Below are 49,028 nucleotides of genomic sequence, written 5' to 3'. Positions count from 1 at the left end.
GCGCTTGCTCCCGCCGGGTGCCCAGGAACCACCGCGGCTGGTCCTTTGTGTTCCCCCACGACCAGCCTTCCCCCCGGATGACCCCCCGGCCCGGGCGTCCCCCCCAGGTCTCGTGCCCCCGGGACGGGGCCCCGCGGCGGAGCCGTCAGCAGACCGTTCCCAGGCCGTAGCCGGGCTGCGCCGCCACGCCGTCCAGCCGGACCGGCCGCTCGGCCGGCGCCCACTCCTGCCCGCCGCTCGACCAGGCCCAGGAGGCCTGCAGGTACTCCCCGCAGGAGGCGGCCGAGCCCTGCGAGCCGTGCAGCACCGCGACGCCCGGCAGCTCCAGGGCCAGCCCGGTGCAGAGCACCGCGCAGACCAGCTCCAGGTCCTCGTCGTTGATCCGGACCACGCCGTCCTCCCACTGGAGGACCCGAGCCGCGGCGGTCAGCTTCCCGCCGGGCGCGTCCACCCGCAGGCGCAGCTCGTACACGCCGGCCCCCGCGCCGACCAGCATCCGGCGGAACACCTCGCCCCCGCGCTGGTAGGCGGCGCGCACCCAGGCGGCGTGCTCCTCGTCGGGCGCGCCCGCGCCCCCGTACAGGCCCCCGTCGAGCAGCAGGTCGGCGTGGCAGAGCGTCAGCCCGTTCTCCCGGGCGCGCACCAGGCGGGGCACGAAGTCCCCGGCCAGCTCCTCGCCCTGATAGGCCAGCAGCTGGGTCTGCAGGGCCGGGTTGACCAGGTAGCGGTCGCGGGCGGCGGGCTCGGCCGGGTCCAGCCCGTGCAGCACGCAGAACTCCTCGAAGTCCTGCGGGTGGAACATCCGGGCCCGGACGGTGTCGAACCGCTCCAGCGCCTCGGCCAGCAGCTCGGCGGTGTCGGCCAGGTAGCGCTCGTGGTCGGGGGCGTCGGAGATCCCCCAGGCGCGGGCCCGGGCGAAGTCCGCGGCGTTGGTCAGCACCCCGATGACAAAAGCCTGCTCGGCGCCGCCGGCCCGCTGTGGCCGGTGCGACGCCCGCACCGCGGGCCGCGAGCCGCCGGCGGTGCAGTCGGAGTTACGGCGGGCGCGACCCTTTTGACTCATCGGTGGCTCCTGGCTTCGGGGGTTGACGGTCCGCGGCACGCTCGCCGCTGACCGTCTTCCTCCCCATCCGCGCGCGCCGCACACGTACGGCGTGTCACAGGAATGTAACCACCGGTAATGCGGGGCCGCCGGGTCAGGCCCGGGGCGCCCGGGCCAGCTGGCGGGACTGCGCGACCAGGCGGCCGGACTCGTCCCAGACCTCCGCGTCCTCCTCGAAGTAGCCGCCGGCCAGGTTGCGGGTCGCGTGGGTGACCCGCAACCAGCCGGGCACGGGCCTGGCGCGCAGGTGGACGGTCAGCTCGATGGTGGGCGCCCAGCCCGGCATGCCGAGGTCGAAGGTGACCGGCGGCAGCGCGTCGGCGACCAGCAGGAGCAGCAGCGGGTCGGGCTCGCGGCCGTCGGCGAGCCGGAACCAGCCCTGGATCCGCCCGTTGCCGGAGGGCTGCCCGAGCGCCCAACCGATGGTGGCCGGGTCCAGCCGCAGGTCGAACCGCTCCAGCAGGGCGGCCTGGGCGATCAGCTCCTTGGGCGCGTGCTCGACGCCGACGCACTGGTCCGGCGGCGGCAGCTGCGGCGGCCGCGCACTGGTGCGCACCTCGCCGTCGGCGGTGGCGAGGTCGCCGTGGCTGGCCACCACCCGCAGCCGCTCGACGCCGTCCTGGCTGAGCGAGGCGGTGCCGGTGGACAGGCCGCGGCCGGTGCGCAGCACCTCGGTGCGGACGGTGGCCGGGCCGGGGGTGGAGGCGGACAGGTAGTAACCGCTGATCGACACCGGGTCCGGGTGGGTGCCGTGCTCCAGCGACAGCGCGTGTCCGGCCACCGCGAGCAGCAGTCCGCCGTTCACCCCGCCGCCGATCTGCCAGCCGGCGCCGAGCTCGGCGTCGTAGCGGCCGGCCTCCTCGGGGTGCCTGGTCAGGGCGATGCCCTGGTCGAACTCGCTGCGGATCGCGGTGGTCATCTGGGGGGACCTGCCCTTCACGCGTGGTTCCGGACGTCAAGTTACTGACAAGTAGGGCCCCACCCTACGCCGACCGGGTGAAACGCGGAACGGCCGCCGGACACCTGTTCGGGTCCGACGGCCGTCCACGACGTCCACCTGTCTACCGGCGGATGCTCGGCTTCAGCTCCAGGAAGCGGGCGAGCATGCCGTTGACGAAGGCCGGGGAGTCGTCCGTGGAGAACTCCTTGGCGATCTCGACGGCCTCGTCCAGGACGACGGCGTCCGGGACGCCGTCCTCCCAGATCAGCTCGTAGGCACCGAGCCGCAGGACGTTGCGGTCCACGATCGGCATCCGGTCGAGCGACCAGCCGACGGAGTACTGCTCGATCAGGTCGTCGATGCGACGAGCGTGCTGGACGTACCCCTCGATGAGCTCCATGGTGTACTCACCGACCTGCGGGGTGCCCTCGTCGGGCCTGGGCTCGCGGGCGCGGGCCACCCAGTCGGCGAGGACCTGCTGCGGGTCGACCCCGCGGTGGTCGGCCTCGAAGAGGATCTGGAAGGCCCTGGTGCGGGCCTTGCTGCGTGCGGCCGACACGGACTTACTTCACCCGGCCGAGGTAGCTGCCGTCGCGGGTGTCGACCTTGACCTTCTCACCCTTGGTGACGAAGAGCGGCACCTGGATCTCGGCGCCGGTCTCCAGGGTGGCCGGCTTGGTGCCACCGGTGGAGCGGTCGCCCTGGACGCCCGGCTCGGTCTCGGCGATGGTCAGCTCGACCGCGGCCGGGAGCTCGATGTAGAGGACCGAGCCCTCGTTCTGCGCGACGAGGGCCTCGAAGCCCTCCAGCAGGTACTTGGCGGCGTCGCCGACGACCGACGGCTCGATGGTCAGCTGGTCGTAGGTGTCCATGTCCATGAACACGAAGTTCTCGCCGTCCTTGTACGAGAACTGCATGCCGCGCTTGTCGACGTTGGCGGTCTCGACCTTGGTGCCCGCGTTGAAGGTCTTGTCGACGACCTTGCCGGTCAGGACCTCCTTGAGCTTGGTACGCACGAAGGCCGGGCCCTTGCCGGGCTTGACGTGCTGGAACTCGACGACGGACCAGAGCTTGCCGCCCTCCAGCTTGAGGACCATGCCGTTCTTGAGATCGTTCGTGGAAGCCACGGGCGCACTAACTCCTGTATAGCTGTCAAGGAACCAAGGGATTGCGTCCTGCCTCCCACGGCCCCCGGGGGGCCGCGGTCACAGGGCGAGGAGCTCCTTGGTGGTGATGGTGAGCAGCTCGGGCCCGCCCTCTTCGAGGGGGCGCACGACGAGCGTGTCCTCGATCCGGACGCCGCCCCTGCCCGGGAGGTGGACCCCCGGACCGACGGTGACCGGCACGCGGCTGTCCAGTTTACCCATGTCCGACGGACCGAGGCGCGGCGCCTCCCGGATCTCCAGCCCGACGCCGTGGCCCACCGGGTGCGGGGAGGCCTCGGTGTGGCCGGCCGCCTCCAGGACCTGCCGGGCGGCCCGGTCGGGCACGCACTGCTCCACGCCCGGTCCGAGCGCCTCCCGCCCGGCCCGCTGGGCCCGGAAGACCAGCCGGTGCAGCTCCACCTGCCAGGGCGCGGGGGCCGCGCCGATCACGAAGGTGCGGGCGGTGGAGACGCCGTAGCCGCGGTACTGGGCGCCCATCACCACGGTCAGGAAGTCGCCCTCCTCCACCCGGCGGTCGGTGGGCTGGTGGGCGGCCTGGCCGGAGTGGCTGCCGGTGCCGACCGAGACCGGGAAGGCGGCCCGGTCGGCGCCGTGGTCGATCATCCGGCGCTCCAGCTCCATCGCCAGGTGCCGCTCGGTGCGGCCGACCAGGATCGACTCCAGCAGCTCGCCCAGCGCCTGGTCGGCGATCTCGGCGGCGATCCGCAGGTCGGCGATCTCGTGCTCGTCCTTGACCACCCGCAGCCGCTCGACCGTCTGGGCGAGGTCCACCAGCCGGGCCCCCTCGGTCAGGCCCCCCACCGCCCGGTGCCGGGTGACGGTCAGGTCGTGCTCCTCCACCGCCAGTCCCGACACCCCGGACCGCGCGGCGACGGCCGCGACGGCCAGCGCGGAGTCCGACCCGGCCGCCACCGGCAGCCGGGTGACGTCCGGGGCGATCAGGTGCTCCCCGGAGTCGTCCGGCGGCAGGTCGTCCGGCAGCGCGAGCAGCGCCCGCTCCCTGGTCAGCAGCAGGCTCGCCCCGCAGGGCGCGCAGCCCGTCAGGTACCGCACGTTCGCCGCGCGGGTGATCAGCGCAGCATCGGCCCCGGCCGCACTGCAGTGCTCCCTCACCCGCTCCCGCCGCCCCGCGTACGCATCCGCCATGCGTCGAGCCTACGAACCCCCGGCCCGAAGCGCCCGCCGAGCACCCCCGGCAGAACCCCCAATACCCCTTGCGCGCCCCCCTGCGCGACCGCGGCACCGTCCCCCTCGGGCCCTCACCCCGCCCCCCACGCAGCGTGCCGCCGAGGGGGCCCCGCACCCCCGGCGGCCCCTCGGACTCCTACCGGCCGCTACGCTCCGTCACGGATATGTCACTTCCGGTCCTGTGCGAGTGCGACCCGGTCGCCGGCCGGCACGTCGACTTCCGTGAGGAGCGCCGGCCCGGGGCGCACCAGGCCCCCCGGAACGCGCACGGCGCCTCCCCACCGCGGGGAGGCGCCGTTCCGGCGTGCGCGGGCAGGCCGCTGCTCGCGGCCGGATGGCTCAGGAGCCCTCGGGCGCCCAGCGCTTCTCGACCCCGGCGAGCTTCCAGTACCCGATCGCGATCGCCCAGACGACCACGAACAGCCCGGCGATGGCGTAGCCGACGTTGTCCAGTGAGATGTCGGCGATGAAGCCGGTGACCGGGTCGGTCAGATCGAGCTTCTCGTGCAGCACCCCGACCAGCTCGATGGTGCCGATGACGAAGGCCACCGCGATCGACAGACCGGTGATGGTCAGGTTGTAGTACACCTTCCGCACCGGGTTGGCGAAGGCCCACTGGTACGCGAAGTTCATGAACGTCCCGTCCAGGGTGTCGAACAGGCTCATCCCGGCCGCGAACAGCAGCGGCAGGCAGACGATCGCGTACCAGGGCAGCCCGGAGGCGGCGCCCGAGCCGGCCATCACCATCAGGGTGACCTCGGTCGCGGTGTCGAAGCCCAGCCCCAGCACCATGCCCACCGGGAACATCTGCCCGGGCCGGGTGATCGAACGGGTCGCCCGGTTCAGCACCCGGGCCATGAAGCCGCGCGAGTCGAGGTGCGCCTCCAGCTCCTTCTCGTCGAACTTCCCGGCCCGCATCGAGCGGAACACCCTGAGGATGCCGAGCAGCGCCGCCAGGTTGAGCGCGCCGATCAGGTAGAGGAACACGCCGGAGGTGGTCGTCCCGATCACGCCGAGCCACTTGTGGGTGGCCGACTCGTCGTCCATCAGGGTGTTCGCCAGCTGCGCGCCGCCCGCCACCAGGGCGGCCATCAGCACCACCATCGAGGAGTGCCCGAGGGCGAACCAGAAGCCCACCGAGACCGGCCGCTTGCCGTCCGCCATCAGCTTTCTGGTGGTGTTGTCGATCACCGCGATGTGGTCGGCGTCGAAGGCGTGCCGCATCCCGAGGGTGTACGCGGTGATACCCAGGCCCACCCCGAAGACCTGGGTACCGACCGCGTACTTCTCGGGTGCGACCAGGAAGATCAGCGTGCCGAAGGCCACCACGTGCATGGCCACGATCACCGCCATCAGCCCGGCGGTACGGACGGTGTCCTCGCGCCGCCACTGGAAGCTGGGCAGCGCGGAGGGGGCCGGTTCGGCCCCGGCGGCAACGGTTTCGGGCAGGGTCATCTGCGGATCACGCTCCAGCACCTCGTGGAAAACCTCGTGAGATGCCGTGGCCGGTCTCCTGGCTGACGGGACACCCGCACCCGCCTTCCCAAGCGCACGAGGCGCCCAGTGGCTCCATGGGTACGGACGACGTTCCTCCGCGGACGGAGGAACGACCCGATCACAGTGGCGAGGGCCGCTCCGGGCTGGGACCCCTGAGGGTCCGTCACCGGTCTTCCCGAGCACCACGGCGGGGAACACCGTAGGGGTCACGCCCCGACCCGTGCAAGGTTGCGCACCTGCGCAGGTGTCCAGGATCACAGACCGCCGCCTGCGAGAATGTCCGCATGCATCTCGTACCGGCCGACCGCGCGGGCCACCGCACCATCGACGGGCACCGGGTCTGCGAGGCCATCGCCGCGATCGGCGACCCGGCCCACGTCCGGTCCTGGGCCGAGCGGTTCTCCCTGCTCGCCGACCCCGGCCGGCTCGCCCTGCTGCTCGCCCTCCACCGGGCCGGGCCGCTCGCCGTCACCGACCTCGCGGTCGCCACCGGCATGCGCGACCCCGCCGTCTCCCAGGCCCTGCGGCTGCTCCGCACGGCCGGCGTGGTCACCGGCGACCGGGACGGGCGCGTGGTGCGCTACCAGCTCGTGGACGAGGCCATGCGCCCCCTCCTCGACGAGTGCGCCGCCGGTGAACACCACGAGCCCACCGCGGCCACGGGCTGACCCACTGGCCCGGCCCCGGAACCGCGCCGCGGCCGGAGCGGATGAGTACGATCATGACGTGCCGTCCCGCCCCCACGCCTGGCCCGCCGACCGGTGGAACACCCGACCGGTCAGGGCCCGCGTGCTGGCGGTCGCCCGCACCCTCACCTCGGCCACCCGGGTCCTGGACGTCCTGACCCTGCTGAACCCGGACGGCATCGACCGGTACTTCACCGTCAACCCCGGCTCCGCCTTCGCCGACCGCGCCCTGGACGAGTACCTGCACGGCCTGCCCGGCTTCACCGTGCTGGACTGGGAGGACGCCGTCAGCCGCCGCTTCGACCTGGCCGTCGCCTGCGCCGTCCACTCCTCCATGCACCGGCTGGACGCCCGCCTCGTCGTCCTCCCGCACGGCGTCGGCTACAACCGGCTGGTCACCGAGTCCACCGGCGACACGGTCACCGCCGCCGGTCTGTCCCGCAACGAACTCACCCACCGCGGACGGGTGTTCGTGGACGTCCTCGGCCTCTCCCACCCCGAGCAGCTGGACCGGCTGCGGGTCTCCTGCCCCGAGGCGCTGGACGTCGCCCGGGTGGTCGGCGACCCCTGCTTCGACCGGATGCTCGGCAGCCGGCGCTCCCGCGACGGCTACCGCGCCGCACTCGGCGCCACCGGCGGCCGACGGCTCGTCGTCGTCAGCTCCACCTGGAGCGAGCACTCCTTGTTCGGCCGCCGCCCGGACCTCCCCCGGCGGCTGGTCCGCCGGCTCCCCGCCGACGAGTACACGGTCGCCGTCGTCCTGCACCCCAACGTGTGGAGCCGCCACGACCCCGAGGCGCTGCTCGACGACGCCCGCCGGATGGGCCTGCGCCTGATCCCGCCCCACCAGGGCTGGCAGGCCGCGCTCGTCGCCGCCGACTGCGTGATCGGCGACCACGGCTCGGTCACCGTCTACGGCGCCGCCCTGAACCACCGCACCCTGCTCGTCGCCACCGGCGCCGCCGAACTCGACCCCCGCTCCCCCGGCTACGCCTTCGGCCAGGCAGCGCCCGTCCTCGACCCGGACGGGGACCTCGCCGCCCAGGTCGAACAGGCCCTCGCCCGGGACCCGGCCGACCTGAGCGCGATCACCGACCGCTCGCTCGCCCACCGCGGCGAATCCGCCCGGCTGCTGCGCCCGCTGCTGCACTCCTTCCTGGCCGGGCTGGACGAGCCCGGGGACGAACCGGCCCTGCCGCCCTACCCCAGGCCGGCCCCGTGCCCGGGCACCGTCGACCGGCCCACCGCCTACGACGTCGAGGGCCGGAGCGAGGGCACCGAGGTCAGCCTGCGGCGCTACCCCTTCGACCCGCCCGACCACGCCCCGCGCGGCTTCCACGCCCTCACCGACGAGCACCCGGGCGACGCCCTGCGCTACACCGCCGAGGTCCTGGCCCGCACCGAGGTGCACGCCGAACGCCCCGCCGCCCGCTGGCTCGCCGACTCCGCCGCCGAACTCCCCGGCCTCGCCGTCGCGGTGGCCGCCCTCGGCCCGGCCCGCCACCTGCTCCGACTGCGCGCCGGCCTGCTGCTGGAGGCCCGCGCCGAACCGGACTGGACCTGCCCCGACCCCACCGTCGACCCGCTGCTGCTCGGCTCCGCCGTGGCCTGCTGGCTCGCCGACGGCGGCGACCCGGCCGGCCTCCCCCGGCACGGCCTCACCGTCCGCACCGGCGAGCACCGCACCCGGGTGTCCTTCCGTACCGGCCCCTGAGAAGGGCGCTACTCCGGCAGCTCCCGCAGCCGCGCCCGGCTGCGCTCCGCGAGCTCCGCGTCGTCCAGTTCCTCGGCGAGGGCGAGCAGCAGGGTGTGGGCCTGCGCCTCCTTCGCGTACTGGCCGCGCTCCTCGGCCCGCCGGGCGCAGTCGCCCGCGTGGACGGCGGCGAGCTCCGGCTGCCCGAGCGCCCGGTGGGCCCGGGCGCGGACCAGCGGCAGCTTCATCAGCATGTCCTCGTCCCGCGTCCGCTCGGCCTGCGCGGTGGCCTCGGCCAGCCGGGCCAGCGCCTCCTGCGCGCGGCCGTCGGCGATCAGCGCCTGCGCCAGGTTGTAGCTCTGGACGATCTCGCCGTGCTCGTCGCCCCGGTTCGCCGCCAGAGCCAGCGTGAACCGCCGCACCGCGTCGCCCGGACGGCCGTCGGCCAGGCAGAGCAGACCGTCCGTCTCGTGGAGCACCCCCACCACCCGACGGTCGGTCACCAGCGCGACCTGCTCCGCGGCGAGCGCCAACTGCTCGGCGGCGAGCCGGTATTCCTTGCGGTCGAAGTGGGCCCGGGCGAGCTGGTTGCGCATCCGGACCACGGCGGCCGGCTGGTTGTCCCACTGGGCCGACTCGATGCCGAGCCGGTGGGTGGCGATCCAGTCCTGGTAGAGCCTGCGGTCGTGGTACAGCAGCCAGAGCGACTCGCACAGCCGCCACACCTCGCCGTGCCACCCCTGCCGGGCCGCCTCCTCCACCACCGCGCGGAAGTTGGCCCGTTCCGCGTACAGCCACTCCAGGGCCGCGGTGTCGGAGGCGAAGCCGGGCAGCTCGTCGCCGCTCGGGTCCTGCAGGCGCAGCCTGCTCCCGGCCATCGCGCGGTCGGCGACCGAGGCCCGGCCCCGGTAGTACGCCACGACGGCGGCGAGGAGTTCCCCGCGGTCGGCCAGTTCCCGGGTCCGGCCGTAGGCGTGCAGCCGCACCACGTCGTGGGCCCGGAAGCGGTCCTCGCGGTCGCCGTCCAGCACCTCGTCCAGCACGTGGACGCCCCGCAGCTCCCCGATCGCCTGCCCGGCCCGCTCGACGCCGACCGCACGCGCCAGTTCGGCGGAGACGAAGGGGCCGGGGTGCACGCCGATCAGGTGGTAGAGCGCCCGGCCCGGCGCCGACAGCCGCTCGTAGACCAGGTCGTAGGTCGCGCCGAGATCGCTCTCCTCGTCCTCCAGCATCGCCAACCTGCCCTCCCGGTCGTGCAGTTCGGCCACCACCCGGCCGACCGGCAGGTGGTCCCGGTCCAGCAGCTGGCTCCCGACCGCGTTCAGCGCGAGCGGCAGCCCGCCGCACAGCTCGACCAGTTCCGCCAGTTCCCCGTCGGTGCCCCGCCCCGGGCCCACCCAGCCGCGCACCAGCTCGGCGCCCGCCCTCGCGCTCAGCGGGCCGAGCCGGCGCACCACGGCGCCGTCCGTCCGCAGCGCGGGCAGCCGCCGGCGGCTCGCGACCACCACCAGCCCGCAGGACGGGAGCAGCGCACGGACCTCCGCGGCGTGCTCGACGTTGTCCAGGAAGAACAGGCACCGGCGCTCGGCGGTGGCGGTGCGGAACGCCGTGAACCGCTCGGCCTCCACGGCCGGGGGCTCGGTGCCGAGGGCGCGCAGGAATCCGGCCAGCAACTCGGGGAGGTCCACCCCGCCCTGGTGCCGGTAGGCCTTCAGGTCGGCGTAGAGGTCCCCGCCCGGGAAGTGCTCCCGGTGCTCCTCGGTGAACCTGGCGATCAGCTCGGTCTTCCCGACCCCGCCGAGGCCGGTGAACACCACGACCCCGAGTCCGCCCTCCACGACCCGGCCCAAGGCCTCGGTCAGCGCGGCGAGTTCCGGCTCCCGGTTGACGAACGGGCCGTGCGGGGACCGGATCTGATGCGGCCTCGGCACCGCCCGCGGCTGGTGCAGGTGCAGCGCCCCGATGCTCCCGGCCTGCACCACGTGGCCGCCCACCGTGGCCCCCGACACGGTGTTGGCCACCTCGTGCCGCTCCATCCGCCTGCTCCCTCCGGCCGGTCGGCCCCAGCCTACGGGCTGGGCACCCGGCCGGAGGGGCACTCGGAGGTCACCGGGGGGTGATCTCGCCCATCTCCGCCCAGCCGTCCAGGCCGGGGATCTCGGTCGAGACGATCCGCGGCTTGGCGGCCACCGCGTACGACAGCTCCTCCATGGCCTTGGCGAAGTGCGCGGACTCCACGTGCTCCTTGCCCGCGTCGCCGTCGCGGAACGCCTCGACCAGGACGAACTCGTTGGGGTCGTCGACGCTGCGGGACCACTCGAAGAAGAGGTTGCCGGGCTCCTGGCGGGTGGCCCGGGTGAACTCGTCGACCAGGCCCAGCCACTCGTCGGCGCGCTCGGGGCGGACCGGGAACTTGACCGTGATGAAGATCATGGGACTTCCTTTCGCTCCACGTTCACACGTGGCCGTGCGGACAGGGGCGCGCGGCTCGGCGCGCTCGACGTCCATCGTCGCAGCTCAGAAGGGCTGTCCACGACACGGGGGCAGCACGCGTCACGATCGGGCGCCCGTCACGCCGACTGGCAGCCCGGGCACCAGAAGAGGTTGCGGGCGGCGTGCTCCTCCGTCCGCACGTCGGTGCCGCAGACCAGGCAGGGCATGGCGGCCCGCCGGTAGACGTACACCTCGCCGCCGTGGTCGTCCACCCGGGGCGGGCGGCCCATCGCCTCGGGGGTGTGCTCCGGGCGGACGGTGTCGATCCGGCCGGCGGTGACGCCCTCGCGCATCAGGGCGACCAGGTCGGCCCAGACCGCGTCCCACTCCCGGCGGGTGAGGTCGCGCCCGGCCCGGTGCGGGTCGATGCCGTGGCGGAACAGCACCTCGGCCCGGTAGACGTTGCCCACCCCGGCCAGCACCTTCTGGTCCATCAGCAGTGCCGCGACGGTCGTGCGGCTGCCCGATATCCGGCGCCAGGCGGCCTCCGGGTCGGCGTCGGCGCGCAGCGGGTCGGGGCCCAGCCGGGCGGCGACGGCGGCCTTCTGGCCCTCGGTGACGAGCGCGCAGGTGTTGGGGCCGCGCAGGTCGGCGTAGCCGTCCTCGTTCTCCAGCCGCAGCCGGACCAGCCCGACCGGCTCGGGCGCCGGGCCGGTGCCGAAGGTGAAGCCGCCGTAGAGGCCGAGGTGGACGTGCACCCAGGCGCCCTCCTCGAAGCCGAGGAAGAGGTGCTTGCCGGTGGCCTCCGCACCGGTGAGCAGCTGCCCGTCGATCACCTTGGCCTCGTCGGCGAACCGGCCCTGCGGGCTGGAGACCCGCACCGGGCGGCCGCCGAAGGCCTTCCGGTTCTCGGTGGCGAGGCGGTGGATGATGTGGCCTTCGGGCACGGGCGTCGGCTCCTCCGGGCGCGGCGACATGACCCGTCCATCATCGCAGCCGGCTCCGACAGCTCCGCGACGCCGCAGGCCGGCGGACCGGGAAGGGCGCGGCTCCGCGGGGCCGGGGCGGCGGTTCAGCGGACCGGGATGCCCATCAGCCGGGCCAGGATGACGCGGTCCAGCTCGGCGGCCGTCCCGGCGACGTCCAGGGCGGAGTTGTCGATGATCGGCAGCCCGGAGTTGTACCAGCCGGCCATCCGCCCGTGGATGCGGGCGACCTCCTCGTCCCCGAGACGGCGGTTGCCGCTGCGCCGGGCATTGCGGTGCAGGACGGAGTCCAGGCTGGGCAGCAGGACGACCGGGATCATGCCGGGGCCGATGTGCCGCTTCCAGCCGCCGAGGCCGATCGCCGGGCGGTCCGGGAAGACGGCGTCGTCGATGATGCAGGAGATGCCGTTGGCCAGGTAGTTGCGGCACGCGAAGCCGCAGGTGCGGCGGGCCAGCCGGTACTGCGCCTCGGAGGCGTTGTTCCAGCCCGACTGCGGGTTCGCGAAGCCGGACTGCACCCACTCGCGGACGTCGTCCAGGCTGATGTGCGCGGTCGGGGTGGGCCGCCGCTCGGCCCAGTGGCGGGCGACGGTGGTCTTGCCGGCCCCGGCCGGTCCGATCAGCAGGACGGCGATCGGCCCGGTGGCCGCGTGCTGCCGCGGCGGGTGGGTGGGCAGTTGGACGGGCGCGCCGGACGGCAGCACGAAGTGCCCGGTGCCGCCGGCGGGCACCGGGGCGCTCGGCACGGGTGCGGCCGCGGGGGCCGGGGCGGAACGGGCGACGGGCCCGGGAGCGGCGGGGGCCGCGGGCGCCGGCCGGACCGGCGGGGACGGAGGGGCGAGCGGCGCCCCCGACGACGTCCCCCGTGTCCCGCCCCCCGGCGGCACCGGTGGAGCGACGGGACGCGGCGGGACCTGCCCACCTCCGGCGTACTGCGTCACGGCACCTCCCGACACCTCTCAGCGGGGACACTACACGGCGGCCCGGCGGCGGGCACAGTCCGCCGCCGGGCCACCGCCCGTACCCTCAGCGGGTGGTGAGCCGCTCGGCCAGCGCGCGCAGCGCCAGCTCGTAGGAGCCGAGCCCGAAGCCGGCGATGGTGCCGGAGGCCACCGCGGCGATCACCGAGGTGTGCCGGAAGGTCTCCCGGGCGTACGGGTTGGAGATGTGCACCTCGATCAGCGGCGCGGTGCGCTGGGCCGCGGCGTCCCGCATCGCGTACGAGTAGTGGGTGAACGCGCCGGGGTTGATCACCACCGGCACCTGCCCGTCGGCCGCCTCGTGCAGCCATTCCACCATCTGCTGCTCGGAGTTGGTCTCGTGCACCTCGACCTCGAAGCCGAACTCCTTGCCCAGCGCGGTGCAGCGCTCGACCAGTCCGGCGTACGAGGTGGCGCCGTAGACGTCCGGCTCCCGGCTGCCCAGCCGGCCCAGGTTGGGGCCGTTGAGCACCATCACCCTGGTCACGCCGAGACCTCCGCGTACGCGGCGACCAGCAGCGACGGGTCGGGGCCCTCCAGCACCGAGGTCTTGCCCAGGCCGTCCAGCACGATGAAGCGGATCAGGTCGCCGCGCGACTTCTTGTCGATCTTCATCGCGTCCAGCAGCTTCGGCCAGGCGTCCGCCCGGTAGCTCAGCGGCAGGCCGACCGAGGCCAGCACGGTGCGGTGCCGGTCGGCCGTCTCGTCGTCCAACCGCCCGGCCAGGCGGCCGAGTTCGGCGGCGAAGACCATGCCGATGGAGATCGCGGCGCCGTGCCGCCACTTGTACCGCTCGTTGCGCTCGATGGCGTGGCCGAGGGTGTGGCCGTAGTTGAGGATCTCGCGGCGGCCGGACTCCTTGAGGTCCCCGGAGACCACGTCGGCCTTGACCTGGATGGCCCGGCGGATCAGCTCGACGGTGTGCGGCCCGGCCGGCGTCCTCGCGCCCTCCGGGTCGGCCTCGATCAGGTCGAGGATGGCCGGGTCGGCGATGAAGCCGCACTTGATGACCTCGGCCAGGCCGGAGACGTAGTCGTGCTTGGGCACGGTCTCCAGGGTGCCGAGGTCGGCCAGCACGCCCACCGGCGGGTGGAAGGCGCCGACCATGTTCTTGCCCTCGGCGATGTTGATGCCGGTCTTGCCGCCGACGGCCGCGTCGACCATGCCGAGCAGCGTGGTGGGCATGGAGATCCAGCGCACCCCGCGCAGCCAGGTGGCGGCGACGAAGCCGGCCAGGTCCGTGGTGGCGCCGCCGCCGAGGCCGACGACGACGTCGCTGCGGGTGAAGCCGGTCTGCCCGAGCACCGACCAGCAGTACGCGGCGACCTCGACGCTCTTGGCCTCCTCGGCGTTGGGCACCTGCAGCGCGATGGCCTCGTAGCCCTCGCCGACCAGGTCGTCGCGGATCGCGTCGGCGGTGGCGGCCAGCGCCTCCGGGTGGATGATCGCGACCCGCTTGGCCCGGGCACCGATCAGCGGCGCCAGCTCACCGAGCAGCTGGTGCCCGATCAGCACGTCGTACGGGTCGTGGCCGGCGCTGCCGCCGACGTGGATCCTGACGGTGGTGTCAGTCATGGGGGGTCTTCAGCTCCAGTGCTTCCAGTACGGCGTCCGCGACCTGCTCCGGGCTGCGCCCGGCGGTGTCGACCACGGCGGTGGCCACCTCCAGGTAGAGGGGGCGGCGGGCCTCCATCAGCTCGCGCCAGCGGGCCCGCGGATTGACGGCCAGCAGCGGGCGCGGGGCGTCCAGGCCGACCCGCTTGACGGCGTCGGCGAGCGGCACCTCCAGGAGGACCACCGGCAGCTCGTGCAGCAGCGCGCGGGTGGCCTCGGCCAGCACCGCGCCGCCGCCGAGCGCCAGGACCCCGTCGTGCCCCTCGGCGGCCGCGCGCACGGCCGCCGCCTCCAGCGCGCGGAAGTGCGGCTCGCCCTCGTCGACGAAGATGTCCGGGATGGGCTTTCCGACGGTCGCCTCGATGTCGGCGTCGGTGTCCCGGAAGCCCACGCCCAGGCGCTCGGCCAGGACCCGCCCGACGGTGGACTTGCCACTGCCGGGCGGGCCGACCAGCACCACAACGGGACTGGTCATCGGATGATCAGGTTGTCGAGGTAGCTCTGCACGTTGCGGCGGGTCTCGGAGACGTTGTCGCCGCCGAACTTCTCGTTCACCGCGTCCGCCAGCACCAGCGCGACCATCGCCTCGGCGACGATGCCCGCGGCCGGCACCGCGCAGACGTCCGAGCGCTGGTGGTGCGCCTTGGCCGGCTCGCCGGTGCGCACGTCCAGGGTCTGGAGCGCCCGCGGCACGGTGGCGATCGGCTTCATCGCGGCGCGCACCCGCAGCACCTCACCGGTGGAGAGGCCGCCCTCGGTGCCGCCGGAGCGGCCGGAGGTCCGCTTGACGCCCTCGGCGGTCGGGACGATCTCGTCGTGCGCCTTGGAGCCCGGCACCCGGGCCAGCTCGAAGCCGTCGCCGACCTCGACGCCCTTGATCGCCTGGATGCCCATCAGCGCGGCGGCCAGCCGCGCGTCCAGCCGGCGGTCCCAGTGCACGTGCGAGCCGAGGCCCACCGGCACGCCGTACGCCAGCACCTCGACCACGCCGCCCAGGGTGTCGCCGTCCTTGTGGGCCTGGTCGATCTCGGCGACCATCGCCTTCGAGGCGTCGGCGTCCAGGCAGCGCACCGGGTCGGCGTCCAGTCGTGCCTCGTCCGAGGGCAGCGGCACCACACCGGCCGGCGCCTTGGCCGCGGCCAGCTCGACCACGTGGCTGACGATCTCGATGCCGGCCACCTCGCGGAGGTACGCGCGGGCGACGGCGCCCAGCGCGACCCGGGCGGCCGTCTCCCGGGCGCTGGCGCGCTCCAGGATCGGCCGGGCCTCGTCGATCGAGTACTTCTGCATGCCGGCCAGGTCGGCGTGGCCGGGCCGGGGGCGGGTGAGCGCCTCGTTGCGGGCCAGGCCCGCCAGCACCTCGGGGTCGACCGGGTCGGCCGACATGACCTGCTCCCACTTCGGCCACTCGGTGTTGCCGACCATGACCGCGACCGGGCTGCCCATGGTCAGACCGTGCCGGACGCCGCCGAGGAAGGTCACCTCGTCCTGCTCGAACTTCATCCGCGCCCCGCGGCCGTAACCGAGCCGGCGGCGCGCCAGCGCGTCGGCCACCACAGCGGTGGTGACCGGTACACCGGCGGGCAGGCCTTCCAGCGTCGCGACGAGTGCGGGGCCGTGCGACTCCCCCGCCGTCAGCCAGCGCAACGTACCCAACGGAGCTCCTTCATCAGCGGACCGGACCTCGGCACCGCCGGGGCCCGCCCCGGGCGTGCCTTGTGCCTGAATCCTTTCATGCCCCAGCAGCACCTGGGGGCACAGTCCGCGTGCCGGACGGCAACCGGCCACCATCCGGCCGGGAACCACCCGGGGAACCGGCCGCAGGACGGGCCCGGCACCCGGCCGGAGGACCGGGCCCGCGACCGGTGCCCCCGCCACTCGGCGCGGGGGGCTCAGTGCCCGGCGAGCGCCTTCTCCCCCGCCTCGCGCATCGCCGCCAGCGGCCCGGGCGTCCGCCCGGTGAAGGCCTCGCTCTGCAGCACCGCCTGGTGCACCAGGAGGTCCAGCCCGCCCAGGACGGTCGCCCCGCGCCCGGCACAGGCGGCGGCCAGCGCCGTCGGCCACGGGTGGTACAGCACGTCGAACAGCGCGCCCGGCTCGGCGGGCAGCTCGTCGGCGAAGACGTCCGTCGCGCCCACCGGCGTGGTGGAGACGGTCAGCGGCCGGGCCAGTGCCTCGGCGCCGCGCTCCCAGTCGGCGGTGCGGACGGCCACGCCCAGCCGCTCGCCCAGCTCGGCCATCTCCCGGGCCCGCTCGGCACTGCGCACGTAGACCGTCACCTCGCCGGTGCAGATCTGGGCGAGCGCGGCCAGCGCCGACGAGGCGGTGGCCCCGGCGCCCAGGACGGCCGCCTCGGGCACCTCGGTGATCCCGCGCTCGCGCAGCGCGTTGACCAGCCCGGGAACGTCGGTGTTGTCCCCGGTGCGCCGACCGTCGGCGGTGAACACCACGGTGTTCACCGCGTCCACCGAGCGGGCCGTCGCGCTGACCTCGTCGAGCAGCGGGATGACCGCCCGCTTCAGCGGCATGGTGAGCGACAGCCCGGCCCACTCGGCCTCGTCCAGCGCGGCGACGAACCCGGGCAGCCCGGCCTCGTCGACCTCGAAGCGGTCGTAGCGCCAGCCGTCCAGTCCGAGCGCCGCGAAGGCGGCCCGGTGCAGGTCCGGCGAGAGCGAGTGGGCGATCGGCGAACCGAGAACGGCCGCCCGGTGCTTGCTGGTCAACGCTGCCTCTCCGCGAACTGGCGGACTGTCGTCCGGCCGTGGCTACTTCTTGGTGGTGCAGTGGCCGCGCGTCTCGTCGAAGCCCTGCCCGGCCGACTGGCAGTACTCCTTGACGTTGGCGTAGTGCTCCTTGCTCGTCTCGGCGAACCGGGTCTTGGTCGGGGACATCGCGATGAAGTACAGCCACTTCCCGTCCGCCGGGTGCAGCGTCGCGGTGAGCGCCTCGTCGCCGGGGTTGGAGATCGGACCGGGCGGCAGGCCCGGGTTGATGTAGGTGTTGTACTTGTTGGACGCGTCGTCCATGTCCTTCTTGTCGAGGTCCTTGCGGTTCAGCGAGTACTGGAGCGTGGTGTCCATGCCCAGCCGGTGGTTGATCTCGCCGCCGGCCGCCAGCCGGTTCTGGATGGTCTTGGCCATCTTGGCGAAGTCTTCCGGGTTGTTGCCCTCGCGCTGGAGGATGCTCGCCTCGATGAGCACCTCGTAGCCGGTCTTCAGCCCCACCGAGGCGGCCTGGGCGTCCAGGTCGGCGTACTTCTCGGTGGCGTTCTTCACCATCTGCTTGAGCAGGTCCTCGGGCTTCATGCCCTCGGCGATGTTGTAGCGGGTCGGCCAGAGGAAGCCCTCGATGTTGCCGTTGGCGTACGGCGGCAGGCCGAGGTCGTTGACCTGGGCCTTGGCGACGCCCGCCGTGGTGCCCGCCTGCAGCTTCAGCTTGGTGTCGATGAGGGTGTAGATCTCGGTGGAGTTCTTGCCCTCGGGGACGACGATCGCCGCGCCGCCCGCCTGGGCGAGCAGCTCCTTGAGCGCGGCCGCGGCCGGCATCTCCTTCTTCAGCCCGTAGTAGCCGTACTGGATGGTGCCGCACTTGGGCTCGGCCTTGCAGGCCGCGGAGAACGCGTCGACGCTCTTGACCACACCGGCGTTCTTCAGCGCCAGGCCGATCTGCCCGCCGACCGCGCCCTTCTTGACCTCGACCTGGACGGAGCCGGTGCCCTCGCCGGTGAAGTCCTCCGGCGGGCCGAAGTGGTCCTGGTAGAAGCCGTAGCCCCACCAGCCGGCCCCGCCCACGGCGCCGAGCAGCACCAGCGCGACCAGCAGACAGGCGCCGCCGTTGCGGCGGCCCGACTTCTTGCCCTTCTCCTTGCGCTTCTTCTGGGCCTCGCGGGACTCGTCCTGCTCCCCGAGGAAGCCGGCGTCCCCGGCCTCGGCGTGCTCGTCGAGGTAGCCGTCGTCCTCGTGGCGGACGTCCTGGTGGCCGTCCCACTCGTCCGTCCCGGCCTCGCGCGGGGCACCGACCGGGTCGGCGCCGGCCTCCAGCGCGGCGGCCTCGGCCTCCCAGTCGATCCCGTCCGGGCCCGGACCGGAGGCCGGCGCGGGCGCCGGGGCCGCCGGCTGCTGCCGCCGTCGCCGCGGCGTCTGCTGCTGCTGCTGCTGGGGAGCCTGCTGGGACTGGTCCTGCTGGGGCTGGGCGTGCTGCTGGGGCAGGGGCACCTGCTGCTGGGGGGCCTGCTGCTGGGGGGCCTGCTGGCCGCCGGGGAAGCCCTGCTGGTAGCCCTGCTGCTGCATCGGCGCCTGCTGCTGGGGCATCTGCTGCTGCGGATAGCCCTGCTGCACCTGCTGCACCTGCTGCTGCGCGTACCCCTGCTGGGGGTAGCCCTGCTGCGGCACCTGCTGGGGGTAGCCCTGCTGACCGCCCGGGTAACCCTGCTGCGGCATCTGCGCCTGCTGCTGCTGCTGCTGCGGATAGCCCTGCTGCGCCATCATCTGCTGCTGCATCTGCGGCGTCATCTGCTGCTGGGCGTACCCCTGCTGCACGTCCCCGTACGGCTGCTGCTGGGCCGCCTGGCCCTGCTGCGGGTACTGCTGCTGCCACTGGCCGTCCTGCTGGCCGGGGACCGGCTGCCGGCCGTCGTACCCGGGATCACCGGGGTGCCACGGCTCGCCCTGGGGGCCGTAGCCCCCACCCAGATCGGTCATCGATCCCCTTAACCGACGGTGACGACCGGAGGATCAAACCGGCCGTCCGGGACGACGCCGTCCCGGCTGATTCTCGAACCGGCGTGCTAGCGCAGCGCCTGGAGGGAGACGTTACCGTACCGCAGCCTTACCCCCGGCCGGGCGGACGCACGGTCAGTGAGCGATCTCACCGACGGCACACAACACCGTTACGGTGCCCCCGACACCGTCACGGCGTCCCCGCACCGGACCCGGACGGCGCCCCGGCCCCGCCCGCGCCCCCCGGACCGGAGGGCGCCGGGGAGGACGAGCCCGCGTCCGGGGCACTGGGCCTGGCCGCCGCCCGGTTGGCGTTGAACTCGGCCACGTTGCGTTGCTGAACGTCGAAGCTGTCGGTGAAGCGGGTGTCCCCCGGTTTCACGGTGACGAAGTACAGCCAGTCCCCCGGCGTCGGGTCCAGCGCGGCCAGGATCGCCTGCCGCCCGGGGTTGGAGATCGGGCTCGGCGGCAGCCCGGGGTGCAGGTAGGTGTTGTACGGGGAGTCCAGCCTGGTGTCGGTCACCGAGGTGTTCAGGGTCGAGCGGCCGAGCGCGTAGTTGATGGTGGAGTCCAGCTGCAGGGGCATGCCCTTGGCCAGCCGGTTGTAGATCACCCGGGCCACCTTGCCCATGTCCTCGGTGTTGTCGGCCTCGCCCTGGACCATGCTGGCCACGGTGATCAGCCCGTACACGCTCTGCCCGAGGTTCTGCGCGACCACGGTGGCGTCGTCCCGGCCGAACTCCCGGCCGGCCCGGTCCACCATCTGCTTCAGCAGGTCGAAGGCGGTAGTGCCCTCGGTGACGCTGTACGTCGCCGGGAAGAGGTAGCCCTCCGGGCTGCCGTTGGTGAAGTCGGGCAGGCCGAGTTCGGCGCCCTGGTCCTGGGCGGTCTTCTGGGCGGTGCCCGCGGGCAGGTTCAGCTTCCGGTCGATGGCCGCGTAGATCTGGTAGCCGCGCCAGCCCTCGGGGATGGTCAGGCCGTTGGCGTTGGCCGGGTCGATCAGGATCGCCAGCGCCGCCGCGGCCGACATCTTCTGCTTCAGCGTGTACGTCCCGGGCTGGATCCGCCCGGCCGCCGCCGCGCTGCCCTTCGCGGCCCGGGTGAAGGCGAGCGAGCTGGCCACCACCCCGTTGCGGACCAGCGCGGAGGCGATCTGGGAGAGGCCGGCGCCCTCCGGGACGGAGACCTGCACGCTGCCGGTGCCCTGCCCGGCGAAGTCGGCGGCGGCCGGGGGTTTGCGCTGCGCCTGGAGCCAGGTGTAGCCGGTCAGCCCGATCCCGCCGAACACCGCGATCAGCGCGAGTGCGGTGAGCCCGCAGGCCAGCCCGTTGCGCCGTCGGTGCGGATCCGGCGCATCGAAGCGCGGGCGGGGCGCGCCCGGCGGACGGCCCTCCGGTTCCAGCACCGGCGCGCCCAGATGCCCCGGCGTGAGCCCCGGGTGGAAGTCCTGGTCGGTCATGGCTCGCGCCCCCTCGGCGGTCCCGGATCGATCCGGATCAATATGAATCGATACGAATCGATCCATAACGGACACGGAAGCGAACGAAAAAGGGTCCGTGCGGACGCGTCCGCACGGACCCCTCAAACGGGACGTTAGATCAGACCGGTCAGCCGACCGCCTCGACGCTCTCACCGGGCGGGCGTCCGCTCACCCGTTCGGACTCAAGGGCGGTCTGGAGGATCACCACCGCGGCGGCCTGGTCCACCACCGAGCGGCCCTTCTTCGCCTTGACCCCCGAGGCGCGCAGCCCGTGGGTCGCGGTGACGGTCGACATCCGCTCGTCCACCAGCCGCACCGGCACCGGGTAGAGCCGGGCGGCCAGCCGGGCCGCGTACGCCCGGACCTTCTCCGCCGCCGGGCCCTCCTTGCCGCTGAGCGAGCGCGGCAGCCCGACGATCACCTCCATCGCGCCGTACTCGTCGACGATGGCGGCGATCCTGGCCTGCGACTTCACCCCGGCCGGGACGGTCTCCACGGGCGTGGCGAGCACCCCGTCGGGGTCGCAGGACGCGACCCCGATCCGGGCGTCCCCGACGTCGACGGCGATCCGCCGCCCACGCCGGAAGGGCCTCTCCTCCTGCTCCATCAGCTGGCGCGCTCCGCGACCAGGCCGCGCACCGCGGCGATGGCCTCGCCGACCGCGGCCGGGTTGGAGCCGCCGCCCTGGGCGACGTCGTCCTTGCCGCCACCGCCGCCGCCGAGGGTCTTGGCCGCGGTCCGGACCAGCTCGCCGGCCTTGATGCCGCGGGCGCGGGCGTCCTCGTTGGTGGCGATGACGGTCAGCGGGCGGTCATTGGCCACCGTGAAGGCGGCGACCACGGCCGGGCGCGAGCCGAGGCGGCCGCGCACGTCCAGGACCAGCTTGCGCAGCTCGTCCGCGCCCACGCCGTCGGCGACCTGCGCGGCGACCACGGCGATGCCGTGCACGTCCTCGGCCGAGTCGGCCAGACCCGCCGCGGCGGCCAGCACCTTCTCGGCGCGGAAGCGCTCGATCTCCTTCTCGGCGTCCTTGAGCTTGGCGAGCATGCCCGAGATCTTCTCCGGCAGCTCCTCCGGGCGGCCCTTGACCAGCTCGGTGAGCTGGGCGACCACGGTGTGCTCACGGGCCAGGAAGCGGTACGCGTCGGTGCCGACCAGCGCCTCGACGCGGCGCACGCCGGAGCCGATCGAGGACTCGCCGAGCAGCTTCACCAGGCCCAGCTGGGCGGTGTTGCCGACGTGGGTGCCACCGCACAGCTCCTTGGAGAAGTCGCCGATGGTCACGACCCGGACCTCGTCGCCGTACTTCTCGCCGAACATCGCGATGGCGCCGGCCTTGCGGGCCTGGTCCATCGTCATGACCTCGGCGGTGACCTCCAGCTCGCGGCCCAGCACGTCGTTGATCTTCTGCTCGACGTCGACCAGCACGCTGCCCGGGACTGCGGCGGGCGAGCCGAAGTCGAAGCGGAAGCGGCCGGGGGCGTTCTCGGAGCCGGCCTGGGCGGCCGTCGGGCCGAGCGCGTCGCGCAGCGCCTGGTGGGTCAGGTGGGTGGCCGAGTGGGCCCGGGCGATCGCCCGGCGGCGCTCGATGTCGATCGTGGCGTACGCCGAGGCGCCCAGCACGACCTCGCCGAACAGCACCCCGCCGGAGTGCACCACGACGCCCGGGACGGGCTGCTGCACGTCGCGGATCTCCACCACCGCGCCGGACTCCAGCCGGATCCGGCCCTGGTCGGCGAGCTGGCCGCCGCCCTCGGCGTAGAACGGGGTGCGGTCGAGGATGATCTCGACCTCGTCGCCCTCGGAGGCGGCCGGCGACGGGACGCCGTCCACCAGCAGGCCGACCACGGTGGCCTCGCCCTCGGTGAGGGCGTAGCCGGTGAAGACGCTGGCGCCGGACTTGTCGGCGACCTCGCGGTACGCGGCGACGTCGGCGTGGCCCATCTTCTTGGCCTTGGCGTCCGCCTTGGCCCGGTCCCGCTGCTCCTGCATCAGGCGGCGGAAGCCGGACTCGTCCACCTGGAGGCCCTGCTCCTCGGCCATCTCCAGGGTGAGGTCGATCGGGAAGCCGTAGGTGTCGTGCAGCTTGAACGCCTGCTCGCCGGAGAGCACCGCGCCGCCGGCCTGCTTGGTCTCGGTGACCGCGACGTCCAGCAGGTTGGTGCCGGCCTTCAGGGTCTGGAGGAAGGCGCCCTCCTCGCCGACGACGACCGTCTCGATGCGCTTGCGGTCGCTCTCCAGCTCGGGGTACTGCGGGGCCATCGCCTTGATCGCGACGTCGATGAGCTCCTTGGCCACCGGCTCGGTGGCGCCCAGCAGGCGCATGTTGCGGATGGCGCGGCGCAGGATGCGGCGCAGCACGTAGCCGCGGCCCTCGTTGCCGGGGGTGACGCCGTCGCCGACCAGCATCAGCGCGGTGCGGATGTGGTCGGTGACCACGCGCAGCGAGACGTCCGACTTGTGGTCGGCGCCGTAGGTGTGGCCGGTGAGCTCGGCGGCGCGGTCGAGGATCATCCGGCTGGTGTCGATCTCGAAGAGGTTGTCGACGTCCTGCAGGATGGCGGCGAGGCGCTCCAGGCCGAGGCCGGTGTCGATGTTCTTGCTCGGCAGGTCGCCGAGGATCTCGAAGCCGTCCTTGCCGTCGCCGTGGCCGCGCTCGTACTGCATGAAGACCAGGTTCCAGATCTCCAGGTAGCGCTCGCCGTTGACGGCCGGGCCGCCCTCCTCGCCGTACGCGGGGCCGCGGTCGTAGTTGATCTCCGAGCACGGGCCGCACGGGCCGGGGACGCCCATCGACCAGAAGTTGTCCTTCATGCCCAGGCGCTGGATGCGCTCCGAGGGCACGCCGATGACGTCACGCCAGATCTGCTCGGCCTCGTCGTCGTCCTTGTAGACGGTGATCCAGAGCTTCTCCTTCTCCAGGCCGTAGCCACCGTCCGCGACGGGGGTGGTGAGCAGGTCCCACGCGAACTTGATGGCTCCTTCCTTGAAGTAGTCGCCGAAGGAGAAGTTGCCGCACATCTGGAAGAAGGAGCCGTGCCGGGTGGTCTTCCCGACCTCCTCGATGTCCAGGGTGCGCACGCACTTCTGGACGCTGGTGGCGCGCGAGAACTGCGGCTTGACCTCGCCCAGGAAGTAGGGCTTGAACGGCACCATGCCGGCGTTGACGAGCAGCAGGGTGGGGTCGTCGGCGACCAGGGACGCCGACGGAACGACGGTGTGGCCGCGCTCCTCGAAGAAGCGCAGCCAGCGGCGGCGGATCTCAGCCGACTCCATTAGTGGTCCTTCCGGTTCGGGGTGCCGCCCCGCGGCGGCAGGGCGCGGCGGGGCGTTTCTTCAGTGGTCCGGGGGGTGGTGCGGGAGCTGCGGGACGGAGGCAGGGCGGCGGCCGGGCTACCGGGCGCCGCCGAGATAGCTCGGTACTGCGGCTCGCCGGAGGGGGGCAGCGCGGAACGCTTCCCCAGGAGGGACCGGCGGTCGCCGCGGGGCTCCGCCACTGCGGTGCCGTGCAGCCCGAGGTCGTCCTTCAACTGCTCCTCGCGCTCGGCCATGCCGGCCTGCACGTCCCGGGCGAACTGCTTGGCCAGGTCGCCCAGGTGCAGCGCGCCGCGGGCGGCGGTGCCGGAGAGGCTGTCCGGGGTGAGCCGGTGCACGGCCTCGTTGGCCTTGTTCATGGCCCAGACGGTGGCGCCGGCGCCGACCGCCATCCAGAAGATGCGTCGCACCATGCCGTCAGCCCCTCACCGCGCGCCGGACCCGGGAGAACAGGCCGCTCCTGGGCGCGGTCGCGGCGCGCACCTCGGCCCGGATCAGCCTGGCCAGCTCCTCGCGCTCGCCGGCCTGCGCCGGCACCGGCGGCAGGCCGCCCTGCTGCCGGGCGACGGCCTTGCGCACGCCGTAGCTGAACGCCGCGACCTTCACCAGCGGTCCGCCCAGGGTGGCGGCCACGGTGGAGGAGAGCGCGTTGGCGTTGGCGGCGGCGTCCTGCACGTTGGCGGTGATCTCGTCGACCCGCTCCAGCTGCTCGTTGGCGCTGCGCACCGCGGCGCCCGCGTCGGTCAGCAGCGGAACGGCCTGTTCGGTGACCGCGGAGACCAGGACGGCGGCCTCCTTGAGCACCCGCGAGAGGCGGACCAGCACCACGGCGAGCAGGGTGACCAGGACCGCCCAGAACACGGCGACGAGCAATCCGGCCAGCTCTCCCACGGACACCTTTGCGCGCTCCCTCGCCTTGCAGTTCTCCTGGGCCTGTCAGACAGGCCCCAGCAGGAAACCCTATCGCGCCCGGGCCCGGTTTCCGGACCGGGTTGTTCGCCCGGCGATCCGGTCGGGTGTGCGATCCGCGCGCGTAACCTACCGATCGGTCACCTCGTTCTGCCTGGCAGGCCGTCGCCCGTACGGCCCGACGCACGTCCGGACCCCGACCGGTCCGGCCTGGAGCACGGGGAGCAGCCTTTGGCCGGGGACTGGACAGCACCGCGCGGGGAGCCCGCGGCGGGGCCGCACGGGCCGGAGCCCGGCCGGCTGCCGGCCGAGGTGACCGGCTTCGTCGGGCGGCGGGGCGAACTGGCGGAGCTGGCCGGGCTGCTGGACTCGGCCCGGCTGGTGACCGTCACCGGGCCGGGCGGCGTGGGCAAGAGCCGGCTGGCCCTGCGCGCGGCGGCCCGGGCGGCCGACGCCTTCCCGGACGGCACCTGGCTGGTGGAGGTGGCCCCGGTGCAGGACCCGCTGCTGCTCGGCCACGCCGTCCTGGAGGCGCTGCGGCTCGCCGACGGCTCCGCCCGTCCGCCGCTGGACGTCCTGATCGAGCGGCTGGAGGGCCGGCGCCTGCTGCTGGTGCTGGACGGCTGCGAGCACCTGGTGGAGGCCTGCGCCGAGCTGGCCGACGCGCTGCTGCGGGCGCTGCCCGGACTGCGGCTGCTGACCACCAGCCGCACCACCCTGCGGGCCTCGGGCGAGCACCTGCTGGCCCTCACGCCGCTGCCGGTCGGCCCGGCGCCCTCCGGCCCGGTGCGGCCGGACGCGCTGCCGGACGCGGTACGGCTGTTCGTCGAGCGGGCCGGGGCGGTGCTGCCGTCCTTCGAGGTGACGGAGGCCAACGCGGAGGCGGTCGGGTTGCTCTGCCGCCGGCTGGACGGCATCCCGCTGGCCCTGGAGCTGGCCGCCGGCCGGCTGCGCGCGCTGTCGGTGGAGCAGGTCACCGCCCGGCTGGACGACCGTTTCCGGCTGCTCACCTGCGGCTCCCGGACGGCCCTGCCGCGGCACCGGACGCTGCGCACGACGGTCGGCTGGAGCCATGAGCTGTGCACCGTGCAGGAACGTTTACTCTGGGCCCGCCTCTCGGTCTTCGCCGGCGGTTTCGACCTGGAGGCCGCCGAGTACGTGTGCGCCGGCGAGGGCATCGAGGCCGAGGAGGTCCTCGACCTGCTCGACGAGCTGGTCGCCCAGTCCGTGGTGCTGCGCGAGGACAGCGCCTTCGGCGTGCGCTTCCGGCTGCTGGACACCCTGCGCGAGTACGGCGGCCAGTGGCTGCGCGCCGCCGGCGATGAGCAGCGGCTGCTGCGCCGCCACCGGGACTGGTACCTGGGCGTCGCCACCTGGGGCGAGGTCGAGTGGTTCGGCCCCCGGCAGGCGGAGACCGCCGAGCGCACCGGGCTCGCCCACGGCAACCTGCGCGCGGCGCTGGAGTTCTGCCTCGCCGAGCCGGGCGAGGAGCAGATCGCCCTGCTGCTGGCCGGCACGCTCTGGTTCTACTGGATCGGCTGCGGCCACCTCGGCGAGGGCCGGCACTGGCTGGACCGCGCGCTCGCGCTGGACCGCGAGCCCACCGAGGCCCGGGCCAAGGCCCTCTGGGTGACCGGCTACATGGCCACCCTCCAGGGCGACCTCGGCTTCGCCCGCCCGGCACTGGAGGAGTGCCGCCGCCAGGCGCTGGACACCGGCGACGACCGGGCGCTGGCCTACGCCGTCCACCGCCAGGGCTGCGTCGCCCTGGTCGGCGACGACCCCGACCGGGCCGCCGAACTGTTCGAGGAGGCGCTCTGGCACTACCGGACCATCGGCGAGCTCAACAGCAACGTGGTGATGGCCATGCTGGAGCTGGGCCTGGCCCACCTCTTCCAGGGCGATCCGGACAGCGGCGAGCTCTGGTTCGGCCAGGCCCGCGAGCTGTGCGAGGAGCACGGCGAGCAGTGGGCCTACGGGTACGTGCTCTACGCGATGGCGTACTCGCACTGGCTGGACGGCGCCGTGCAGCCCGCCCGGGTGCTGGCCCGGGAGTGCGTGCGGCTGAACCACCTCTTCCGCGACCTGCTCGGCATCGTGCTGGGCATCGACCTGCTGGCACTGCTGGGGACCGAGCCGAGCGGACCGGGCGAGCCGGGCGACCTGCGCGAGGCCCGGGTGCTGCAGGGGGCCGCGCACCGGATCTGGCGCACGGTCGGCAACCCGTTCCTGGGCTCGCGGAACTTCTTCGGCCCGCACCAGGAGTGCGCCGAGCGGGCCCGGGCCGGGCTGACCGCCCAGGAGTACGAGGAGTGCTACGAGGCCGGGACCCTGCTGGACCTGGACGCGGCGGTCGCCCGGGCGCTCGGTGGCGGGGGCCGGGCGCAGGGCCCGGAAACGGCGCGGGGCCCCCGCTCGGTGCCGCCCGCGCCGGCGCCCTCGACGGCGCGGAATAGTTGAAACTTGCCGATTGCTTGAGGAGGCAAGGAACTGCCCGGAAGGAGCATCATGGCCGTCCACAACGCCGCCAACGAGTACCGCATGGCGAAGTTCTACTTCGATTCCAAGGCGTACACCGACGCGGCGCGCACGCTCGAAGGTGTCCTCGCCGAGGAGCCGACCAACCTCTCCGTCCGGATGCTGCTGGCCCGCAGCTACTTCCACTCGGCCCAGCTCCGCCGCGCCGAGGCCGAGCTGCTGCGGATCCTGGAGGCCGACCCGGCCGAGGACTACGCCCGGCTGATGCTCGGCCGCACCCTGGAGCGCCAGGGCCGGCCCGAGGAGGCCCGCCCGCACCTGCGGCTGGCCGCCGCGATGACCGGCGAGAGCATCTGACGGCAGCGGGAAGGACAGCGCGGAAAAGGGGCGAGCCCCCGTCGCCTCGAAAGGCGGCGGGGGCTCGCTCGTGGTGTCGCGAAGAGCGGAACCGGGTCAGCGCGAGTAGTACTCGACGACCAGCTGCTCGTCACAGATCACCGGGACCTCCTTGCGCTGCGGCGCACGGTCCAGGCGGAAGGCCAGGGCCTTCAGGTTGACCTCGAGGTACTTCGGGGTCTGGCCCTCACCCGCGTAGCCACCCTCACGGGCGACCTGGAAGGGGACCTTCTCCTTGGAGCGCTCGCGGACGGTGACCACGAAGCCCGGCTTCATCTGGAACGACGGCTTGTTGACCTTGCCGCCGTTGACCTCGATGTGGCCGTGGACGACCATCTGGCGGGCCTGGTAGATGGTGCGGGCGATGCCCGAACGCAGCACCAGCGAGTCCAGACGGGTCTCCAGGTCGGCGACGAGCGCCTCACCGGTCTTGCCCTCGGCCTTCTTCGCGCGGTCGAACGCGCGCGCCATCTGCTTCTCGCTCAGGTCGTACTGGGCGCGCAGACGCTGCTTCTCGAGCAGACGGACCTTGTAGTCCGAGTTCTGCTTGCGGCCACGGCCGTGCTGGCCGGGCGGGTACGGGCGGGCCTCGAAGTACTTGACGGACTTCGGGGTCAGCGGCACGCCGAGCGCACGCGCGATCTTGACCTTGGGACGCTTCTGGTTCGCCATGAACCAAACCTTCCTTGCTTACGAATACGGCTTCACCAGGTGTTGACGGAGGTCGCATCTCGCGACCCGGAGACAACCCATCGCCGAGGCGATGCGGTCAGCCGCTCTCCGGAGCCGGGCACGAAAGTGCTGGTCACACGGAGCGGCCCAGAATCTGGGCCGCCCGCGACACCGAAACGGTGCGCGACGCTCCTGGTGCGGGCCCCTCGGAGGGGGCCTACGGCCGGTGCCCCGCTGGTGCGGCCGGTCGGTGGGGTCTCCCCCGCCGCCGTCCCGGGACATGGCACTCCGACCGAGTATACCGGTGGATCACTCGCCCTTTTCCCCGGGCTGCTCCTCGGCCTTCTGCTCCGGCTTCGCGGGCGCCTTCCCGTCCTTCTTCCCGGCCTTGCCCTCCACCCTGCGCTCCCCCCGCAGCCGCCCGCGCGTCCACTCCACCACGTCCGCGTACCGGGCCTCGCCGCCGCGCCTGGTCGGCCGGTAGTACTCCTTGCCGTGCACCGCGTCCGGCGCGTACTGCTGGGCGGCGATGCCCTCCGGCAGGTCGTGCGGGTACCGGTAGCCCTGGCCGTGGCCGAGCTTGCCCGCGCCGCCGTAGTGCGCGTCCCGCAGGTGGGGCGGGACGGCGCCCGCCAGGCCCTGCCGGACGTCCGCCAGCGCCGCGTCGATCGCCAGGTAGGCGGCGTTGGACTTGGGCGCCAGGGCCAGCGCGATGGCCGCCTGGGAGAGGATGATCCGGGCCTCCGGGAACCCGATCAGGGCCACCGCCTGGGCCGCCGCCACCGCCGTCTGCAGGGCCGTCGGGTCGGCCAGTCCGACGTCCTCGCTGGCCGAGATCATCAGCCGGCGGGCGATGAACCGCGGGTCCTCCCCCGCCTCGATCATCCGGGCCAGGTAGTGCAGGGTGGCGTCCACGTCGCTGCCGCGGATCGACTTGATCAGCGCGCTCGCCACGTCGTAGTGCTGGTCGCCGTCCTTGTCGTAGCGCACCGCCGCCTGGTTGACCGCCGTCTCGGTGGTGGCCAGCGTGATGCTCGGCTCGCTCTTCTCCAGCGCCGCACCGGCCGCCGCCTCCAGGGTGGTGAGCGCCCGCCGGGCGTCCCCGCCGGCCAGCCGCACCAGGTGGTCCTCGGCCTCCGCGGACAGCTCCAGCGCGCCCTCCAGGCCGCGCTCGTCGGCCACCGCGCGGCGCAGCAGCGCCCGGATGTCCTCGTCGGTCAGCGACTCCAGGGTGAGCAGCAGCGAGCGGGACAGCAGCGGGGAGATCACCGAGAAGTACGGGTTCTCGGTCGTCGCCGCGATCAGGGTCACCCAGCGGTTCTCCACGGCCGGCAGCAGCGAGTCCTGCTGGGCCTTGGAGAAGCGGTGGATCTCGTCCAGGAAGAGCACCGTCTCCCGGCCGGACATCCCGACCGCCCGCCGGGCGCCGTCGATCACCGCCCGGACCTCCTTGACCCCGGCGGTGATCGCGGACAGCTCCACGAAGCGGCCCTCGACCGCCTGGCTGATCACGTGCGCCAGGGTGGTCTTGCCGGTGCCGGGCGGCCCCCAGAGGATCACCGAACTGGTCGCCGCCGGGCCCCGCGAGCCCGCGACCAGCCGGCGCAGCGGCGAGCCGGGCTTCAGCAGCTGCCGCTGCCCCGCCACCTCGTCCAGGGTGCGCGGACGCATCCGTACGGCCAGCGGCGCCCGGCCGGGCTCCCTGCTCTGGCGTTCCTCGGCTGCGGCGGTGAAGAGGTCCGGTTCGTCCACACCGGAAGCCTATGCGAGGCCCCGGACAGCCCGGCAAGGCACGCGACGGGCCCGGCCTACTCCAGCCCGGCGGCGTGGTCCGGGACGTACTTCTGCAGGTCGCGCGGGGGCCGCTGGTAGCCGCGCGACGCGGGGCGGGGCGGCAGTTCGACCTGCCGGGCCCTGATCTCGCGGTACGGCACGGTGGACAGCAGGTGGGCGATCATGTTGATCCGGGCCCGGCGCTTGTCGTCGCTCTCCACCACGTGCCAGGGCGAGTCCGGGGTGTCGGTGTGGATGAACATCTCGTCCTTGGCCCGCGAGTAGTCCTCCCAGCGGGTGATCGACTCGACGTCCATCGGGGAGAGCTTCCAGCGCTTCATCGGGTCGCCCAGGCGGTCCCGGAAGCGCCGCTCCTGCTCGGTGTCGCTCACCGAGAACCAGTACTTGCGCAGCAGGATGCCCGACTCGGTCAGCATCCGCTCGAAGGTCGGGCACTGGTGCAGGAACTGCCAGTACTCCTCGTCGCTGCAGAAGCCCATCACGCGCTCGACGCCCGCACGGTTGTACCAGCTGCGGTCGAACAGCACGATCTCCCCGGCGGCCGGCAGGTGCTCGACGTACCGCTGGAAGTACCACTGGGTCTTCTGCCGTTCGGTCGGCGTGGGCAGTGCCGCGACCCGGGCGATGCGCGGGTTCAGGTACTCCGTCACCCGCTTGATCGCTCCGCCCTTTCCGGCGGCGTCACGTCCCTCGAAGACCACCACCAGCCGGGCGCCCTCGGCCCGCACCCACTCCTGGAGCTTCACCAGCTCCTCCTGGAGCCGCAGCAGCTCCCGCTCGTACGGCTTCCTGGCCAGTTTCCCCGGCTTCCCGGTCCGCCGCTGCTCGGCCACCCTCGGGTCCTCCGTTCGGTCGAATGCTGATGAGCATTCACCGTAGGCGCCGGCGGCCGGATCCGCAGGTCGGCGAGGCCGTGGCGACCGGGCCGGTCTCGTGGACCGGCCCCGGGAGAGGCGCCCGAGGGAGCGGCGCTCGGGGTGGGGCAGGAGCCCGGAGGCAGGCTCTATACGGCGACGAAGGGCTCGGGGTAGCGGCAGAGCCCGCGCGGGGCGCCGTCGTACGCCGCCAGCGGCAGCGCCTGGAAGTACGCCTCCGGCACCTCGAACGGGCCGGAGACCTGGTGCCGCCCGGCCGGCGCGAAGCCGAACCGCCCGTAGTACTCCGGATCGCCGAGGACGACCACGAGCTTCTCGCCCGCCTCCTCGGCCGCCGCCAGCGCGGCCCGGACGACCAGCTCGCCGACGCCCCGGCGCTGCCACTCGGGCGCCACCGCGACCGGCGCGAGCGCCAGCGCCTTGCCGTCGCCGACCCGCAGCCGGGTCAGCAGCGCGTGGCCGATCACCAGCCCGGCACCGTCGACCGCCACCACGGACAGCCCGGGCAGCCAGGCGGGATCGCGGCGCAGCGCGTCCACCAGGTCCGCCTCGTCCGGCCCCGGGAACGCGGCCATGTGGACGCGTCTGGTCGCCGGGACGTCGTCCGGACATTCGACTCTCGTTGTGACCTGCATTGAGTCAACCCTCCCTGTGTCACACACCGTTGTGGACCGGCCCCGGACGACGGGCGAGCCGTCCGGGGCCGTTGCAGGTTAGCGGATGACGCGACGTCAGGACTTGGGCTGAGCCTCGCCCTTGGCGTCCTCGCGGACCTTCGGCTGGGCGTCCACGCCGGCCTCGCGACGCTGCGCCGGGGTGATCGGGGTCGGGGCGCCGGTCAGCGGGTCGCCGCCGGTGGACGTCTTCGGGAAGGCGATGACGTCCCGGATGGTGTCGTACCCGCCCAGCAGCGTGACGATGCGGTCCAGGCCGAAGGCGACGCCACCGTGCGGCGGCGGGCCGTAGTTGAAGGCGTCCAGCAGGAAGCCGAACTGCGAGGCCGCCTCCTCCTCGGAGAGGCCGATCGCGTCGAACGCCCGCTTCTGCACGTCGCGCTGGTGGATACGGATCGAACCGCCGCCCAGCTCCGAGCCGTTGAGGACCAGGTCGTAGGCGTTGGAGAGCGCCGAGCCCGGGTCGGTGTCGAAGGTGTCCAGCGACTCCGCGGTCGGGGCGGTGAACGGGTGGTGCACCGCGTGCCAGCCCTGGAACTGTCCCTTGTCGTCCTCGATCGGCTCGAACATCGGGAAGTCGACGACCCAGAGGAAGGCCCACTGGGACTCGTCGATCAGCTCGCAGCGGCGGCCGATCTCCAGACGGGCGGCGCCGAGCAGCTCCTGCGAGGCGCGCTCCTTGCCGGCCGCGAAGAAGATCGCGTCGCCGTTCTTGGCGCCGGCGGCGGCGGCGAGGCCGGCCAGGTGCTCCTCGGAGAGGTTCTTGGCGACCGGGCCGCGCAGCTCGCCGGTCTCGGCGTCGATGAGCACGTAGGCGAGGCCGCGGGCGCCGCGCGCCTTGGCCCAGTCCTGCCAGGCGTCCAGCTGCTTGCGCGGCTGCGAGGCACCGCCGGGCATGACCACGGCGCCGACGTACGGGGCCTGGAAGACGCGGAAGTCGGTGCCCTTGAAGTACGCGGTCAGGTCGGTGAGCTCCTGGCCGAAGCGGACGTCCGGCTTGTCCGAGCCGTAGCGGCCCATGGCGTCCGCGTAGGTCATCCGCGGCAGCGGGTTGGGGATCTCGTAGCCGTGGACCTCGCGCCAGACGGAGCCGATGATCTTCTCGCCGAGGGCCAGGATGTCCTCCTGGTCGACGAACGAGGCCTCGATGTCCAGCTGGGTGAACTCCGGCTGCCGGTCGGCGCGGAAGTCCTCGTCGCGGAAGCAGCGGGCGATCTGGTAGTAGCGCTCCATGCCGGCCACCATCAGCAGCTGCTTGAACAGCTGGGGCGACTGCGGCAGGGCGTACCAGTGGCCGGGCTGGAGGCGGACCGGGACCAGGAAGTCGCGGGCGCCCTCGGGGGTGGAGCGGGTGAGGTACGGCGTCTCGATGTCGAGGTAGTCGTTCTCCTCCATCACCCGGCGGATGATGTTGTTGACCTTGGAGCGCAGGCGCAGGCCCTTGGCCGGGCCCTCGCGGCGCAGGTCGAGGTAGCGGTAGCGGAGGCGGACCTCCTCGTTGACCGTGCCCGGCTCGTACTCGGCGACCGGGAAGGGCAGCGGGGCGGCCTCGGAGAGCACCTCGATCGCGCTGACGACGACCTCGACCGCGCCGGTCGGGATGTCCGGGTTCTCATTGCCCTCGGGGCGGACCCGGACGTCGCCGACGACCTTGACGCAGTACTCGGCGCGCAGGCCGTGCACCGAGTCGAGGTCGCGGACCACGATCTGCACGGTGCCGGAGGCGTCGCGCAGATCGATGAAGGCGACGCCGCCGTGGTCGCGGCGGCGGGCGACCCAGCCGGCCAGGGTGACGGTGGTGCCTGCGTGCTCCGGGCGGAGCGTGCCCGCGTCGTGCGTGCGGATCACAGCTGCTTCTCCTTCAGGGTGGTGACGAGTGCGTCGAGGGCGACGGGGGCCTGTTCGCCGGTGCTCAGGTCCTTGAGCTGGACGACGCCCTCGGCGAGGTCCCGGTCCCCGGCGATCAGGGCGAAGCGGGCGCCGGACCGGTCGGCGGACTTCATGGCGTTCTTGATGCTCTTGACGCCGAAGGCGAGGTCGGTGGCGACGCCGGCCCGGCGCAGCTCGACCACCTTGGCGAACAGGATGTTCTTGGCCTCCTCGCCGAGCGCGACGGCGTAGACGGAGGTGGCGGCCGGCAGGTCGAGATCCACGCCCTCGGCCTCCAGGGCCAGGAAGGTGCGGTCCACGCCGAGGGCCCAGCCGACGGACGGCAGCGCGGGGCCGCCGATCATCTCGGACAGGCCGTCGTAGCGGCCGCCGCCGCCGATGGCGGACTGGGCGCCGAGGCCGTTGTGCACGAACTCGAAGGTGGTGCGGGTGTAGTAGTCCAGGCCGCGGACCAGCTTCGGGTCGTCGACGAAGGCGACGCCGTTGGCGGTGAGCAGCTCGCGGACCTTCTCGTCGTACGCCTTGCACTCCTCGCACAGGTAGTCGCGGAGCATCGGGGCGTCGGTGAGCTGGGCCTGAACCGACTCGCGCTTGTCGTCGAGGACGCGCAGCGGGTTGATCTCGGCGCGGCGGCGGGTCTCCTCGTCCAGGTCCAGGCCCGAGAGGAACTCGATCAGGGCGGCGCGGTAGACCGGGCGGCACTGCTTGTCGCCGAGGCTGTTGAGCAGCAGCGAGTAGTTGCCCAGGCCCAGCGAGCGGAAGGCGTCGTCGGCCAGGATGATCAGCTCGGCGTCCAGCGCCGGGTCCTCGGCGCCGATCGCCTCGGCACCGACCTGGGAGAACTGGCGGTAGCGGCCCTTCTGGGCGCGCTCGTAGCGGTAGTACGAGCCGGAGTACCAGAGCTTGACCGGCAGGTTGCCCTGCTTGTGCAGGTTGGCCTGGAGGGCGGCGCGCAGCACCGAGGCGGTGCCCTCCGGGCGCAGCGCCAGCTCGTCGCCGCCCTTGGTGGTGAGGGTGTACATCTCCTTGGAGACGATGTCGGTGGACTCGCCGACACCGCGGGAGAACAGCTTCACGTCCTCGAAGACCGGGGTCTCGACGTAGCCGTAGCCGGCCCGGCGGGCGGGTGCGGCGATGCGCTCGCGGATCGCCAGGAACGTCGCGGAGCTGGGGGGCAGCAGGTCGTAGGTGCCCTTGGGGGCGGTGAAGGTGCTCAACTTCTCTTCCGTCACATTCCTCGTCGCGGGAAAGCCGGGGCGCCGGCCGCCCCCGCTGCCTGTCGGAGGTAGGGGTTGGTGGCGCGCTCGCGGCCGATGGTGGTCTGACCGCCGTGGCCGGAGAGGACCACGGTGGAATCGTCGAGGGGCAGGCACACCCGGGCCAGCGAGTTCATGATCGCCGCGCTGTCCCCGCCCGGGAGGTCGGTACGCCCGATGGAGCCGGCGAACAGCAGGTCGCCCGAGAACAGCACCGGGGGGAGCTCCTCGGCACCGGGCGTCCGGAAGGTCACCGACCCCCCGGTATGGCCCGGGGCGTGGTCCACGGTGAGCTTCAGGCCGGCCAGCTCCAGCACGCTGCCGTCGGTGAGCTCGCGCACGTCGTCGGGCTCGCCGACGGTGAGCTCGCCCATCAGCTGGGTGCCCAGGGAGCGGCCGAGCGCCTTCTCCGGGTCGGACATCATGTACCGGTCCTCGGGGTGGATCCAGGCCGGGACGCCGCGGGCGCCGCAGACCGGGACCACCGAGGCCACGTGGTCGATGTGGCCGTGGGTGAGCAGCACGGCGACGGGCTTCAGCCGGTGCTCGCGGACCATCTCCTCGACGCCGCGGGCCGCCTGGTGGCCGGGATCGACGATGACGCACTCCTCGCCCGCCGCCGGGGCGACCAGGTAGCAGTTGGTGCCCCAGGCTCCAGCGGGGAATCCGGCGATGAACACGCGCGTCCTTCGGGTGTGCGGCGGTCGGCTGCGGCGGCTACCAGTGGTGATCGCTGCCAGTGGTGATGTAGGTGCAGCCTACCGGCGCCGCGGGTCCGGTTGCGAACCAGATAGGGGTGACGGGGCGCCGCGGCCCGGCAGGTTCACCGGGTTCTTACAGGCCCGGTCCCTACACTTGGCCGCCGAGGGATGCGATGATCCGCTCCGGAATCCATCCACTTTTCCCGCACATCCGTAGGAGACACGGCCGGTGGTCAGCAGCGAACAACGGCGGCGGCAGCTCGCCCGAGACAAGTACGAGCGCCAGTTGGAGCGCCGGGTCGCGGCCGCGGCCGCACGCAGGCGGCGCAACACGATCCTGGGCGCCTCGCTCGCCGTCGTGGTGCTGGCCGGCGGTGGCACCCTGATCGCCACCGGCGCGTTCAGCTCGGACGACAAGGGCGACAAGAAGGCCTCGGCGAACAGCGCCCAGGCGGCGCCGACCAGCACCGACGAGCCGTCCACCCCGACCCGCAAGCCGGTCGAGGGCTGCGCCGCCCCGGCGCCGGGCGCGCCCAACGGCAAGCAGTGGCAGGCCGAGCCGGCCATGACGGTCGACCCGGGCGGCTCGTACGCCATGACGCTGGACAGCAACTGCGGCAAGGTGACGATCGCGTTGGAGGCCGCGAAGGCCCCGCACACCGTGAACTCCTTCGCCTTCCTGGCCGGCGAGCAGTACTTCGACCACACCAAGTGCCACCGGCTCACCACCGACGGCATCTTCGTGCTCCAGTGCGGCGACCCGACCGCCAGCGCGACCGTCCCGGGCGGCACCGGCGGCCCCGGCTACAAGTTCGCGGACGAGAACCTGACCGGCGCGACCTACCCGGCCGGCACCGTGGCGATGGCCAACTCCGGCCCGGGCACCAACGGCAGCCAGTTCTTCCTGGTCTACAAGGACACCAAGCTGCCGCCGAACTACACCCCCTTCGGCAAGATCACCGGGGGCCTGGACGTGGTGCAGAAGATCGCCGCCGCGGGCACCCTGGAGGGCTCGCCGGACGGCCACCCGATGGCCGACGTCACCTTCAACTCCGTTACGGTGGCGAAGGGTTGACCTACTCCGGGGCCCTGCGGGGGCGGCCTGCGCGCCGTCCCCGCAGGGCCCCGGACCGAAATCGCCCGGCCCGGATGCGGACAGCACCGGTCCCGGTCGCCTATGTTGGCGTTGTATAGGGTGCCCGCACCCGCCTGGCCGTCACCCTCGGCAGCAAGGCACGGCGGACGGGGACGGCGGACTCTTTCGGTCCGTCGCACATCAACTGTGGACGACGGACGCGCGCCGCCCCGGCGCGGGCGCGACGTCATGTGGAGGACGCGCTATGAGCAGCGACCCGTGGGGCCGTGTGGACGAGCAGGGCACGGTCTACGTCAGGACGGCCGACGGTGAACGCGTCGTCGGTTCCTGGCAGGCCGGCTCGCCCGAGGAGGCCCTCGCCTACTTCGAGCGCAAGTACCAGGGCATCGAGGTGGAGATCGGCCTGCTGGAGAAGCGGGTGCGCACCACCGACCTGGCCGCCAAGGACGCCCAGACCGCGCTGGAGCACCTGCGCGCCCAGGTGGTCGAGGGACACGCGGTCGGCGACCTGGAGGGCCTGGCCAAGCGGCTGGACACGCTCGCCGGCGAGATCGAGAGCCGGCGCGAGGAGCGCAAGGCCGCTCGCGCCAAGGCCCAGGACGAGGCCCGTACGGCCAAGGAGGCCCTGGTCACCGAGGCCGAGCAGCTCGCCGAGTCGACCCAGTGGCGGGAGGCCGGGGACCGGCTGCGCGCCCTGGTGGACACCTGGAAGGGCCTGCCGCGGCTGGACCGCAAGAGCGACGACGAGCTGTGGCACCGCTTCTCGCACGCCCGCTCGGTCTTCTCCAAGCACCGCAAGGCGCACTTCGCCACCCTGGACGCCGAGCGCGAGAAGGCGCGGCAGACCAAGGAGGCGCTGGTCACCGAGGCCGAGGCGCTGTCCTCGTCCACGGAGTGGGGCAGCACCGCGGCCGCCTACCGCGACCTGATGGCGCGCTGGAAGTCCGCCGGCCGGGCCCAGCGGGACATCGAGGACGAGCTGTGGGCGCGGTTCCGCGGCGCCCAGGACGTCTTCTTCCAGGCCCGCTCCTCGGTGTTCAGCGAGCGGGACGCCGAGCAGGTGGAGAACCAGAAGCTCAAGGAGGCGCTCGCCGCCGAGGCCGAGGCGATCCTGCCGATCACCGACCTCAAGACCGCCAAGGCCGCGCTGCGCGAGGTCAACGAGCGCTGGGAGGCCATCGGCCACGTGCCGCGCGAGGTCCGTCCGAAGCTGGACGGCCGGCTGAACACGGTCGAGCGGGCCATCCGCGAGGCCGAGGACGCCGAGTGGAAGCGCTCCAACCCGGAGGCCAAGGCCCGCGCGGCCGGCATGGTGGGCCTGTTCCAGGCCAAGGCCGACAAGATCCAGGCCGACCTGGACAAGGCCCGCGCGGCCGGCAACGCGTCCAGGACCGCCAAGCTGGAGTCCGAGCTGGCCGGCGTGCAGACCCTGCTGGAGCAGGCGCACCGGAGCCAGGAGGAGTTCAGCGGCTGACCGCCCCGAGCGCTGAACGGCGAAGGCCCCCGGGAACGCTCCCGGGGGCCTTCCGCGTACCCGCGCGCTACTTTCGGGCGGAGGTGACGCGGTAGACGTCGTACACGCCCTCGACGCCGCGCACCGCCTTGAGCACGTGTCCCAGGTGCTTCGGGTCGCCCATCTCGAAGGTGAAGCGGCTCATCGCCACCCGGTCCCGGGAGGTCTGCACCGCCGCCGACAGGATGTTGACGTGCTGGTCGGAGAGCACCCGGGTGACGTCCGAGAGCAGCCGGGAGCGGTCCAGCGCCTCGACCTGGATGGCCACCAGGAAGACCGAGGACTGGGTGGCCGCCCACTCGACGTCGATCATGCGCTCCGGCTGCTGGCTCAGCGCCTCCACGTTGACGCAGTCGGCGCGGTGCACCGAGACGCCGTTGCCGCGGGTCACGAAGCCGACGATCGGGTCGCCGGGCACCGGGGTGCAGCAGCGGGAGAGCTTGACCCAGACGTCCTCGACGCCCTTGACGATCACGCCCGGGTCGCCCTTGGCCCGGCGGCGCACCGCGCGGCGGTTGTCGTGGGTCGGGGTGGCGGTCTCCGCCAGGTCCTCGGTCGCCCCCTCCTCGCCGCCGAGCGCCTGCACCAGCTTCTGCACGATGTTCGGCGCGGCGACGTGGCCCTCGCCGATCGCGGCGTAGAGCGAGGAGATGTCGGGGTAGCGCATCTCGTGGGCCAGGGTGACCAGCGAGTCGCCGGTCAGGATCCGCTGGATCGGCAGGCCCTGCTTGCGCATCGCCCGGACGATCGCCTCCTTGCCGTGCTCGATCGCCTCCTCGCGGCGCTCCTTGGAGAACCAGGCGCGGATCTTGTTGCGGGCGCGCGGGGACTTGACGAAGCCCAGCCAGTCCCGGGAGGGTCCGGCGTTCTCCGCCTTGGAGGTGAAGACCTCGACGGTGTCGCCGTTCTCCAGGGTCGACTCCAGCGGCACCAGCCGCCCGTTGACCCGGGCGCCTATCGTCCGGTAGCCGACCTCGGTGTGCACCGCGAAGGCGAAGTCGACCGGGGTGGCCCCGGCCGGCAGGGCTATCACGTCACCCTTGGGGGTGAAGACGAAGACCTCGTTGCTGGCCAGGTCGAAGCGGAGCGACTCCAGGAACTCGCCCGGGTCGGCGGTCTCCTTCTGCCAGTCCAGCAGCTGCCGCAGCCAGGCCATCTCGTTGACGGCGCCGGCCTTGTCCTCCTTGCGGACCTGGGTCGGGGTGTCGGTGCGGACCTTGGACGCCCCGGCCACCGCGCGCTGCTTGTACTTCCAGTGCGCGGCGATGCCGTACTCGGCCCGCCGGTGCATGTCGAAGGTGCGGATCTGCAGCTCGACCGGCTTGCCCCCGGGACCGATCACCGTGGTGTGCAGCGACTGGTACATGTTGAACTTGGGCATCGCGATGTAGTCCTTGAACCGCCCCGGCACCGGGTTCCACCGCGCGTGGATGGTGCCCAGCGCCGCGTAGCAGTCGCGGACGGTGTCGACCAGGACCCGGATGCCCACCAGGTCGTAGATCTCGGCGAAGTCCCGGCCCCGGACGATCATCTTCTGGTAGACCGAGTAGTAGTGCTTCGGCCGGCCGGTGACGGAGGCGGTGATCCGGGCGCCGCGCAGGTCCGCCTGGACCTGGTCGATGACGGTCGCCAGGTACTCGTCCCGCTTGGGGGCGCGCTCGGCGACCAGCCGGACGATCTCGTCGTACATCTTGGGGTAGAGGATCGCGAAGGCGAGGTCCTCCAGCTCCCACTTGATGGTGTTCATGCCCAGCCGGTGCGCCAGCGGGGCGTAGATCTCCAGCGTCTCGCGGGCCTTCTTCTCCTGCTTCTCCCGCTTGAGGTAGCGCATCGTGCGCATGTTGTGCAGGCGGTCGGCGAGCTTGATCACCAGGACCCGCGGGTCCTTGGCCATCGCCACGACCATCTTGCGGACGGTCTCGGCCTGCGCGGCCTCGCCGAACTTGACCCGGTCCAGCTTGGTGACGCCGTCCACCAGCAGGGCCACCGAGTCGCCGAAGTCCTTGCGCAGGGTCTCCAGGCCGTAGTCGGTGTCCTCGACGGTGTCGTGCAGCAGCCCGGCCATCAGGGTCGGGGCGTCCATGCCGAGCTCGGCCAGGATCGTCGCGACGGCCAGCGGGTGGGTGATGTACGGGTCGCCGCTCTTGCGCTTCTGTCCGCGGTGCCACTTCTCGGCCACCGCGTACGCCTTCTCGATGTCGCGCAGCAGCGCCGGGTCGGCCTTGGGGTCGTTCGCCCGGATCGAGCGGAACAACGGCTCCAGGACGGGGTTCAGCACGCTGGAGCGCTGGCCGCCGAGGCGGGCCAGGCGGGCGCGCATGCCGCCGGTGGAACCGCGGCCGGACGGGCCGAGCGAACGCGAGGAGGTCGGCGCCGGGCGTGCCGGGGTGGCCCCCGAGGGCGTGGGACGGTCTTCGGGGGCGGCCGCTGCGGCCGTGGGCACAACCTCGTCGGGCAAGGACAACTCCTCGGGGCACCGGGGCCGGCCCCTGCCGGGGCCCGGACGTTCGGGGACAACCGGGAGGGGATGAATCTTCATGGTACCGAGCCGGGCGCCGGGGTGTTCATCCGGCCGGGCCAGGAAACGGAAGGACGGCGGTCGGATGTTCCGACCGCCGTCCTCCTGACGTATCCGTCAGACCGTGACCAGCGTCTCCAGCGGAGCGCCGCCCAGGTGCCCGGCCAGCCGCTCGCGGCCGTCCAGGAAGCCCAGCTCCATCAGCACCACGACGCCCGCCAGCTCGGCCCCGGCCTCCTTCACCAGGTCCAGCGAGGCGCCGATGGTGCCACCGGTGGCCAGCACGTCGTCCACCACCAGCACCCGCTCACCGGGCGCGAAGGCGTCGCACTGCACCTCCAGCGTCGCCGAGCCGTACTCCAGCTCGTACGAGCGCCGGAACACCTCGCCGGGCAGCTTGCCCTGCTTGCGGATCGGCACGAAGCCGAGCCCGGCCGCGAAGGCCGCCGGGGCCGCCAGCACGAAGCCGCGCGCCTCCAGGCCCACCACCTTGGTCGCACCGAGCTCCGCGGCCCGGTCCGCCAGCGCCCGGGTGAGGGCGCCGAAGGCCTCGGCGTCGGCGAGCAGCGGCGCGATGTCCTTGAACAGCACACCCGGCTTCGGGTAGTCCGGGACGTCCCGGATCCGGCTGTTCAGCAGCTCGGCCAGTGCGGTGTCGGCGGTGGTCACGGTGGTGTCCTTCACGGTCTGGTGGGGCCCCGGGGTCGTGGTCGGGGTCAGCGCTTGGTGGACGGACGGCCCTTGGCACGGGAGGTGCCGGCCGAGCGGCCACGCTGTCCGACCATACCCGCAGGCTGCTCCTCGCCCGTCGGCTCCTCGTCCGCGGCCTCGGCCTTGGCGGCCGCGGCGGCGCGGTGCTGGAGGACCCGCTTGCGCAGCGCCTTCATATCCGGCTGCTCCTCCTTGAGCTGCGCCAGCAGCGGGGTGGCGACGCAGATCGAGGAGTAGGCACCGGCCGCGAGGCCGATGAACAGCGCGAGCGAGATGTCGTTCAGGGTGCCGGCGCCCAGGAGGCCGCCACCGATGAACAGCAGTGCGGCGACCGGAAGCAGTGCCACCACGGTGGTGTTGAGCGAGCGCACCAGGGTCTGGTTGAGGCCCGCGTTCGCGGCCTCGCTGTAGGTGAGCTTGTTCTGCTTGGTGAGCCCCTTGGTGTTCTCCTTCACGGTGTCGAAGACGACGACCGTGTCGTAGAGCGAGTACCCGAGGATGGTCAGGAAGCCGATCACCGTACCCGGGGTGACCTCGAAGCCCACCAGGGCGTACACGCCGATGGTGATCAGGAGGTCGTGGATGAGGGCGACCAGGGCGGACACCGCCATCCGCCACTCGAAGGCGATCGCCAGGTAGACCGTCACCAGGACCATGAAGACGATCAGACCGGTGAGTGCCTTCTGGGAGATCTGCTTGCCCCAGCTGGGGCCGATCACCTGGGCCTCGACGGTGTCCAGCGGCACGTCGAGCTTCTGCGAGAGCTCGGCGCGGATCTGGTCGGAGCTCTTCGGCTCCTCGGTGCTGACCTGGATGCGGATCTTGCCGTTGTCGGTCGACTGCACCAGCGGGTGCGAGGAGACGACCCCGTCCGCGGTTTCCTGTGCCTGGGAGACCGTCAGGCCGGGCTTGGCCACGGTGTAGACCGAGCCGCCCTTGAACTCGATGCCCAGGTGCAGGCCCATGGCCAGGCCGATCGCCGCGACCAGCACGATCACGCCGGAGATGGAGTACCAGAGCTTGCGGCGTCCGACGAAGTCGAAGCTGACTTCACCCTGGTAGAGCCGGTGGCCCAGGTTGGAGAAGCGTGACACGGTGTCAGGCCTCCTTCACGGCGGCAGAGGAGGGGTTACGGCGACGGCTGCTGCGCAGCGGCGGGCGGGCGCCCAGCCGCTTCGGGTCCAGGCCGGACCACGGGTGGCCGTTCAGGAAGAACTTGCGGCGGGCCAGCAGCGTGATCAGCGGCTTGGTGAAGAGGAAGATCACCACGACGTCGAGCGCCGTGGTCAGACCCAGGGTGAACGCGAAGCCCTGGACCTTGCCGACCGAGACCACGTAGAGCACGGCGGCACAGAGGAAGGACACGAAGTCCGAGACCAGGATGGTGCGCCGGGCGCGCGGCCAGGCCCGCTGGACCGCCGGGCGCAGCGGGGCGCCCTCGCGGACCTCGTCGCGGATGCGCTCGAAGTACACGATGAAGGAGTCCGCCGTGATGCCGATCGCGACGATCGCACCGCAGACCGCCGGCAGGTTCAGCGCGAAGCCGATCGCGTTGCCGAGCAGGCTCATGATCGAGTAGGTCAGGGCCGCCGAGACGAGCAGACCGGCGATCGAGACCAGGCCGAGGCCGCGGTAGTAGACCAGCGAGTAGGCGACCACCAGCAGCATGCCGATCGCGCCGGCCACCAGGCCGGCCTTGAGCTGGTCGCTGCCGAGCGCCGGGGAGACGGTGGTGATGTCGCTCTTGACGAACTCCAGCGGCAGGGCGCCGTAGCCGAGCACGTTGGACAGGTCCTGCGCCTCGGTCTGGGTGAAGCGGCCGGTGATCACGGCGCTGCCGCCGGGAATCGCGTTCTTGACCTCGGGGTGCGAGACGACCTGGTTGTCCAGCACGATCGCGAACTGGTTGTTCGGCGGGGCCTGGGTGGCGAGCTGGCCGGTGATCTTGGTGAAGTCGTCGGTGCCGGTGCCGTTGAACTGCAGCTGGACCTGCCAGCCGGCGCCCGACTGGGTGTCGAGGCTCGGCTGGGCCTTGGAGACGTCCGAGCCCTTCACGGCGACGGGGCCGAGGGCGAGCTTCTCGTAGTAGCCGTTCTCGGGCTTCTGCGAGCAGGCGACGACGGCCTTGTCATCGGCGCCGGTCTGGGCGGTGCGGACCTCGGGCTTGGAGCAGTCCAGGGCGGCGAACGCGGCCGTCAGCTCCGGCGGCACGGTGCCCTGGGTCATCGCGGCGGTGAGGTCGGCGGCGCTCGGCGGGGTGGCCGCGGCACTCGGGGCGCCGGTGGCGGCGGCGGAGGGCGCGGTGCTCGCGCCGGTGGCGGCGGCGGTCGGGCTGGCGCCCTCGGCGGCCAGGGCCTCGCTCGCGGGGCGGCCCTGCTTGGTGGCGCTCGCGGACGGGCTGCCGGTCGCGCTGGCGGACGGGGTCGCCCCCGGGGTGCCGGTGGCGCCCGCGGACGGGGTGCCGGTCGGCACCGGAGCGGTGACGCCGCTGGGCGCCACGGCCAGGACCGGACGGAAGAACAGCTTGGCGGTGGTGCCCACCTGGTCCGCCGCGTTCTGCTGGTTGCCGCCCTTGGGGATGTTCACGATGATCGTGTTGTCGCCCTGGGTCTGGACCTCCGCCTCGGAGACACCCATGCCGTTGACGCGGCGCTCGATGATCCCGGTGGCGATGTCCATGTTGGACTTGCTGATCGCCTTGGGATCGGTCGACTTCGCGGTCAGCGTGATGCTGGTGCCACCGGCGAGATCGATCCCGAGCCTGGGCTTGGTGGTGCCCGTCCCGAACATGAGGGCGACCAGTCCGACGGTGACGACCAGGATGAGGGCCAGCGCCCGCCCTGGGTAGCCGTCGCGCGGGCGCGACTTGGGTGTTGCCACCTTGCTCGTTTCTCCCTGTCCATGCCACTTCCCCGACCGGACCCCCGTCCGGCTCGTGGCGGGACAGGGGTCCGGCGATTCTGCGGCCCTGAGGTCCTGTGGGCTCGCGGCACTGTGCCGCGCGGCCGGGCGGGTTGCCCGTCCGTACTACTTGCTCGCGGGAGCCCCGCCCTCGACGTCACCCTTCTCGGCACTGTCCTTGCTGAGCGACAGCGGCTTGTCCTCGACCGGCTCGGCGTCGGCGTCCTCGGCCTCCGGCTCGGGCAGCTCGTCATCGGCGGGGCGGCCGTTGATGATCGCGTCGTACTCCTGGGGGTCCAGGACGGCCGCGATGGCGCTCTTGGTGAAGTGGGTGACCACGCCGGGCGCGATCTCCAGTTCGACGGTCTCGTCGTTGACCGCCTTCACCTGGGCGTAAAGACCGCCGATGGTGCGCACACCGGCCCCCGGCTCCAGCGCGGTCTGCATCTGCTGCATCTGCGACTGGCGCTTCTTCTGCGACCGGAACATGAGCACGATCGCGATGATCGGGAGGAGAAGGATGATGAGGTTCACTGCAGCCAGGGTCCTTTACGGGCCGCCGGCCGGCGGCCTGTGTGGTATTGGTCGGCCCGTCAGGTGAGAGGGGCGGTCCGGCGGAGTCTAGGCGACCCCGAATCGATCGGACAACGCCAAGCATCGCATCCTGCCACCGAAAGTGGCGAGCCTCCGCCTGCACAGTTTCCCCGGACCTCACTCCCGGCTCCTCCGTGTGCCACCACGGAAGCACCGGGTGGGAACCGACCGGACCGACTCACCCGTTCAGCCGATGGCGGTCAACTTTCATCGGCGGGGAACAGCTCCGGTTGCGCCGGAACACGTCCGCGAATGGTCTGGACCGGCGGGGTCAGACCGAGGTGCTGCCAGGCCGCGGCGGTGGCGATCCGGCCGCGCGGGGTGCGGGCGAGCAGGCCCTCGCGGACCAGGAACGGCTCGGCGACCTCCTCGACCGTCTCGGACTCCTCCCCCACGGCGACCGCCAGTGTCGACAAGCCGACCGGACCGCCGCCGAACAGCCGCAGCAGCGCGTCCAGCACCGCGCGGTCCAGCCGGTCCAGGCCGCGGGCGTCCACCTCGTAGACGTCCAGCGCCTGGGCGGCGATCTCGACGGTGACCTGCCCGTCGTGCCGGACCTGGGCGTAGTCGCGGACCCGGCGCAGCAGCCGGTTGGCGATGCGCGGGGTGCCGCGCGAGCGCCCGGCGATCTCGGCCGCGCCGGCCGGGTCTATCTCCACGTCCAGCAGCGCGGCCGAGCGGTGCACCACCCGCTGGAGCTCGGCCGGGGCGTAGAACTCCATGTGCCCGGTGAAGCCGAAGCGGTCGCGCAGCGGCGGCGGCAGCAGGCCGGCCCGGGTGGTGGCGCCGACCAGGGTGAACGGCGGCAGCTCCAGCGGGATGGCGGTGGCGCCCGGACCCTTGCCGACGATCACGTCGACCCGGAAGTCCTCCATCGCCATGTAGAGCATCTCCTCGGCCGGCCGGGACATCCGGTGGATCTCGTCGAGGAAGAGCACCTCGCCCTCGGTGAGCGAGGAGAGGATCGCCGCGAGGTCCCCGGCGTGCTGGATGGCCGGGCCGGAGGTGATCCGGATCGGCGCGCCCAGCTCGGCGGCGATGATCATGGACAGGGTGGTCTTGCCGAGCCCGGGCGGCCCGCTCAGCAGCACGTGGTCGGGCGCGCTGCCGCGCTTGCGGGCGGCCTGGAGCACCAGCGACAGCTGCTCGCGCACCCGCTCCTGGCCGATGAACTCGTCCAGCAGCTTGGGGCGCAGCGCCGCCTCCACCGCCTGGTCCTCACCGTCGGCGGCGGCCGTGACCAGCCGGTCGGCGGGTTCCGGGTCGTACATCGTCGCGGGCTCCAGAGTCTCCAGTATCGACAAATGGACAGATCGTCAGGTGGGTCAGCGGGCCCGGTTGAGGCCGCGCAGGGCGAGCCGGAGCAGGGCGCCGACGTCCGGCGTCGCCTGCGCCTCGGCCTCCGGGGTGACGGCCGCGACCGCCTCGTCCGCCTCGCGCGGGGCGTACCCCAGGCCGGTCAGCGCGGAGTGCAGCTGATCGCTCCACGGCGCCGGGCCGGTGGCGATCGGCTTCTGCGCCGGGACCGCGCCGTGCGGGGCGCCGAGCTTGTCCTTGTACTCCAGCAGCAGCTTGGCCGCCTTGGCCTTGCCGATGCCCGGCACCGCGACCAGCGCCTTCTCGTCGCCGCCCGCGACCGCGGCGCGCAGCGCGTCGGGGCTGTGCACCCCGAGGATCGCCTGCGCCAGCTTGGGGCCGACGCCGGGCGCGGCCTGGAGGATCTCGAACACGCCGCGCTCGTCGTCGTCCGCGAAGCCGAACAGGGTCAGCGAGTCCTCCCGGACCACCAGCGAGGTGGCCAGCCGGGCCGGCTCGCCCAGCCGCAGCCCGGCCAGCGTGTTCGGGGTGCACTGCACGGCCATGCCCACCCCGCCGACCTCGACCACCGCGGTCCCGGAGGAGATGGCCGCCACGGGCCCTTGCACGAAGGCGATCATCGGACGGTGCCTTTCGGAGGAGTGGAGCGGGGGGTGGCCCGGGCGGCCCGGACGGCGGCCTCCAGCCGGTTGGTCGCCCCGCCGCGCCAGATGTGGCAGATGGCCAGCGCCAGCGCGTCGGCGGCGTCGGCCGGCTTGGGCGGCGCGTCCAGCCGCAGCAGGCGCTGCACCATGGCCGTGACCTGCGCCTTGTCGGCCCGGCCGGAGCCGGTGACGGCGGCCTTGACCTCGCTGGGGGTGTGCAGGGTGACGGGGATGCCGCGCCGGGTGGCGCAGAGCATCGCGACGGCGCTGGCCTGGGCGGTGCCCATCACGGTGCGGACGTTGTGCTGGGCGAAGACCCGCTCGACGGCGACCAGGTCGGGCCGGTGCTCGTCCAGCCAGGCCTCGATGCCCTGCTCGACCTGGAGCAGCCGCTCCCCGATCTCGGCCTCGGCGGGGGTGCGCACCACCCCGACCCCGGCCATCCGCAGCGGCCGGCCCGGCGCACCCTCGACCACGCCGACCCCGCACCTGGTCAGCCCCGGGTCCACGCCCAGTACCCGCACCACTCGCCCGTCTCCCTGTCACTCGCCACGAAGGACCTCCGCAGGCTACCGCCCGGGTCCGACAACCCCACCGACGACACCGGCCCGGTGGTCCAGGGACCACCGGGCCGGGCAGTGAGAACGGTCACTCACCGACGATCACTGGGCAGTGATCACTCGGCGTCGAGCTGCGCGCCGACCTCGTCGGAGATGTCGAAGTTGGCGAAGACGTTCTGCACGTCGTCGCTGTCCTCCAGGGCGTCGATCAGCTTGAGGATCTTGCGGGCGCCGTCGACGTCCAGCTCGACCTGCATGCTGGGGAGGAAGTTGGCCTCGGCCGAGTCGTAGTCGACGCCGGCGTCGACCAGCGCGGTGCGCACGGCGACCATCTTCGAGGCCTCGGAGACGATCTCGAACGAGTCGCCGAGGTCGTTGATCTCCTCCGGCTCCTGGTCGAGGACGACCTCGAACAGCTTGTCCTCGTCCACGCCGTCGGCCTTGGGGACGATGACGACACCCTTGCGGGTGAACAGGTACGACACCGAGCCCGGGTCGGCCATCGAGCCGCCGTTGCGGGTCATCGCGACGCGCACGTCGGAGGCCGCGCGGTTGCGGTTGTCGGTGAGGCACTCGATCAGGACCGCGACGCCGTTCGGGCCGTAGCCCTCGTACATGATGGTCTGGTAGTCGGCGCCGCCGGCCTCCAGACCGCCACCGCGCTTGACGGCGCGGTTGATGTTGTCGATCGGGACCGAGCTCTTCTTGGCCTTCTGGATGGCGTCGTAGAGGGTCGGGTTGCCCGCCGGGTCGGGACCGCCCGTGCGCGCCGCCACCTCGATGTTCTTGATCATCTTGGCGAAGAGCTTGCCGCGCTTGGCGTCGATCACGGCCTTCTTGTGCTTGGTGGTAGCCCACTTAGAGTGGCCGGACATCGCCAGCTCCTTTACGTCGCCAAAGGGAAATGAACAGATGAGATCTTACCGGTGTCGTCACCGGTGAAGCGCACACGGTCAGCGCGTGGTCGACGCCGTCAGCGCGCGTCCCCGGCGAGGTGCTCCTCGACCATCCGCACGAAGTACGCGTGCACCCGGTGGTCGCCGGTCAGCTCCGGGTGGAAGGAGGTGGCGAGCAGGTTGCCCTGGCGCACTGCCACGATCCGGCTCTCCGGGCCGTCCGCGGCGGGCAGCTCGGCCAGCACCTCGACGCCCGCGCCGACCGACTCGACCCAGGGGGCACGGATGAAGACGCCATGCACCGGCGCGTCGGCCAGGCCCGTGAAGTCGATCCCGGACTCGAAGGACTCGTTCTGGCGCCCGAAGGCGTTGCGGCGCACCGTCATGTCGATGCCGCCGACGGTCTCCTGGTCCTCGCGGCCGTCCAGGATCTTGTCCGCCAGCATGATCATGCCCGCGCAGGTGCCGTAGACCGGCATCCCGGCGGCGACCCGCTCGCGCAGCGGGTCCATCACGCCGAACAGCAGCGCCAGCTTGGACATGGTGGTGGACTCCCCGCCGGGGATCACCAGCGCGTCGACCTCGGCCAGCTCCTCGGCGCGGCGCACCGGACGGGCGAGCGCGTCGGCCTCGGCCAGCGCCACCAGGTGCTCGCGGACGTCGCCCTGGAGGGCGAGGACGCCGATGACAGGAGTGCTCACGGTCTTCAACCTCTATCGATCGTTACGACGGACTACGTGGCGCGGAGAGCGGGGGGGAGGAAAAGGAGGGGGGGAGAGGGGCCCGAAAGAACCGGAAAAACCCACACACCCGCCGGCGGCGCTAGCCTTGCGCC

Annotated in this window: 44 protein-coding genes and 1 riboswitch; of the genes, 6 read left to right on the top strand and 38 right to left on the bottom strand. The window is 72.8% G+C overall.

All coding sequences use genetic code 11. The features are described from left to right. Nucleotides 1–145 precede the first annotated feature (145 nt). The 6 genes from ACFVGO_RS20085 to ACFVGO_RS20060 form a co-directional block, all read right to left on the bottom strand. On the bottom strand, nucleotides 146–1,063 hold the full coding sequence (locus ACFVGO_RS20085; RefSeq protein WP_359897434.1) for a hypothetical protein: 918 nt from the start codon (nucleotides 1,061–1,063) through the stop codon (nucleotides 146–148). A gap of 133 nt (nucleotides 1,064–1,196) precedes the next feature. Then, on the bottom strand, nucleotides 1,197–2,021 hold the full coding sequence (locus ACFVGO_RS20080; RefSeq protein ID WP_380633146.1) for a thioesterase family protein: 825 nt from the start codon (nucleotides 2,019–2,021) through the stop codon (nucleotides 1,197–1,199). 142 nt (nucleotides 2,022–2,163) lie between these two features. After that, entirely contained in the window at nucleotides 2,164–2,601 is a 438-nt protein-coding gene (nusB, locus tag ACFVGO_RS20075; protein ID WP_359897437.1) for a transcription antitermination factor NusB, read from the bottom strand. A gap of 4 nt (nucleotides 2,602–2,605) precedes the next feature. Continuing rightward, nucleotides 2,606–3,169, bottom strand: coding sequence for an elongation factor P (efp, locus tag ACFVGO_RS20070; protein WP_359897438.1), 564 nt, complete (start codon nucleotides 3,167–3,169; stop codon nucleotides 2,606–2,608). A 78-nt stretch (nucleotides 3,170–3,247) separates the two neighbouring features. Beyond that, nucleotides 3,248–4,354: an aminopeptidase P family protein gene (locus ACFVGO_RS20065; RefSeq protein ID WP_359897439.1), complete on the bottom strand. Its 1,107-nt coding sequence runs from the start codon at nucleotides 4,352–4,354 to the stop codon at nucleotides 3,248–3,250. A 381-nt stretch (nucleotides 4,355–4,735) separates the two neighbouring features. Then, on the bottom strand, nucleotides 4,736–5,851 hold the full coding sequence (locus ACFVGO_RS20060) for a HoxN/HupN/NixA family nickel/cobalt transporter (protein ID WP_380633144.1): 1,116 nt from the start codon (nucleotides 5,849–5,851) through the stop codon (nucleotides 4,736–4,738). Nucleotides 5,852–5,881: 30 nt separating this feature from the next. After that, nucleotides 5,882–6,095, bottom strand: a riboswitch (cobalamin riboswitch). 82 nt (nucleotides 6,096–6,177) lie between these two features. Between ACFVGO_RS20060 and ACFVGO_RS20055 the strand changes: the two genes are divergently transcribed. Together ACFVGO_RS20055 and ACFVGO_RS20050 are read left to right on the top strand one after the other, a co-directional pair. Then, nucleotides 6,178–6,561 (top strand): metalloregulator ArsR/SmtB family transcription factor, encoded by a 384-nt coding sequence (locus tag ACFVGO_RS20055; protein ID WP_359897441.1) that lies wholly within the window; start codon nucleotides 6,178–6,180, stop codon nucleotides 6,559–6,561. A gap of 58 nt (nucleotides 6,562–6,619) precedes the next feature. Next, nucleotides 6,620–8,293, top strand: coding sequence for a hypothetical protein (locus ACFVGO_RS20050; RefSeq protein ID WP_380633142.1), 1,674 nt, complete (start codon nucleotides 6,620–6,622; stop codon nucleotides 8,291–8,293). Nucleotides 8,294–8,301: 8 nt separating this feature from the next. Here the strand turns inward: ACFVGO_RS20050 and ACFVGO_RS20045 are convergent, their stop codons facing one another. From ACFVGO_RS20045 to ACFVGO_RS19975, 15 genes are all read right to left on the bottom strand, one after another. Beyond that, on the bottom strand, nucleotides 8,302–10,308 hold the full coding sequence (locus tag ACFVGO_RS20045; protein ID WP_380633140.1) for an AAA family ATPase: 2,007 nt from the start codon (nucleotides 10,306–10,308) through the stop codon (nucleotides 8,302–8,304). Nucleotides 10,309–10,378: 70 nt separating this feature from the next. After that, nucleotides 10,379–10,705, bottom strand: a complete 327-nt coding sequence (locus ACFVGO_RS20040) for a putative quinol monooxygenase (protein WP_359897444.1) — start codon at nucleotides 10,703–10,705, stop codon at nucleotides 10,379–10,381. A 137-nt stretch (nucleotides 10,706–10,842) separates the two neighbouring features. Then, nucleotides 10,843–11,652: an Fpg/Nei family DNA glycosylase gene (locus tag ACFVGO_RS20035; protein WP_380633138.1), complete on the bottom strand. Its 810-nt coding sequence runs from the start codon at nucleotides 11,650–11,652 to the stop codon at nucleotides 10,843–10,845. A gap of 125 nt (nucleotides 11,653–11,777) precedes the next feature. Next, on the bottom strand, nucleotides 11,778–12,437 hold the full coding sequence (locus ACFVGO_RS20030; protein ID WP_380351174.1) for an AAA family ATPase: 660 nt from the start codon (nucleotides 12,435–12,437) through the stop codon (nucleotides 11,778–11,780). 280 nt (nucleotides 12,438–12,717) lie between these two features. Continuing rightward, nucleotides 12,718–13,146, bottom strand: a complete 429-nt coding sequence (aroQ, locus tag ACFVGO_RS20025; protein ID WP_049653999.1) for a type II 3-dehydroquinate dehydratase — start codon at nucleotides 13,144–13,146, stop codon at nucleotides 12,718–12,720. Nucleotides 13,147–13,154: 8 nt separating this feature from the next. Further along, the gene (gene aroB / locus ACFVGO_RS20020; protein ID WP_359897446.1) at nucleotides 13,155–14,246 is read right to left on the bottom strand and encodes a 3-dehydroquinate synthase; all 1,092 of its coding nucleotides are present in this window, start codon (nucleotides 14,244–14,246) and stop codon (nucleotides 13,155–13,157) included. Next, nucleotides 14,239–14,760 carry a shikimate kinase gene (locus ACFVGO_RS20015; RefSeq protein WP_380351178.1) on the bottom strand — a complete coding sequence of 174 codons (522 nt, stop codon included), beginning with the start codon at nucleotides 14,758–14,760 and terminating at the stop codon, nucleotides 14,239–14,241. Before ACFVGO_RS20015 ends, aroB begins: the two co-directional genes overlap by 8 nt. Next, nucleotides 14,757–15,941, bottom strand: coding sequence for a chorismate synthase (gene aroC / locus ACFVGO_RS20010; RefSeq protein ID WP_380351179.1), 1,185 nt, complete (start codon nucleotides 15,939–15,941; stop codon nucleotides 14,757–14,759). The genes ACFVGO_RS20015 and aroC overlap by 4 nt, the downstream gene beginning before the upstream one ends. Nucleotides 15,942–16,177: 236 nt before the next feature. Beyond that, nucleotides 16,178–17,008 (bottom strand): shikimate dehydrogenase, encoded by an 831-nt coding sequence (locus ACFVGO_RS20005; protein ID WP_380351181.1) that lies wholly within the window; start codon nucleotides 17,006–17,008, stop codon nucleotides 16,178–16,180. A 42-nt stretch (nucleotides 17,009–17,050) separates the two neighbouring features. Continuing rightward, complete coding sequence (gene mltG, locus ACFVGO_RS20000; protein ID WP_380633135.1) at nucleotides 17,051–18,985, bottom strand: endolytic transglycosylase MltG; 1,935 nt, start codon at nucleotides 18,983–18,985, stop codon at nucleotides 17,051–17,053. A gap of 208 nt (nucleotides 18,986–19,193) precedes the next feature. Beyond that, nucleotides 19,194–20,462 (bottom strand): endolytic transglycosylase MltG, encoded by a 1,269-nt coding sequence (mltG, locus tag ACFVGO_RS19995; RefSeq protein ID WP_380633133.1) that lies wholly within the window; start codon nucleotides 20,460–20,462, stop codon nucleotides 19,194–19,196. A 148-nt stretch (nucleotides 20,463–20,610) separates the two neighbouring features. Continuing rightward, on the bottom strand, nucleotides 20,611–21,090 hold the full coding sequence (gene ruvX, locus ACFVGO_RS19990; protein ID WP_359897454.1) for a Holliday junction resolvase RuvX: 480 nt from the start codon (nucleotides 21,088–21,090) through the stop codon (nucleotides 20,611–20,613). Then, the gene (gene alaS, locus ACFVGO_RS19985; protein WP_359897455.1) at nucleotides 21,090–23,759 is read right to left on the bottom strand and encodes an alanine--tRNA ligase; all 2,670 of its coding nucleotides are present in this window, start codon (nucleotides 23,757–23,759) and stop codon (nucleotides 21,090–21,092) included. The genes ruvX and alaS overlap by 1 nt, the downstream gene beginning before the upstream one ends. Then, nucleotides 23,759–24,211, bottom strand: a complete 453-nt coding sequence (locus tag ACFVGO_RS19980; RefSeq protein WP_359897456.1) for a DUF6167 family protein — start codon at nucleotides 24,209–24,211, stop codon at nucleotides 23,759–23,761. The genes alaS and ACFVGO_RS19980 overlap by 1 nt, the downstream gene beginning before the upstream one ends. Nucleotides 24,212–24,215: 4 nt before the next feature. Next, the gene (locus ACFVGO_RS19975; RefSeq protein ID WP_359897457.1) at nucleotides 24,216–24,695 is read right to left on the bottom strand and encodes a DUF948 domain-containing protein; all 480 of its coding nucleotides are present in this window, start codon (nucleotides 24,693–24,695) and stop codon (nucleotides 24,216–24,218) included. A gap of 243 nt (nucleotides 24,696–24,938) precedes the next feature. Here ACFVGO_RS19975 and ACFVGO_RS19970 point away from each other — a divergent pair, with 243 nt between their 5' ends. Both ACFVGO_RS19970 and ACFVGO_RS19965 read left to right on the top strand, forming a co-directional pair. Continuing rightward, the gene (locus ACFVGO_RS19970) at nucleotides 24,939–27,167 is read left to right on the top strand and encodes an ATP-binding protein (protein ID WP_380633130.1); all 2,229 of its coding nucleotides are present in this window, start codon (nucleotides 24,939–24,941) and stop codon (nucleotides 27,165–27,167) included. 48 nt (nucleotides 27,168–27,215) lie between these two features. Then, nucleotides 27,216–27,542 carry a tetratricopeptide repeat protein gene (locus tag ACFVGO_RS19965; protein ID WP_359897459.1) on the top strand — a complete coding sequence of 109 codons (327 nt, stop codon included), beginning with the start codon at nucleotides 27,216–27,218 and terminating at the stop codon, nucleotides 27,540–27,542. Nucleotides 27,543–27,638: 96 nt separating this feature from the next. On the opposite strand, the gene rpsD is transcribed toward ACFVGO_RS19965, so the two are convergent. The 7 genes from rpsD to ACFVGO_RS19930 all read right to left on the bottom strand — a co-directional run bounded on the left by rpsD (nucleotide 27,639) and on the right by ACFVGO_RS19930 (nucleotide 35,422). Further along, a complete protein-coding gene (gene rpsD, locus ACFVGO_RS19960) occupies nucleotides 27,639–28,253 on the bottom strand; it encodes a 30S ribosomal protein S4 (RefSeq protein ID WP_030240707.1) in 615 nt (204 codons plus the stop codon). Between the two features lie 309 nt (nucleotides 28,254–28,562). Next, nucleotides 28,563–30,005 (bottom strand): replication-associated recombination protein A, encoded by a 1,443-nt coding sequence (locus ACFVGO_RS19955; protein ID WP_380633128.1) that lies wholly within the window; start codon nucleotides 30,003–30,005, stop codon nucleotides 28,563–28,565. Between the two features lie 56 nt (nucleotides 30,006–30,061). Continuing rightward, nucleotides 30,062–30,880, bottom strand: a complete 819-nt coding sequence (ppk2, locus tag ACFVGO_RS19950) for a polyphosphate kinase 2 (protein ID WP_359897461.1) — start codon at nucleotides 30,878–30,880, stop codon at nucleotides 30,062–30,064. 170 nt (nucleotides 30,881–31,050) lie between these two features. Continuing rightward, nucleotides 31,051–31,557 carry a GNAT family N-acetyltransferase gene (locus ACFVGO_RS19945; RefSeq protein ID WP_380351195.1) on the bottom strand — a complete coding sequence of 169 codons (507 nt, stop codon included), beginning with the start codon at nucleotides 31,555–31,557 and terminating at the stop codon, nucleotides 31,051–31,053. Nucleotides 31,558–31,653: 96 nt separating this feature from the next. Then, nucleotides 31,654–33,444 (bottom strand): aspartate--tRNA ligase, encoded by a 1,791-nt coding sequence (aspS, locus tag ACFVGO_RS19940; protein ID WP_359897463.1) that lies wholly within the window; start codon nucleotides 33,442–33,444, stop codon nucleotides 31,654–31,656. After that, nucleotides 33,441–34,703, bottom strand: a complete 1,263-nt coding sequence (hisS, locus tag ACFVGO_RS19935; protein WP_359897464.1) for a histidine--tRNA ligase — start codon at nucleotides 34,701–34,703, stop codon at nucleotides 33,441–33,443. The genes aspS and hisS overlap by 4 nt, the downstream gene beginning before the upstream one ends. Before the next feature lie 11 nt (nucleotides 34,704–34,714). Then, nucleotides 34,715–35,422 (bottom strand): MBL fold metallo-hydrolase, encoded by a 708-nt coding sequence (locus ACFVGO_RS19930; RefSeq protein WP_380633125.1) that lies wholly within the window; start codon nucleotides 35,420–35,422, stop codon nucleotides 34,715–34,717. Nucleotides 35,423–35,672: 250 nt separating this feature from the next. On the opposite strand from ACFVGO_RS19930, the gene ACFVGO_RS19925 reads away from it, so the two are divergent. Together ACFVGO_RS19925 and ACFVGO_RS19920 are read left to right on the top strand one after the other, a co-directional pair. Then, entirely contained in the window at nucleotides 35,673–36,518 is an 846-nt protein-coding gene (locus ACFVGO_RS19925; protein WP_380351199.1) for a peptidylprolyl isomerase, read from the top strand. Between the two features lie 265 nt (nucleotides 36,519–36,783). Beyond that, nucleotides 36,784–38,013, top strand: coding sequence for a DUF349 domain-containing protein (locus ACFVGO_RS19920; protein ID WP_359897468.1), 1,230 nt, complete (start codon nucleotides 36,784–36,786; stop codon nucleotides 38,011–38,013). A gap of 67 nt (nucleotides 38,014–38,080) precedes the next feature. Here ACFVGO_RS19920 and ACFVGO_RS19915 read toward each other — a convergent pair whose 3' ends face one another. The 10 genes from ACFVGO_RS19915 to pdxT all read right to left on the bottom strand — a co-directional run bounded on the left by ACFVGO_RS19915 (nucleotide 38,081) and on the right by pdxT (nucleotide 48,894). Further along, on the bottom strand, nucleotides 38,081–40,591 hold the full coding sequence (locus tag ACFVGO_RS19915; RefSeq protein WP_380351201.1) for a RelA/SpoT family protein: 2,511 nt from the start codon (nucleotides 40,589–40,591) through the stop codon (nucleotides 38,081–38,083). Nucleotides 40,592–40,687: 96 nt separating this feature from the next. Continuing rightward, the gene (locus ACFVGO_RS19910; RefSeq protein WP_359897469.1) at nucleotides 40,688–41,239 is read right to left on the bottom strand and encodes an adenine phosphoribosyltransferase; all 552 of its coding nucleotides are present in this window, start codon (nucleotides 41,237–41,239) and stop codon (nucleotides 40,688–40,690) included. A 47-nt stretch (nucleotides 41,240–41,286) separates the two neighbouring features. After that, nucleotides 41,287–42,375, bottom strand: coding sequence for a protein translocase subunit SecF (secF, locus tag ACFVGO_RS19905; RefSeq protein WP_359897470.1), 1,089 nt, complete (start codon nucleotides 42,373–42,375; stop codon nucleotides 41,287–41,289). Between the two features lie 4 nt (nucleotides 42,376–42,379). Further along, entirely contained in the window at nucleotides 42,380–44,161 is a 1,782-nt protein-coding gene (gene secD, locus ACFVGO_RS19900; protein ID WP_359897471.1) for a protein translocase subunit SecD, read from the bottom strand. 147 nt (nucleotides 44,162–44,308) lie between these two features. Next, nucleotides 44,309–44,716, bottom strand: coding sequence for a preprotein translocase subunit YajC (gene yajC, locus ACFVGO_RS19895; RefSeq protein WP_359897472.1), 408 nt, complete (start codon nucleotides 44,714–44,716; stop codon nucleotides 44,309–44,311). A gap of 260 nt (nucleotides 44,717–44,976) precedes the next feature. Next, nucleotides 44,977–46,047 carry a Holliday junction branch migration DNA helicase RuvB gene (gene ruvB / locus ACFVGO_RS19890; RefSeq protein ID WP_380351210.1) on the bottom strand — a complete coding sequence of 357 codons (1,071 nt, stop codon included), beginning with the start codon at nucleotides 46,045–46,047 and terminating at the stop codon, nucleotides 44,977–44,979. Between the two features lie 54 nt (nucleotides 46,048–46,101). Then, the gene (ruvA, locus tag ACFVGO_RS19885; protein ID WP_359897474.1) at nucleotides 46,102–46,713 is read right to left on the bottom strand and encodes a Holliday junction branch migration protein RuvA; all 612 of its coding nucleotides are present in this window, start codon (nucleotides 46,711–46,713) and stop codon (nucleotides 46,102–46,104) included. Then, on the bottom strand, nucleotides 46,710–47,261 hold the full coding sequence (ruvC, locus tag ACFVGO_RS19880) for a crossover junction endodeoxyribonuclease RuvC (protein WP_359897479.1): 552 nt from the start codon (nucleotides 47,259–47,261) through the stop codon (nucleotides 46,710–46,712). The genes ruvA and ruvC overlap by 4 nt, the downstream gene beginning before the upstream one ends. Nucleotides 47,262–47,413: 152 nt before the next feature. Then, entirely contained in the window at nucleotides 47,414–48,172 is a 759-nt protein-coding gene (locus ACFVGO_RS19875) for a YebC/PmpR family DNA-binding transcriptional regulator (protein WP_049651428.1), read from the bottom strand. 98 nt (nucleotides 48,173–48,270) lie between these two features. Further along, the gene (gene pdxT, locus ACFVGO_RS19870) at nucleotides 48,271–48,894 is read right to left on the bottom strand and encodes a pyridoxal 5'-phosphate synthase glutaminase subunit PdxT (RefSeq protein WP_359897475.1); all 624 of its coding nucleotides are present in this window, start codon (nucleotides 48,892–48,894) and stop codon (nucleotides 48,271–48,273) included. Nucleotides 48,895–49,028: the final 134 nt, after the last annotated feature.

The sequence above is a fragment of the Kitasatospora sp. NPDC057738 genome (assembly GCF_042798815.1).
GTDB classification, from domain to species: Bacteria; Actinomycetota; Actinomycetes; order Streptomycetales; family Streptomycetaceae; genus Kitasatospora; species Kitasatospora lactacystinica.
The sequence above is the reverse complement of the archived record's forward strand: the minus strand, read 5'-3'. Positions and strand labels throughout refer to the sequence as shown.

Coding starts and splice junctions, on each gene's coding strand:
- ACFVGO_RS20085 (WP_359897434.1), bottom strand. CDS start 1,063: ATGAGTCAAAAGGGTCGCGCCCGCCGTAACTCCGACTGCACCGCCGGC.
- ACFVGO_RS20080 (WP_380633146.1), bottom strand. CDS start 2,021: ATGACCACCGCGATCCGCAGCGAGTTCGACCAGGGCATCGCCCTGACC.
- ACFVGO_RS20065 (WP_359897439.1), bottom strand. CDS start 4,354: ATGGCGGATGCGTACGCGGGGCGGCGGGAGCGGGTGAGGGAGCACTGC.
- ACFVGO_RS20060 (WP_380633144.1), bottom strand. CDS start 5,851: ATGACCCTGCCCGAAACCGTTGCCGCCGGGGCCGAACCGGCCCCCTCC.
- ACFVGO_RS20055 (WP_359897441.1), top strand. CDS start 6,178: ATGCATCTCGTACCGGCCGACCGCGCGGGCCACCGCACCATCGACGGG.
- ACFVGO_RS20045 (WP_380633140.1), bottom strand. CDS start 10,308: ATGGAGCGGCACGAGGTGGCCAACACCGTGTCGGGGGCCACGGTGGGC.
- ACFVGO_RS20040 (WP_359897444.1), bottom strand. CDS start 10,705: ATGATCTTCATCACGGTCAAGTTCCCGGTCCGCCCCGAGCGCGCCGAC.
- aroQ (WP_049653999.1), bottom strand. CDS start 13,146: ATGGTGCTCAACGGCCCCAACCTGGGCCGGCTGGGCAGCCGGGAGCCG.
- aroB (WP_359897446.1), bottom strand. CDS start 14,246: ATGACTGACACCACCGTCAGGATCCACGTCGGCGGCAGCGCCGGCCAC.
- ACFVGO_RS20015 (WP_380351178.1), bottom strand. CDS start 14,760: ATGACCAGTCCCGTTGTGGTGCTGGTCGGCCCGCCCGGCAGTGGCAAG.
- mltG (WP_380633135.1), bottom strand. CDS start 18,985: ATGACCGATCTGGGTGGGGGCTACGGCCCCCAGGGCGAGCCGTGGCAC.
- mltG (WP_380633133.1), bottom strand. CDS start 20,462: ATGACCGACCAGGACTTCCACCCGGGGCTCACGCCGGGGCATCTGGGC.
- ruvX (WP_359897454.1), bottom strand. CDS start 21,090: ATGGAGCAGGAGGAGAGGCCCTTCCGGCGTGGGCGGCGGATCGCCGTC.
- alaS (WP_359897455.1), bottom strand. CDS start 23,759: ATGGAGTCGGCTGAGATCCGCCGCCGCTGGCTGCGCTTCTTCGAGGAG.
- ACFVGO_RS19980 (WP_359897456.1), bottom strand. CDS start 24,211: ATGGTGCGACGCATCTTCTGGATGGCGGTCGGCGCCGGCGCCACCGTC.
- ACFVGO_RS19965 (WP_359897459.1), top strand. CDS start 27,216: ATGGCCGTCCACAACGCCGCCAACGAGTACCGCATGGCGAAGTTCTAC.
- rpsD (WP_030240707.1), bottom strand. CDS start 28,253: ATGGCGAACCAGAAGCGTCCCAAGGTCAAGATCGCGCGTGCGCTCGGC.
- ACFVGO_RS19945 (WP_380351195.1), bottom strand. CDS start 31,557: ATGCAGGTCACAACGAGAGTCGAATGTCCGGACGACGTCCCGGCGACC.
- ACFVGO_RS19920 (WP_359897468.1), top strand. CDS start 36,784: ATGAGCAGCGACCCGTGGGGCCGTGTGGACGAGCAGGGCACGGTCTAC.
- ACFVGO_RS19915 (WP_380351201.1), bottom strand. CDS start 40,591: ATGAAGATTCATCCCCTCCCGGTTGTCCCCGAACGTCCGGGCCCCGGC.
- ruvB (WP_380351210.1), bottom strand. CDS start 46,047: ATGTACGACCCGGAACCCGCCGACCGGCTGGTCACGGCCGCCGCCGAC.
- ruvA (WP_359897474.1), bottom strand. CDS start 46,713: ATGATCGCCTTCGTGCAAGGGCCCGTGGCGGCCATCTCCTCCGGGACC.
- ACFVGO_RS19875 (WP_049651428.1), bottom strand. CDS start 48,172: ATGTCCGGCCACTCTAAGTGGGCTACCACCAAGCACAAGAAGGCCGTG.